A 57,671-nucleotide genomic window follows, 5' to 3' on the forward strand; every position below is an offset into this window, starting at 1 on the left:
GAGCTTTGCCAGCCAGATGACGCTGACCTTTTTCTGGCCGCTGCCGCTGGCGCTGATTGTGATTGGCGCGGTACTGTTGGCGGTGATCTGGTCGCGGCTGGCGGAACTGCGTTGGGCGGTGTCCACTTACATCGGCATGACGCTGCTGATGGTGTGGCTGGCGGGTGAGCAGTATTTCGCGCGCAGCACCGATCTGGCTTTCTCCCTGCTGTGCGGCACCCTGCTGCTGTTACTTGGCAACGTGTTCTGGCTGGTGAGCCGCTATCGCTTCAAGTTTAAAGCGGCAGACGCGCTGGTGGCAGCCTGCTATTTCGGCGGCCACTTCCTGATTGTTCGCTCGCTCTACCTCTAATCTTCTGCGCGGAGCCGCCCGGCTCCGCCATTTCACGTCTCCCATAACGTCCTGTGCTATTTTTCCTTGACCTTGGAGTTGACTCCAAGGATTAGACTGTCGGCAATCCCACTCTGTTTCGACAGGAGGCAGTATGTTACAGCCACAAAAACACGCCACCAGCCGCTGCGGCTGCGCGTCAGACAAATGCGCCAAGCCAACCATGCTGCGCATTAATAAAATCAGTGAGAAGGCCCACAGTGAGCCGCATCCGGCTACCTGTTGCAGTGATAAAGCGCCGCTCGCGACGTCAGCTTGCTGCGCATCCGACACCTGTGCGACACAACCCAGTGAGCACTCACCAACTTCTACAGAAGACGACGGCGGTGGTTCGGCCGACGAAGAGAGCGATCCCAGCGGGCTTGGCCAGCAATTAAGCTGGAAAGTGTCCGGCATGGACTGCCCCGCCTGCGCCCGCGCCATTGAAACCGCGGTGGGTAAAATCACCGGCGTGAATAGCGTTAAGGTGCAGTTCTCCACCGAGAAACTGCTGGTGAACGCCGCCACAGACATCTCCCCGCAGGTCCAACAAGCCGTGACGGGTGCCGGTTTCACCCTGCAATCCCTGAATTCGCAGTCTGCGTCGGCACAGGCCGCGCCAGAGAAAACCCCTTCTTTCCTGCAAGAGTATGCACCGCTGCTGGCGTTAATCGCCCTGATGGCGGTGAGCTGGGTGCTGAGCAAAGTCAGCCCGCGTCTGGGAGAAATTGCCTTTATCGCTACCACGCTGGTCGGCCTGTGGCCGGTGCTGCGTCAGGCGATTCGCTCTACCCGCTCCGGTTCGCCATTTACCATTGAAACCCTGATGAGCGTCGCCGCGCTCGGCGCGTTGTTTATCGGCGCGACGGCGGAAGCCGCGATGGTCCTGCTGCTGTTTATGATTGGCGAGCGGCTGGAAGGGTTCGCCGCAAATCGCGCGCGCAGCGGCGTGAAGTCGCTGATGGCGCTGATCCCCGATAGCGCGGTGAAAATGGTCGCAGGCAAACCTGTCAGCGTGGCGGTGAGCGACCTGCGCCCCGGCGATGTGATTGAAGTCGCCGCGGGCGGGCGTTTGCCAACCGACGCCCTGCTGCTCGACAGCGCGGCCAGCTTTGATGAAAGCGCCCTGACCGGTGAGTCCGTCCCGGTCGAACGCCAGCCCGGCGAGAAGATCCCCGCCGGTAGCCTGTGCGTGGACAGCGTTGCAAGGCTGAGCGTGGCGTCAGCGCCGGGAGCCAGCGCCATTGACCGGATTCTGCAATTGATTGAAGAAGCCGACGAGCGCCGCGCGCCCATCGAACGCTTCCTCGACACCTTCAGCCGTTACTACACGCCAGCCATCATGCTGATGTCGCTGCTGGTGATTTTGATCCCGCCGCTGGCGATGGGTCTACCTTGGGAAACCTGGATTTATCGCGGCCTGACGCTGCTATTGATTGGTTGCCCGTGCGCGCTGGTGATCTCCACTCCGGCGGCCATTACCTCCGGGCTGGCGGCGGCCACCCGACAGGGTGCGCTGATTAAAGGCGGCGCGGCGCTGGAGCAGTTAGCCGTAATTCAAACCGTGGCGCTGGATAAAACCGGCACCCTGACCGAAGGTAAGCCAGAAGTCACCGACGTTCAGACGTTCGATGGCGCGAGCGATAACGAGATGCTGAGCCTGGCGGCGGCGGTGGAAGCGGGTTCGCATCACCCTCTGGCGCTGGCCATCATCAACCGCGCGGCTCGGGAAAACCCTCTGCCACTCAATGCGCAAGATCGCCGCGCCTTGGCGGGTTCTGGCGTCGAAGGGGTGGTGTCCGGCAAGAAGATTCAGGTATTAGCGCCGAAGCATCTGGCGAGTGAAAACGTCACTGAGGAGCGCCTGAGCCAAATCGCCGAATGGGAATCTGCCGGTAAAACCGTGGTTGCCGTGCTGCAAGATGGCAAGGCCATCGGCCTGATCGCCATGCAGGACAAGCTGCGCGACGACGCCGTGAGCGCGCTGGCCGAGCTGAAAGCGCTGGGAGTTTCTGCCGTCATGCTGACCGGCGATAACCCCCGCGCCGCCAAAACCATTGCTGACCGACTGGGCATTGATTACCGCGCCGGGCTGCTGCCGGCGGATAAAGTCGAGGCCGTGACCGCGCTGAACGCTAAACATCCAACGGCGATGGTGGGTGACGGTATCAATGACGCGCCGGCCATGAAGGCGGCGCGGATTGGGATTGCCATGGGCAGTGGGACGGACGTAGCGCTGGAAACGGCAGATGCCGCACTGACCCACAATCGCCTGAACGGTCTGGCGGAGATGATTAAGCTGTCGCGCGCCACCCGCGCCAATATCCGCCAGAACATCACCATTGCTCTGGGCCTGAAGGCGATTTTCCTGGTGACGACGCTGATGGGGCTAACCGGGCTGTGGCTGGCGGTGCTGGCTGACTCAGGGGCAACCGCGCTGGTCACCGCCAACGCGTTGCGCCTGCTGCGCAAGAAGAAACAGTAAGCAGTTACTCCGGCTGGAGAAGCCCTTTCGCCAGCAAATAGCGGTACGGCAGCTGTTCAGTGTCGGCCGCTAGCAACGTATGTTCCATAAAACGGCAGAAACCCGGAATGTCGCGGGTGGTGGCGGGGTCATCCGCGATCACCAGCAGGGTTTCGCCGTCTTTCATGCCACGCACCGTTTTACGCACCATCATCACGGGCTCGGGGCAGCGCAAACCTAAGGCATCTAACTGGTGGTCAGGGTTCAAAAAGGGATCATTCATGGTCTGTCTCACGTCGTGGGCCCGGCTAACATCGCCGCGCTTTGAAGGATGACGAGTATACGCCGCAGATTTTCAGGAGCAACCTGCGCCAACGATTGCGCTAAAATTAACCATTGCATTACCCGTCTAAACAGTTAACATGCGCGCCGCGCGCTTGATTGTTAGTTCATCCTAAGAGTGAATTCACAGAAAGAGTCGCGCACCTAAATCGATAAACATTGGGTTCCCTCACCCCAATCAACCACACTCGACATCATGCGTTGTCGCCCAAAGGCGTCAGCGAGCAGGTGAAGGGTATAAAAAGGCCACAATCTATGTATTCGTTCACTGAGCAACAGCGCTTTAATGCGTTGATATGGCTATCTTTATTCCATATCGCCATCATCACTTCCAGTAACTATCTGGTACAGCTGCCGGTTTCTGCTTTCGGCCTGCACACCACCTGGGGTGCTTTCACTTTTCCGTTCATCTTTCTGGCAACCGACCTGACCGTGCGTATTTTTGGCGCGCCGCTGGCTCGACGCATTATTTTGTCCGTCATGATGCCCGCGCTGGTGATCTCCTATGTGATTTCCGCCCTGTTCTTTGAAGCACAGTGGCAAGGGTTTGAAGCCCTGAGCAGCGTCAATATCATGGTTGCCCGTATCGCCACCGCCAGCTTTATGGCCTACGTGCTGGGGCAGATCCTCGACGTGCACGTCTTCAACCGCCTGCGCCAAATGCGCCGCTGGTGGATTGCGCCCGCCGCCGCCATGTTCTTGGGCAACATCAGCGACACTCTGTCTTTCTTCTTCATCGCCTTCTACAAAAGCAGCAATGCATTTATGGCCGACCACTGGGTGGAGATCGCCATGGTGGATTACGCCTTCAAAGTGCTGATCTGTCTGGTGTTCTTCTTGCCGATGTACGGCGTGCTGCTCAATATGCTGCTCAAACGCCTGTCGCAGAGCGGCCATGACGCGCGATTTCCACTGAGTTCACACTAATCGCAGGCGACTCAAGGTTTTTAGCTAAAGTCATTGACGTTGTAGCAAGGCAGCAAACGAGAGAATTCCGATGAGCTGACTTAAGTCAGTGATTCGGATGAAAGAGTGCAGCTAACGCGGCTACAACTTCAAGGACGAAAGATAAATCTGACTTGCATTTGTTTACTGGATGAGTTGCCATAGATGCAGTTAAATCAAGAATCTATGGCGCGTTAAAATCAAAGGATGCCTTATGCGTAACTTAGTGAAATTTGCAGGAATGGCGGTGCTGATTGCAGGTCTTGCGGCTTGCGATGGAAATACCAGCGATAAAGCCGCTGCCGACAAGGGCGCGCCTGCGGCGGCTGCCAGCACCACGGCGGTGCCGGTAAGCCTGCTCGACGGCAAAGTGACCTTCTCCCTGCCACAGGGAATGAGTGACCAGAGCGGCAAGCTCGGCAGTCAGGCCAACAATATGCACGTTTACGCTGACAAAACTGGCCAGAAAGCGGTGATTGTTATCCTTGGCGACAACACCACTGAGTCGCTGGAAGTGCTGGCAACTCGCCTGCAAGACCAGCAGCGCGCGCGTGATACCAACCTGCAAGTGGTGACCAATAAGTCGATTCAGATCAACGGGCAGACGTTGCAGCAGTACGACAGCATCATCTCTTCAGCAGGTCAGCAAGCCTACTCTTCCATCATTTTGGGCAAAGTAGACGACCATCTGCTGACGATTCAAATCTCACTGCCAGCCGATAATCAGCAGCAGGCGCAAACTGCCGCTGAAGCCATTATCAATACGCTGAAAGTGCAGTAAGTCAGATTGCAAATTGCCAGAGCGGGGGCTTGCCCCGCTTTTTACTTTTCGGCCCCCCGTTCCTGTCACGCCTCTTCACATTAAAACATTACCCTCTTTATGGACTTATTCGCGCAAAAACGAATAAAACCGCGCCACGGTGATTTTCTGCGCAACATAAAAACCAAAAATGTGATCTCTGTCCAGTAAAATGGGCTATTACGTATTTCCAATTGTTAATCAATGCCGCAAAATCCGCCTCCTGTTTCATAAAACTGTAACAATTCTGTCATCTATCACAGTTCGCTTACGCTCATGTCGCTAGCATGGCGTTCGTTATAGAACATGAAAGGTTCAGTTTTATCGCCAGTCGCTCACGAGAGTGGCTCTGATCTATGCCATTGGAGGCGTTTATGCTCAGTATCTTTAAGCCCGCAGCCCATAAGGCTCCCGTGGCAGACGACCATGTTGATCCCCTTTACCGCCGCCTGCGTTGGCAGATCTTCATGGGGATTTTCTTCGGCTACGCCGCCTACTATCTGGTGCGCAAAAACTTTGCGCTGGCGATGCCTTACCTGATTGATCAAGGTTTCAGCCGTGGCGACCTCGGCTTTGCCCTGTCCGGCATCTCCATCGCCTACGGTATTTCGAAATTCCTCATGGGTTCGGTTTCTGACCGTTCCAACCCTCGCGTTTTCCTGCCAGCGGGCCTGATACTGGCGGCGGCGGTGATGCTGTTCATGGGCTTCGTGCCGTGGGCGACCTCCAGCATCGCCATTATGTTTGTCCTGCTGTTCCTTTGCGGATGGTTCCAGGGCATGGGCTGGCCGCCGTGCGGGCGCACCATGGTTCACTGGTGGTCGCAGAAAGAGCGCGGGCAGATTGTGTCGGTGTGGAACTGCGCGCATAACGTCGGTGGCGGTATCCCTCCGCTGCTGTTCCTGCTGGGTATGGCGTGGTTTAACGACTGGAAAGCCGCGCTGTATATGCCAGCTTTCGCGGCTATCGCGCTGGCGGTGTTCGCCTTCATCACCATGCGAGACACCCCGCAATCCTGCGGCCTGCCGCCGATTGAAGAGTACAAAAACGACTACCCGCCGGACTACGACAAAGAGAAGTCCGAGGAGGAGCTGACCACCAAGCAGATCTTCATGCAGTACATTTTGCCGAACAAGCTGCTGTGGTATATCGCCCTCGCCAACGTGTTCGTTTACCTGCTGCGCTACGGCATCCTCGACTGGTCACCAACCTATCTGAAGGAAGTGAAGCACTTCGCGCTGGATAAGTCCTCCTGGGCTTACTTCCTCTACGAATACGCTGGGATTCCGGGCACCCTGCTGTGCGGCTGGATGTCGGACAAAGTGTTTAAAGGTAACCGTGGCGCCACCGGCGTGTTCTTCATGGTGCTGGTGACTATCGCCACCGTGGTGTACTGGCTGAACCCGGTGGGCAATCCGGGCATCGACATGGTCTGTATGATCACCATCGGCTTCCTGATTTACGGCCCGGTAATGCTGATTGGCCTGCACGCGCTGGAACTGGCACCGAAGAAAGCAGCGGGTACCGCGGCGGGCTTCACCGGCCTGTTTGGTTATCTGGGGGGTTCGGTGGCGGCGAGCGCCATCGTTGGCTATACCGTTGACTACTTCGGCTGGGATGGCGGCTTTATCGTGATGATTGGCGGCTGCGTGCTGGCGGTTATCCTATTGATTATGACTATGTTGAGCGAGAACAAACACAAAGCAAATCTAGCAAAAGGAGCATAACGGATGAACCGTTTAAGTAAGATAGTAAAAGGCACCCTGTTGGCGAGTTTGATTGCCACGTCTTGTTACGCCAGCGCAGCAGAGCCGATTGTTATCGCGCACCGCGGCGCCAGCGGCTATCTGCCGGAACATACCCTGCCAGCGAAAGCCATGGCTTACGCGCAGGGCGCTAACTTCCTTGAGCAGGACTTAGTAATGACCAAAGACGACCAGCTGGTCGTCTTACATGACCACTATTTGGATCGCGTCACTGATGTCGCCCAGCGCTTTCCGAACCGGGCGCGCAAAGATGGCCGCTACTACGCCATCGACTTCACGCTGGCGGAAATCAAATCGCTGAAATTCACCGAAGGCTTTGATATTAAAGACGGTAAGCAGGTGCAAACCTATCCGGGCCGTTTCCCGATAGGCAAGTCTGATTTCCGCGTCCACACCTTCCAGGAAGAGATTGAATTCGTTCAGGGTCTGAACCATTCAACCGGCAAAAACGTGGGGATTTACACCGAGATCAAAGCCCCATGGTTCCACCGTCAGGAAGGCAAAGACATCTCTGCCAAGGTGTTGGAAGTGCTCAAGCAGTACGGCTACACCAGTAAAAGCAGCAATGTCTATTTGCAATGCTTCGACCCGAACGAGCTGAAACGCATTAAAAATGAGCTTGAGCCGAAAATGGGTATGGACCTGAAGCTGGTTCAGCTGATCGCCTACACCAAGTGGGATGAGACGCAGGAGCAGAAAGACGGCAAGTGGGTGAACTACAACTACGATTGGATGTTCAAGCCGGGCGCGATGAAGAAGATCGCCGAGTACGCCGATGGCATCGGGCCTGACTACCACATGCTGGTGGCAACCGACTCCACGCCGGACAACGTGAAATTGACGCCAATGACGGCGGAAGCGCATGCCAGCAACATGGTGGTGCATCCGTTTACCGTTCGCGCCGACGATCTGCCGAAGTACGCCAAAAACGTCGACTCGCTGTATAAGATCCTTTATCAGCAAGCCCGCGTTGACGGCCTGTTCACTGACTTCCCGGACAAAGCGGTGAGTTATTTAGAACACCAGCAGACTCAGCCACAGCAGTAAAGCGCCATAAAAAAGCGGGCAAGGTTTTCACCCTGCCCGCTTTTTTTATGCTTTTGCAGAACCGAATTTACACCGATTCGGACAGATACATTTTGCGCAGATAGTGCGGCACGGCGTCATCAGCGTTAGAGCCAATGATTTCAGCATCCGGCATCGCCGCTTTCAGACGCGGCAGCGAACCACTCATCAGGCAACCTTTGCCCGACATGGTTAGCATTTCCAAATCATTTAAGCCATCGCCAAAAGCGATGCAGTCTTTCAGCGAATAACCCATCAGCTTGGACACCTGCTCCAGCGCGTGGCCCTTAGAGACGCCCCCCGCCATCACTTCCAGACAGGTCGGCAGCGAGAAGCTGACGTTAACCCGGTCGCCCCAGCGAGCATTAATCGCCTCTTCCAGCGGCAGCAACTCTTCATGACTGTCGCAGGTGAAATAGACTTTGCAGATGCCGTCAGTTTCCAGCAGGCCCGGATGGTACAGCTTGTATTTGAAAACCGACTCGCGGAAGAACTGGTCCTGATCGTCGCGATCGTGGTTCATAAACCACTCGTCGTTGCGATACACGTTAGTCAGGATATTTGGATTGTCATGAACGATGCCGAACAGATCACCGGCGATATCTTCAGCCAGATTGTGCGAGAAAATCAGCTCGCCCTCGGTATTGTGCACCCGCGCGCCGTTCGAGGTGATCATGTAGGCGCTGATCTCAAGGTTGTCGCGAATTTGCGCCACGTCGATATGGTGACGGCCAGTGGCAAAGACGAAGTGCACGCCGCGCTGGGTCAACATCTTCAGCGTCTCTTTGGCGTACGGGCTTAGTGTGTGGTCGGGTGACAGCAGTGTGCCATCTAAATCGGAAGCAACAACATGATACATAACGGTAAATTCTAACCTCAGATGGAGTTGTGCGCGGCAGTCCGCCGCGAGTTAATGCCGCGCATAAAAGCGCATAATGGCATCGAGCGCCTTTGCCCGCAGGTCGTCCCGTTCAAACAGGATCTCGTGGCGCGCGCCTTCAATGACCAAGGGTCCATCCCCTTCACAGGGGTGCCCCGCCACGGCCATTGCCTGACAAAAAGCAAGATGCGACCGGTTATCCACAACCCGGTCTTCGCTTGCCTGTAATAATAGCAGGGGCGTGGTGATATTTTCGGCTTGTTGCAGAATATGCATCCCCGCCTCGATACCTTCCTTCACCCAGTGATAAGTTGGCCCGCCCACCTGTAGCTCGGGGTAGTCGGCGTAAAAACGCAGATTACGGCGATAGCGTTCGCGGCTGTGAGTTAAGCGATTAACCACAAACGGCAGCGGCCGCCAGTGGCCGGTGCCCATCGCATAGCCGTCACGGCGCAGCGGTCGGCGCTCGGCCCAGTGGAGAATGCGGCGCGATATCCAGCCCGGAATGGGCAGATAAATCCCGGTCATCGGCGCACAGAGCGCGGCGGCGTCAAAGGTTTGCGGATACTTGGCGAGGAACAGCGCGGCAATCGCGCCCCCCATCGAATGGGCCAAAATGTACTTTTTGCTGTAGTGGCGCGGAGCAATTTCACGCTGGTAAAGCTGGTGAAAATCTTCAATATAATCATCGAAATGCTGCACGTGCCCGCGATGCCGGTCATCCAGCATTCGCCCGGAGCGCCCCTGCCCACGGTGATCGACAATAATCACATCGAAGCCGCACTGGAACAGGTCATAGGCCAGCTCGGGGTACTTTACGTAACTTTCAATACGGCCGGGTGACACCAAAATGATGTTGTCATTACCGATGGCGCTAAAGCGAACATAGCGGATAGGCACGTCGTCCACGCCGGCAAATTCACCTTCTTGGCGCTCGCGCCAGAAATCAAGCAACGGACCCGTAGCAAAGGCAGAAAATTCCTTCTCTCGCGTTAACCACTTTGCAAAATTCGATGCCATGAAATGGTTCCAGAACCCCGTTACAGGAAGGTGAATTAAGTTAATTGTCCGTTTTTAGACAATAGCGTATTGTGCCATACAATGGTCTGTTCAGGGAGTCGCTCGATGACGTTGCACTGGTGGTTAACCTATCTTCTTACCACAATCATTCTCAGTCTTTCCCCCGGCGCGGGTGCGATAAACACCATGAGCACCGGTATTAGTCATGGCTATCGCGGGTCGGTGTTCTCGATTGCCGGCCAGCAAATCGGCTTAGCCTGCCATATTGTGGTAGTCGGCGTCGGTTTAGGCACGCTGGTTTCGCAGTCGGTCATGGCATTTGAAGTGCTGAAGTGGTTCGGCGCGGCCTATCTTATCTGGCTGGGTATCGGCCAATGGCGAGCGGCGGGCGCGGTAGACCTCAATGCCATGGCGAAAACGCTGTCGCCGAATCGGCTATTCAAACGGGCTGTATTTGTGAATCTGACCAACCCGAAAAGTATCGTGTTTCTTGCCGCACTCTTCCCGCAGTTCATCCTGCCAGAAGCGCCACAGGCGGGTCAGTACATGGTGCTGGGCGTGACAACCATTGTGGTGGATATCATCGTCATGAGCGGCTACGCCATGCTCGCTACCCATATCTCGGGCTGGATTAAGTCCGCCAAACAGATGAAATTGCTTAACCGTATCTTCGGTTCGCTGTTTATCTTAGTCGCGGTGTTGTTGGCGAGTGCCAGAAAAGCTAGTTAGCAAAATGCGCGCAGTTAGTTGGCTGCGCGCAGGCAAGATGAAATCTTAACGAGAAATAATCAGGTGGATGCCGAAACCGGTGAACAGCACGCCCGCCACGCCATCAATCCACTTCGCTAAACGCTGATAACCACGGCGCATCACAGGCATTGCAAACACCATCGCCACCACGGAGAACCACGCAAAGGTCTCGGCGATGATCAGGATAAACAGCCCCCAGCGCTCGCTACTTCCCACGTCATCACCCACAAACAGCGAGAACACGCTGCCGAAGTAAATCACGGCTTTCGGGTTAGACAGATTGGTCAGGAAACCGCGCATAAAGGTGCGGCCACGCGCGGGAAGCTGCACCGGCTTTTCTGCCTCGGCTTCCACGCCAGCCTGCTTCTTAGCGCGGGCAGATTTCAGCAACTGCCACCCCATCCAGCACAGGTAAATGCCGCCGCCGATGGTGATGACGTCATGCAGCCACGCCATTTTCTGCAAAATCAGATGTAGGCCCATCAAGGCAACACCGGCCCACACCACGATGCCGAGTGAAATCCCCACCACGCCCATCATCGCCTCTTTACGAGAACGGCTGGCGGCAGTTTGGGAAACGAAAAAAAAGTCAGGGCCAGGGCTCATTAACGCAATCAGATGCACCATCGCCACGCTCAAAAACAGAATTAACATAGCTCGTACTCAGTGTGGAAAAATAAAGAAAGAGCCCCGATCACTCGTCGCCATTATCAATGTGATCGCGAATCATCGCCATAAATGGTCGGCCAAACTTCTCGAGCTTGCGCTGGCCGACGCCGGTGATATCCAGCAGGTCGCTTGGGCTGACCGGTAACTGCTCGGCCATCTCCAGCAGGGTGGTGTCATTGAAGACCACGTAAGGCGGCACGTTATTTTCATCGGCCAGGGTTTTACGCAGCTTGCGCAATTTGGCGAAAAGCTTGCGGTCGTAATTTCCGCCATAGGTTTTCTGGCTGTTGCTGCTTTTGATTTTCAGCGTCTGAATTCGCGGCACCGCCAGTTGCAGAGCCACTTCACCACGCAGCACCGGGCGCGCGGCCTCAGTGAGTTGCAAAGCAGAGTGCATGGCGATGTTCTGCATGATCATGCCGAGATGAATCAGTTGGCGCACCACGCTGGTCCAGTGCTCGTTGCTCTGTTCTTTGCCGATGCCGTAAACCGTCAGCTTGTCGTGCCCATACTCGCGAATTCGTTGGTTATTTGCGCCGCGCAGCACTTCAACCACATAGCCTAAGCCAAAGCGTTGGCCGACGCGCGCCACCACTGAGAGCGCCTTTTGCGCGTCCAGCAAGCCGTCATAGCGTTTTGGCGGGTCGAGGCAGACGTCGCAGTTGCCGCAGGCGTTCTGCTTGCCTTCGCCAAAGTAGTTGAGCAGCACCAGGCGCCGACAGGTCTGAGCTTCGGCAAAGGCATTCATCGCATTGAGCTTGTGACGCTCGACGTCCTGCTGCGGCCCGGCTGGCTTTTCATCCAAACAGCGACGCAGCCAGGCCATGTCGGCCGGGTCATACAGTAAAACGGCTTCTGCGGGCAGGCCATCACGCCCAGCGCGACCGGTTTCTTGGTAATAGGATTCGATATTGCGCGGAATGTCGAAATGGACCACGAAACGCACGTTAGGTTTGTTAATCCCCATGCCGAACGCCACGGTCGCCACCACGATTTGCAAGTCATCGCGCTGGAAGGCTTCCTGCACATTGCCACGGGTTTCATTGTCCAAACCGGCGTGATAGGCCCCGACGCTCAAGCCACGGCTTTGCAGACGCGCGGCGGTGTCTTCGACTTTCGCCCGGCTGTTGCAGTAGATAATGCCACTTTTGCCGCGCTGGTCTTGCACGAAGCGCAGCAGCTGGTCCAGCGGCTTGAACTTCTCCACCAAGGTATAGCGAATGTTAGGGCGGTCGAAGCTGCTAACTTGAATCAGCGGATCGTTGAGTTCCAGCAGGCGAGCAATGTCGCTGCGGGTGGCTTCGTCGGCGGTGGCCGTCAGCGCAATCACCGGCAGCTGCGGATAACGCAGCTTAAGCTGGCCCAGCGCGCGGTATTCCGGGCGGAAGTCGTGACCCCATTGGGAGATACAGTGCGCTTCGTCCACGGCGAGCATCGCCGGATTCCACTGCTGGAGCTGCTCCATAAAGTCGCCCATCATCAGGCGCTCAGGGGCGATATAGAGCATTTTGATGCGGCCAGTGCGGCAGCCGGCCATCACGTCCATCTGCTGTTCGCGTGTTTGCGTCGAGTTGAGGCAACCGGCTTCAACCCCGGCGGCCATCAGTTGGTCGACCTGATCCTTCATCAGCGAGATGAGGGGAGAGACCACCAGCGTCAGGCCGTCCATCACCAGCGCGGGAATTTGATAGCACAGTGACTTACCGCCACCCGTGGGCATCACCACCAGACAGTCTCGTCCGGAGATAGCCGCATTGATGATGGTCTGCTGACCCGGTCGGAATTGCTGATAACCGAAGGTATCGCGTAATACCTGCTGTGCCAGCTCTTCTTTGTTTATCACTGCCGCCGTAGACACTCAATTCCCCAACTGTTCAAACCGCCCGGCGCCTAAAGAGACACCGAGAATGTACACTTATCATTACCCTAAATCCTGCGAGTCGCCTTAGGGCAACCTGTAGCTTGAAGTATGACGGGTAAATTACATAATGTCGTTCAGCATAATACCAACACCGACGCGAGTCTGCTTGTAGTTGTAATCAATCAATGACTCGCCGTAGCCGCTGAAGACTTTGGTATAGAAGCGCATGTGCTTGGTGATCGGGTAGCTTACGCCCACGTCAGCGCCGCCGTAGCCGGTGTTCCAGTTGTAACGACTCTCAACGCTAATGACGCTCTCGCCCAGCGCGTAGCCCACTTTCAGACGGTAGTAACCCATGTATTTGGTGATGTCCGGGTTGTCATCGTTTTTGTCGCTTTCGGGAATGCGATACCAAGGCTTGAGATCTAACTGCCAGTTACCATTTTGTGCCATCCAGCGCGCATACACGCGGTTCCAGCTGCGCGAGGTCGGGTCTGAGCGGCCGTTGGAGTCATGGTTTACACCATATTCGGCTTCGCGCAGGGTCCAGCCCATAAACTGATAATCTGTCGCCCAGGCGATAAAAATTTGCGGCTCATAGTTGGTTTCACGGAAAGGGGAAGATTCCGCACGGTTAGAAAGCTGCCAGAACGATTTTTGCGTGTAAGACGCACCGATCAGGGAGTTATCACCGGCAATGCCGCGCCAAATCGGGAAACCGAGGCTAAGTTGGAACTCAACTTCATCATGGCGAGCATTGTCTGCCCAGTCATAAGACTTAATGGCGTCTTTATTGATGCTGCTGGTGTCGGTGTAAACTAAATAGTTGGTGTCGTAAGGATAAAGCGTAAAAGGGTTATCGTGCTCTTGCAGTAAGTTGGCGATGACGCTGCCACGAACGCTAGGTTTATCGTGCACTTCCTGAATTGTCGCTTCTGCCGCATAGCCCAACGCAGGCATAACCATCAAGGTTGCCCCAACAGCCCAATTTTTACGCATTATATCTCCACTCAAAAGTAGGTGCCGGTAAACGGCTTTGATTTTATAGAGTTATCTCTTGCCTGCCCGCTGGCGGGTTCCTATCCTGGCCCCAGAAGGCGAAGCTATTCTACACAAAAACTTACAATGGCTGAGGATTGATTAGATTTAGCACTTACCGTATGGAAATCAATGATACCAAGGCCTAAAATCTACAATCTATTAACATTCAAACCGGTATTCACCGCGACACCCTTCAGGAAATTGTCATGTCCGCATCTCTTAGCCACGAGGCTGCTCGCCAGCTCATTGGCGAAATTTTCGTTTACGATATGCCGTTTAACCGCGAGCTGGGCCTTGAACTCAAACATCTTGACGGGGACAGCGCCGAGCTGACCTTCACCCATCAGACGCGGCTGGTCGGCAACGCCGCGCAGAAGATCCTCCACGGGGGCGTGATTGCCGCCGTGCTGGACGTGGCCGCCGGGCTAGTGTGCGTGACCAGCTCACTCATTCGCCGCGATAAGCCAGACCACCCGCTGTTGGAAGACGAAATGCGCCAGCGCCTGTCCAAGATGGGCACCATTGATCTGCGCGTCGACTACCTGCGTCCGGGGCGTGGCGAGGTGTTTACTGCCAGCGCCAAGCTGATTCGCGCGGGCAATAAAGTCTCGGTCGCACGCGTGGATTTGCACAGCGACGGCGGTGTACACATCGCCACCGCCAACGCCACCTATCTGGTCGGCTAAATCACAGCCTGAACATATCCTAAACCCGCGGCGGCAAGATTCAGTTAGACTTGTCGCCTCACTTTCGTTTCGAGCATGAACATGGACGCACAGCGCACCCGACAGGGCATTATTTTCGCCTTCGTCGCTTATTTCATCTGGGGGATCGCCCCGGTCTACTTCAAGTTAATCCATCAAGTTCCGCCGCCGGAGATCCTGACTCACCGGGTTATCTGGTCGTTCTTCTTTATGCTGGCCCTGCTCTCCCTAAGCCGCAGCTGGGGAGACGTCCGCCGCGTGGCGAAAAAGCCCAAAACCCTTATGCTCCTGCTGGCGACTGCGCTATTAATCGGCAGTAATTGGCTGATTTATATCTGGGCCATCAATAACAATCACCTGCTGGAAGCGAGTCTCGGCTATTTTATCAACCCATTGGTGAATGTGGTGCTCGGCATGCTGTTTTTGCGAGAGCGATTCCGAAGAATGCAGTGGGTGGCGGTGTTGCTGGCCCTGATTGGGGTGCTGATTCAGGTGTGGGTGTTTGGCTCGGTGCCGGTGATTGGTCTGGCGCTGTCGATGACCTTCGCCTTCTACGGCCTGCTGCGTAAGAAGATGGGGGTGGACGCGCAAACCGGCATGTTAATTGAAACGCTTTGGCTGCTGCCGGTGGCGGCTATCTACTTGTTCCTGCTAGCGGACAGCGCCACCAGCCACCTGACGGCCAACCCGTGGTCGCTGAACCTGATGCTTATCTCGGCGGGCATCATTACCACGATCCCGCTGCTGTTCTTCACCGCGGCCACCACGCGCCTGAAGCTCTCCACGCTGGGCTTCTTCCAATACCTTGCCCCAACCTTGATGTTCCTGCTGGCGATTTTCTACGGCGAGCAGGTCACGGCGTCCATGATGATCACCTTCGGCTTTATCTGGGCCGGGCTGGCATGCTTCATCGCCGACGCCCTCTACACCCAGCGTCGGTTAAGGCGCTGAAGAAGTAGGCTTGGCGCTGCGCGAGATAAATCTCGCCATCGCCGGGCCAGTGACAATGATGGTCAGCAGGCGCAAGGTCTGCATGGCCATCACGAAGCCCAAATTAACGTTACTCCCCGCCGCGATAATCGCCACGGTGTCCAGCCCGCCGGGGCTGGTTGCCAGATAGGCCGTCAGCATATCCACGTGCAGCACTTTGGTCAGCAGCCACGCCATCGCGCCGCAGAGCACCATCAAGCCAATAATCGAAGCAATCATCTGCGGCAGCGTGCGTAACGCCAGTTTGAAAATCGGACGGGTGAAGCGCAGGCCGACGCTCCAGCCAATCAGCGTGTAGGCAATCGCCAGCAGCCATTCAGGCACTTGCAGGGTCATGGTGCCAGTTGAGTGCAACACCGCACCGACGAAGGCTGGCAGCAGCAGCGCGCCGGAGGGAATGCGCAAGCGCGGCCCCAGCCAGACGCCCGCCAGCGCCAGCAGCAGCGTCACGCCAAACCGCCAGTCAATCGGCGGGAACCACACCACGGCGGCCGCGGCAGAGGCGCTATCGCCCAAACTCATGCGCGCCACAAAGGCCGCAGCGGTGGCGACAAACAGCACGCGCAGGTATTGCATGAAAGCCACTAAACGCACGTCAGCGCCGAAATCTCCCGCCATGGCAACCATCGCGCTGGCCCCGCCTGGCGATGAGCCCCAGGCACCCGTCGGCCCCGGCAGATTGCTGAATTTCACCAGCAACCAGCCCGACAGCCCGCTCGCCATTAGCGTGGCGATCAGCACCAGCAGCACCATCGGCCAGTCATTAAGTAACGGAGGAAGAATTGAAGGAGAGAGGCTTTGGGCAATCATACAGCCCAGAATACCTTGTGCGATTTTGAAGAAGATCGGCGCAATTCGCACCGTGGCCCCCAGCAAACCCATCAGAACGCCGATAATCATCGGGCCGAGCAGCAAGGCAGCAGGCACGTGGAAAGCCTGAAAAATAAAGCCGAGGATCAGCGAGGAGACCACCAGCAGCGTCCACTGGCCCCAGGGAGCAATCTTTTCCATCAACATGGTTTGAATCTACATCGGCATAAGCGGAGGCATAGTTTTAGCATAAAAACTATTAACAGAATTAGAACATCTGCGGGAAAAAGGGGATTTTCGCGGGAGCAAACCGCCAGCCCCGAGAGGCTGGCGACTAAAAACTTACAGCCAGTTTTTACGTTTGAAGTACAGGTAAGGCGCGAGCCCGGCCAGAATCATCAAGCTGATCGCCCCCGGATAGCCGAAGCTCCACTTCAATTCCGGCATAAACTCGAAGTTCATCCCGTAGCTTGACGCCACCAGCGTTGGCGGCAGGAACACCACCGAGACCACCGAGAAGATTTTGATGATGCGGTTCTGCTCGATGTTGATAAAGCCCATCGCCGCCTGCATCAGGAAGTTGACCTTCTGGAACAGGGATTCGTTATGCGGCAGCAGGGATTCGATATCGCGCAATACTTCGCGCGCCTGCTCCAGCTGGCCTGCTGGCAGACGAGCCTTGCGCACCAGGAAGTTCAGCGCGCGCTGGGTATCCATCAGACAGAGGCGAACTTTCCAGCCCACGTCTTCCAGCTCCGCCAAGGTAGAGAGCGCGGCGTCATATTCGTCGCCCTGATGCCCTTCCATGATGACGCGACTGAGCTTTTCCAGATCGCTGTAGATATTTTCGATCTCATCCGCCAGCTGTTCGATTTTGGTTTCGAACAGGTCCAGCAGCAGCTCATACGCGTTGCCGTCGCCAAGCTTTTGATTTCTGGCGCGCATGCGGTACAGGCGAAACGCGGGCAGTTCACGCTCGCGCAGGGTGTAGAGACGCCCTTCGCGAATAGTAAACGCCACGGTGCTGTTGCCCGCGTGGTCTTCGGCATCTTCGAAATAGAAAAAGGAGTGAATATGCAGACCGTCTTCATCTTCGAAGAAACGGGCCGATGCTTCGATATCGTCCAGCTCTGGACGGGTCGCCAGGCTTTGGCCTAGCTCACATTGAACGCGCTCACGCTCTTGCTCATCGGGTTCAATCAGGTCAACCCATAACGACGTTTTCAGGTCGTCTGGCTCGCCTTCTTCCAGTTCCAAACGGGATAAGCGGCTGTTTTCTAACTTAAAAGCACTCAGCATGTGTCCGTTCTCCCTAAGGTGACAGGTGTGGACAACGCATTGAAGCACAGAAAAATACGGGGGTTGAAAGTCACCAGTACGTTTCAGACCAAATTCAGATCCGACTCACAGCGACAGACGGGGGTCGCCGACAACCACTAAGGCTATCAGCATTGAGGATAGCCTTAGAAGTGGTACCTTAAGAACAGGTTATCGAGCCAGTATCTACTGGGTGTGTCCAAGGCGCAGTTCCTCATTGATATTAGTGCGCGCATGTTACGCCGAGAAGAAAAACAGTGTCAACAAAGAACAAAACGAATTTTGCAACATTTAGGCATAATTTTCTCAGCGCCCTAACGCCCCTCACAGGCTTATGTGATGCCCGCTTTTTGGCTACACTCGGGCAACTCTTTTTCGTGCTTCACCGCCACTCGCGGTACAGGAATTCCGATGATTAAACAGATTAGCCAAGACACCCTGTGTGACTTAATCACCAAGGCGACCAACTCCCCGCGCCTGCGTCAGAACCTTAACATTCATCCTGCACCGGAAGACGAGGTTCAGCGTCTGGCCATCGCCATGGAGCCGGGCACTTACGTGCGCATCCATCGCCACCCGCACACCTGGGAGCTGCTGACCCCGCTGCGTGGCCGTTTCTTGGTGCTGACCTATGACGAATCAGGCAAAGTCGCCGACCGCCTGTGGCTCGGCGGTGAGACTCGCCTGCTGGAGATCCCCGCCAATACGTGGCATAGCGTTCTGTCGCTGGATGAAGGCGGCGTGATTTTTGAAGTGAAGCACGGCGCCTATCAGCCGGTCACCGAAGAAGATTACCTGCCGGGCTCTGCGCCAGAGGGCGACGAGCGCGTCAAAGCGACACTGGAATGGTATGCGAATGCCGAAATTGGGGATGAGTTTGCTGTCTAGTCTGCCACAGAGTAAGCGTTAACGGTGCAGCAAGGTTGAGTTCGGCCAGCGCGTAGACACCGGAATGGACACAGAGTCCATGAGGATGTCGAACACTGCCCGAACTCAAGATTGCCAGTAAGTTAGCTTACTGCCTCTAACCTTGCGTAGGCCGCAACCAGCCACTTGATCCCTTCGCCGGGGAACGCGACCTGCAAGCGGCTGTGCTCGCCGCTGCCTTCCATGTTAACGATAGTGCCTTCGCCGAATTTCGGGTGCATTACGCGCTGGCCGAGTTTAAAGCCGGTATCGCTGGTGCTGACCGGCGTTCCCATGCGTTTATGGCTGACCGGGCGCGACACGCTGGCGCGCAGGCGAACTTCCTCGACGCAGTTTTCTGGCAGTTCGCCCACAAAGCGCGAAGGCCGGTGGAACACCTCTTTGCCGTACAGACGGCGCGTTTCAGCGTAAGTCAGCGTCAGCTTTTGCATGGCGCGGGTTACGCCGACATAGGCCAGACGGCGCTCTTCTTCCAGACGGCCACCCTCGTCGAGCGACATCTGGCTTGGGAACATGCCCTCTTCCATGCCGACGATAAACACCTGCGGGAACTCCAGACCTTTTGCCGAGTGCAGCGTCATCAGCTGCGTGGCGTCCTGATTGGCATCGGCCTGCCCCTCACCGGCTTCCAGCGCGGCGTGGGAGAGGAATGCCTGCAGCGGCATCAGGTCCTGATCTTCATCCTGATAGCTGAACTGGCGCGTCGCCGTCACCAGTTCCTCAAGGTTTTCAATTCGCGCTTGGCCTTTCTCGCCCTTCTCCTGCTCATACATCATGAACAGGCCGGAATCCTTAATCACGCGGTCAGTCTGCACGTGCAGCGGCATATCGGCAGTTTCATGGGCCAGTGCGTCAACCAGTTCGCAGAAACGTTGTAATGACGCCGCGGCGCGGCCCGCCAGCACTTTCTCTTGCAGCAGCACGCGGGTGGATTGCCACATGGTCAGCTGTCGGTCACGGGCAGTCTGGCGCACCACGTCCAGCGTGCGATCGCCAATGCCGCGCGTCGGCGTGTTGACCACGCGCTCAAAGGCGGCGTCGTCATTACGGTTTGCCATCAGGCGCAGATAGGCCAGCGCATCTTTGATTTCCTGACGCTCGAAGAATCGCTGCCCGCCGTAAATGCGGTAAGGCATGGCCATTTGCAGTAAAGCTTCTTCCAGCACGCGCGACTGGGCGTTGCTGCGATAGAGGATGGCGCAGTCTTTCAGCGCGCCGCCGTTGTCCTGCCACGTCTTGATACGGTTGACCACGAAGCGCGCTTCATCCAGCTCGTTAAAGGCGCAATAGAGGGAAATCGGCTCGCCCTCTGGGTCTTCGGTCCACAGATTTTTGCCCATTCGCCCGCTGTTGTTGGCAATCAGGGTGTTGGCCGCGGTCAGAATGTTGCTGGTGGAGCGATAGTTCTGCTCGAGGCGGATGGTGTGAGCATTAGGGAAATCTTTCAGGAAACGCTGAATGTTTTCGACCTGAGCGCCGCGCCAGCCGTAGATTGACTGGTCATCATCGCCAACGATCATCACATTGTTGTTATTGCCCGCCAGCAGGCGGATCCAGGCATATTGAATGCCGTTGGTGTCCTGAAACTCATCCACCATCAGGTTGGTAAAGCGTTCGCGGTAGTGCTGAAGAATGTGCGGCTTGTTGAGCCACAGCTCGTGGGCGCGCAGCAGCAGCTCGGCGAAGTCCACCAGCCCGGCGCGGTCACAGGCCTCTTGATAAGCCTGATAGATGCGCAACCAAGTGGCTTCCACAGGATTGTTGTACGTCTCGACGTGCTGCGGGCGCAAACCTTCGTCTTTTTTGGCGTTGATGTACCACATCGCCTGACGCGGCGGCCACTGTTTGTCATCAATATTTAATGCTTTAACGATGCGTTTCAGCAAACGCAGCTGGTCATCGCTGTCGAGGATTTGGAAGTCCTGCGGCAGATTGGCGTCCAGATGGTGGGCGCGCAGCAGGCGATGCGCCAGACCGTGGAAGGTGCCGATCCACATGCCGCCCTGACTGGTGCCAATCAGCTGATCGATACGATGACGCATTTCCGCCGCGGCTTTGTTGGTAAAAGTCACCGCCATGATGGAGTACGGCGAGCAGTTCTCTACCGACAAAAGCCAGGCAATGCGGTGTACCAGCACGCGGGTCTTGCCGCTGCCCGCTCCCGCCAGCACCAACAGATTGCTGCGCGGCGCGGCCACGGCTTCACGTTGTTTTTCATTTAAGCTGTCGAGCAGGTCAGAAACGTCCATAGGCACCGTAGGTCTGGATGAGAAAAGCATCCACTAAGGACGCTTTTCTACTGTGAATTTATACAGAGAATGACGGGGATTATAGCAATGCTGTCAGCGATGCCAACTGCGAAATCTCAATGTGAGGCAATAGACGGGCATCTTTGACCTGCATCAGATTGCCTTCGCGCAGGTTTATCCAGCAGGCCTGCATGCCGCAGCTTACTGAACCGGCGACATCGGTGGTCAGGTCATCGCCGACGTGCAGGAACTGCTCAAGGGGGATGCCGAGCTTCTCAGACGCCGTTTGGTACATGTCGACGTAAGGCTTGGCACGCCCGTCGGGGCCGCCGCGCAGGGTAAATTGGAAGTACTGCGATAGGCCACAGGCTTCTGGGTCGGCATTACCATTGGTGATCGCCACCAGCGGCCAGCGTTTGGCTAAGGCCGCCAGCGCATCGTGGTTTTCCTGCGGAACGGTGATTTGACTGCGCCAATGGGCGAAGTTTTCCATCGCCGCAAAGGAGCCTTCGCTGGCCTCGTTTTCGTTTAAGCCAGAACGCTTCATGGCGTGAAATACTGCCTGACGCCGCCACTCGGTAACATCGTGATAAATCTCGCCGTCCTGCTCCAGCAGCTCGGCGCGCACTTCGCGGATAAACTCGCTTTGCAGATTCGCCAGCGCGGGGTGATAGCCCTGAATAAATTTCAATGTTTCGACATCGGTGCGACGGATAACCGGATAATTGTCATAAAGCGTATCGTCTAAATCGAAGCTGATCGCCTCAATCCGGTTAAGCGGACGGTAAAACTTCATCAGGTTTTTCCTCGTTTAGCGCGTGGATGTGCGGCATCGTACACCGACGCCAGATGTTGGAAGTCGAGATGGGTATAGATTTGGGTGGTCGATAAATTCGCGTGGCCCAGCAGCTCCTGCACGGCGCGCAGATCCCCACTCGACTCCAGAACGTGCGTCGCAAAGGAGTGGCGCAGCTTGTGCGGATGAATATGGCTATTCACTCCCTGCTTAACGCCCCACTCGGCAAATCGCTTTTGTACATTGCGCGCCGAGATACGCTTGCCCTGGCTCGACAGGAATAAGGCGTCATCTTCCGGCCCAAACAGGTCGCGCAGCTCCAGCCAGTGCTCAATCCACGTCACCGCCGTGCGGCCTATCGGCACTTTGCGCTCTTTGCTGCCTTTCCCCACCACCCACACTTCGCCCGAGGCCAAATCCAGATGGCGCGTATTGACGCCAACCATTTCAGACAGACGCAGCCCCGCGCCGTACATCACTTCCAGCATGGCGCGGTCACGCACCGACAGCGGGTCGTTGAGGTCGATATCCAGCAATTTATTTACTTCATCGACGTCGATATTTTTCGGCAGATGCTTAGGCGCGCGCGGCGTGGCAATGCCTTTCGCCGGGTTGGCAGGCAAAGCGCCTTGAAACACTAACCAATCGAGGAAGCTGCGCAGCGCCGACATGCGTAGAGCCAAACTGGCGGCGCCAAGCCCGGCGCGTTTGCTGCGGGCCAATAACATGCGGACTTTGGGGGCATCCAACTGCTGCCAGTTGGCGATATTAATTTCACTTGCCATAGCCACCAGCGTTTCGAGCTGGCGTCCGTAGCTGGTTGAGGTGAGCGGACTGAGCTGGCGCTCAACCCGCAGATAACGCAAAAAAGCCTCGACTGCGGTATTCAGCGGCGAGTCAGTTTGCTGGCTCATGCCCGTTCTATCCAGCGTTCCAGCAAGCCCGGCAGCATTCGCGCTAACTGGTTGAGCATCACGGTGCCCATCCCCGGCTGATAATGTTGCGGGTCGCGGCTGCTGAAAATCAGCATGCCTAGCTCGCCTTGTTCCCCCATCAGGGAGAGCGCCACGGAGCCGACGGCTTTGGCCTGCGGCAATACCAGCAGCAGCTCGGGGCCATTCAGGCTGCCGAGGAAGTGGTGGGTATCGCCAAGGCGTTGAATACGCAGAGATTCAAAGGCGCTGCGGCTGAGCGCTAAATGGGTGAAGTCCGACGGCGCGCCAATGCGCCAGCTTTCGCTAAACAGACGCACATTGGCACCGGCGAGGCCCAGCCCGCGCGCCCAGCGTTGCAGGCGATTGAGCATATCTTGCAGACTGGTGGCTGCCGCGAGGGTGGCCTGCAGATCGATTAAGCGCCCGAACAGGGCTTCGTTTACCGAAGCCTGCTCCATCAATAAAGTGATCTCTTCTTCCAGTTGGCCGATGTGATGACGCTGACGCCCCAACTGCCATTCCACCAGGGAAACGCTGCCTTTAACCGGGTGCGGCACGTGCATCTGCTCGACGCTGCGCGCGTTACGGATAAAGAAATCGGGGTTTTGTAGCAAATACTGCATCACGCTTTCATCGTCTAGCTCGATGGCGGCGTCTAACTGGTCGTCAAGATTGTTCATAGATGAATAAATCCGTCGTATACGTGGGTGGCTGGCCCGGTCATATAAAGTGGATGACCCGGCCCTTTCCAGCGAATGTCGAGGCTGCCTCCCGGCAGTTCCACCTGAACTTCTTCAGCAAGTATGCCCTGCTGAATGCCGACGGCAACTGCCGCACAGGCGCCACTGCCGCAGGCCTGAGTTTCACCCGCGCCGCGCTCATAGACGCGCAGTTTGACCGAGTTACGGTCAATCACCTGCATAAAGCCGACGTTCACGCGCTCAGGGAAACGCTCGTGGCTTTCCAGCAGCGGTCCCAGCAGCTCAACGCTTGCCGTGGTGACATCTTCGACCTGCAACACGCAGTGCGGGTTGCCCATCGAGACCACGCCGCAGAATACCGTATGTTCTTCAGCGCGAAGAATATAGGTCTTTTCCTGCTTAGGCGCGCGGAACGGCACCTGCTGAGGTTCAAAAATCGGCTCGCCCATATTCACTTGTACCAGTTCGTCCTCGGTGACGGTTAATACCATACGACCGGTTTGCGTACTGACGCGAATATCACGTTTATTGGTTAAGCCTTTGATACGAACAAAGCGGGCAAAGCAGCGCGCGCCGTTACCACACTGGGCAACTTCGCTGCCATCCGCATTGAAAATACGGTAATGGAAATCTAGTTCGGGATCGTAAGGTGGCTCAACCACCAGCAGTTGGTCAAAACCAACGCCGCGAAAACGATCGGACAGACGACGGATCAATTCTGGAGAGAAATAAACGTTTTGAGTGACGGCATCGACGACCATAAAGTCGTTGCCCAGGCCGTGCATTTTGGAGAACTGCATATTTTACTCCGCTTACCGCTGGTCAAATCCAGTCGCAATGATCCCTTAATCTACTGTGTTTTCCGCTAAAAATCTTACCGGAAGCGCAATATGTTCACGCCGTTAGTCGCGCGTTCTTGTGCCGAGCTTTTCTGGTGAAACACCATTTTCTTGTGATGAACCATCGCCCGGCGTGCCTTTGACCTGACCGTTTTTATTGGTCGTCGAGCCATCGGCTGGCGGGAAATAGAGTGGGCCTTTTAGACCACAACCAGAGAGCGAAAAGAGTAATGTCGCGGCCAAAGACCAGCGTAAAGCGTTTTTCATTTTATGAATGCCTGTAATTCATGCGACCAAGCTCTCTATAATCGCAGGTGGATCATGAAAAGCAATAGGAATGACGATTTCGGGCCGCAGGTTTTAGTCGTTTGCTGCGAAGAAAGCCTATCTCCAACGGGAGAGATTAATGCAGCTGGAAGCGTTGGGGCACTTTTGCCGATTCAGGCGCGTTGTCGCCCACGGTGGCGCAAAGATGAGACAGCGGGTTGTTGCGGAATGGGATCACCTGCGTGCGATCATCAAGCGAAACAATCTGATAGAACTGCGGCAAGTTGAAATTGATAAAGCTCGAACCATAGGTAAAGCGGTCGTGGGAGGACGAGTAGAAGCGGCTCACGTCACGCACCAAATCCTCTTTACTGCCTTCACAGTGGTGGTAAACCTCAACGCGGTTGGCTTCATCCAGTATATAGATGTTGAAGCCCACCTCATCATTCCCCTCTTCAAAGAAGAACTGGATGATGCCTTCGCTGGCATAGCCATCAATCACCGCCGGAAGGTGCGCCTGGTCGGTCTGCACTTTGACAGACAGGCCGTGCAGTTTGTTATTGGAAATCGCGCCGTAGAACTCAATGGCGTTTTCCAGCTTCTGCACCGACACGCTCAGGCGTTCGAAGAATAATCCCCAGGTCTGGCCGGAAACGCGCACGGCTTTGAAACGGCCCGGCTCGAGGCGTTTGCTCGACAGGCGCAGCTCGATGCACTCAGACACCAGTTGCTGAATACGGGTGCGAATCAAACCGCGCAGATGCTGGCTGTAGCAGAACACTTCCACCGATTCTGGCGGCGCGGCGTCCTGATGCATTTTGCCCAGAATGGTTTTCAGCGCTTCCAGCACCGCCTGCTCGCCGCTGAAATGCAGAGTACGCACTTCATTCCACGAGTTACGGTAAAGCAGATCAATACTGCCCACCAGACACTGCTGTTGCTGGCCGAAGCTGAAAACGTCCAGCTTGCGGAAATCGAAATGCACCACCTGATTGCGGAAGGCCGCGGTCGGGTCATGCTCAAGATTCACGATAATGGCCAGATGGCGGATTTCACACGGGCTATAGAGCGCTTTTGGCGTCGGAGCAGGCAAACGCAGCGGGAAGTGGTGCGCCACGTCAGCCACCAGTTCACGTAACTTGGCGATATCGCACAAGTTGCCGCTCTTAATGTGCAGGCGCGTGGTCGGCGTCAGCAGGCCGTTGAAGTAGGCCCAGGCCACCAACTTGTTCAGATAACGGTTATATTCCAGCGGCTGATGGCTGACGATAGATTCCATCGACGGCGACTGGTTATACAGATACCAACCCGCGCGGTTCGCACGGCCAATTGGCACGTGGATGAAGGTCAGGTCGCTTTCTGATAAGTCAGGGGAGATCTGCGGGTTAACCAGCGTCACCTTGCCCGGCAGGGCTTCAAACGCGGCGTACAACTTACGGGTCAGCACGCCGATATCCTGCGGGCTGGCGCTGACGCTTAAGTTGTTGCGGCGAGCGAAACGAATCAGGTTACGGTAGCTCTGCATCATGGCGTCGAGCAGCTCGTTATGTGCTTCGCGGACGCGCTCGATTTTCCAATTTGCGCGGTTATCCAGAATCGCCAGACGCTCTTCGCTCCAGCCCCATTCGCTAACCAATTGGGTCAGGATTTCGCGACGCCAGCCCACGGAAGCGCGGGAGCGCGACAGCTTTTCGCACACTTTTAAGTAGAAGCAGCGGCGGACTAAATCGAGGCGAGTAGTGTCTTCAATCTGGGTGAGGTAGCGGGTTACGCGGTCGAGCATCATGCAGTAGGAGTCGAGGCCGAAACAGACGATTTCGCCCTGATGCAGACGCTGTTTGATGTCCATCGCCAACAGCTGGGTATTCGGGTACTCCCACGAATAGGCTTCTAGCAGCAGGGTTTTCAGCACCGCCTTGTACGGCGAATCGATACTTTTATAGAGCTGCCACAGACTGGCACCGAAATACTCTTCGGCAGACAGCGTGCTCAGGCCGCCGAGATCCAGCCATTCGTTTGGCGTCAGCGCGCCCTGCGCGTACAGCGACAGGACGTACTCGTCGTAATGCCCCTCTTCCTCGCCCGGCACCATATTCCACAGAATACGTTTCCCGGCCAGACGCACGGCAGTACGGTAGAATTCATCGAGCAGTAAGATGTGCTGGGTCGAGCCACAGTCTTCGCCGCCAAGGCTGCCACTCTCATTGTGGCGGAAGCGGTTCTCGTCGATCAGGAAGAAGCTCAGTTCCACGCCCAGCGACGCGGCCCATTTTTCCAATAGGCTGCATTTTTCCTGCAGGCGGTTGCGCTCTTCGTTGTCGAGCCAGGATTGGTGACACACCCAGATATCTAAGTCTGAGTTGTGACTTTGACCAATGGAGGAGGTGCTACCCATGGAGTAAACGCCGGTGATCGGCAGTTCGCCCTTGGCCATCTCATCAAGCGGGCTGCCCCATTTCTCTTGAAGATCAGCAAGATAGTCGTTTTGAGTATCATCAGGCGTGAAAATGCAGACGCCGTGAGGAACCTTACCCTCAAGGTATCCCGGCATCAAAGGATGATGGTGATGTAGTAAAACTGGCAGAAGACTGTAGACCTGTTGGAAAGCCGGCCCCATGGCCGCTAAGGCGCGATCTACGCGAAGTTGGTTGATCGCATCCAATCTCTGCTTCAATGTCTCGATATACAAGTACAAGACTTTTTCGCCTGATTTTCCAGTGTCTCGAAATAACCCCGTTCCAAAGCCGTCATTTGTCGAAAAGCAGAATTAGTTGACGGATAAATGCTGGAAACGTGATCAATTTAACACCTTGCCGATTGACCGTAAAGGAAGTAACGCACCACAATTATTCTTCTGCTACTATGCATTTTACTTCTTTAACACCTGCGTAACAATTCCCTTTTGTGCTGCTTTCTTTCCTTTATTACCTTTTAACAAAATCATGCAATTTACTGCCCGTTTGCAAATTATCGTCACAAAGCGATGGATGCTCGCGATGGCTTCTTACGCTGACAGCTTTCCTCTGTCGGTGGTAGGATGGTCAGCGAAATAGTAAAACGGTAACAAGCATGTTAGACAAAATCATTCGAATTGCCACCCGACAGAGCCCGCTGGCTCTGTGGCAGGCACAGTACGTTCAGAAGCAATTAATGGCTTGTCATCCCGGTTTGCAGGTCGAACTGGTTCCGATGGTCACCAAAGGCGACATCATTTTAGACACCCCGCTGGCGAAAGTGGGTGGTAAAGGTCTGTTTGTCAAAGAGCTGGAATTAGCCATGCTCGACGGCCGCGCTGATATCGCGGTTCACTCGATGAAAGACGTTCCGGTGGAATTCCCGGAAGGCTTAGGGCTGGTGACGATTTGCGAGCGCGATGACCCGCGCGACGCCTTCGTGTCCAACCATTATGCCAGCCTCGCCGACCTGCCAGAAGGCAGCGTCGTTGGCACCTCGAGCCTGCGCCGCCAGTGTCAGCTGCGCGAACAGCGCCCCGATTTAGTGATTCGCGATTTGCGCGGCAACGTCGGTACCCGTCTGGCGAAGCTCGATAACGGCGACTATGATGCGATTATTCTCGCCGTCGCTGGCCTGAATCGCCTTAATTTGCAAAACCGCGTGCGCACCGCGCTGACGCCGGAAGAGTGCTTGCCGGCCGTGGGCCAAGGCGCCGTGGGTATCGAATGCCGTCTTGATGACAGCGAAACCCGCGAACTGCTGGCTCCGCTGGCACACCGCGAAACCACGCTTCGCGTGCTGGCCGAACGTGCCATGAACACGCGGCTGGAAGGCGGATGTCAGGTGCCAATTGGCAGCTATGCGGAAATCGACGGCGACCAAATCTGGCTTCGCGCCCTGGTCGGCGCACCCGATGGCAGCCAAATGGTGCGTGGCGAACGGCGTGGCAACACGGCAGACGCCGAGCGCATGGGGGTTGATCTGGCCGAAGAGCTGCTGGCCAAGGGCGCCCGTGAAATTCTGCAGGAAGTCTATCAAGGTAACCCACCGAAATGAGTATATTGGTAACCCGCCCCTCTCCATCGGGAGAACTGTTGGTCAGTAGACTAAGAACGCTTGGTCGGGTTGCCTATCACTCACCTTTGATTGAATTTGCGCCGGGAAGGGAACTCGCGGTTCTGCCGAACCTGCTATCCTCTTTAAACCAGCATGACTTAGTGTTTGTGCTTTCCCAGCATGTTGTTAAGTACGCAGAACGTGCTTTACAGCAGGTAAATCAGCCATGGCCCGAGCACGTCAATTATTACGCGATTGGGCGCACCACCGGCCTGCTTTTCCATCGTGTGAGTAGCCTGCCGGTGATTTATCCACACGACGGCGAAACCAGCGAAGTGCTGCTCAACCTGCCAGATTTACAACATTTGGCGGGCAAAAAAGCGCTGATTTTGCGCGGCAATGGCGGACGTGAACTGCTGGCTGAAACGCTGCGGGAACGCGGCGTAGAAGTGACTTACTGTGAGTGTTATCAGCGCAGCCAGATTTATTACGATGGCAGCGAGCAAAGCTCGAGCTGGCAGCGCGCCGGTATCAATACGCTGGTGGTCACCAGTGGAGAAATGTTAGAACAGCTTTATACGTTAGTTCCTGATTACTATCGCCAATCTTGGCTACTACGCTGTAGCCTGATAGTGGTCAGTGAACGCTTAGCGACCCTCGCCCGCCAGTATGGCTGGCAGGATATTCGGGTCGCCGAAAACGCAGATAATGATGCGCTAATTCGTGCATTAAAATAACCTGACTAAGGGATGTGCCAAGATGACGGAACAAAAAAATCCTTCCGCACAGGATGACATGATCACCCCTGCGGCTGAGAGCCCCCAACAGCCAGATGTTGATCACCGTGAAAAAAAACAAGATATTCAGTTAGATCAGCAAAATGAGCAGCTGAATGCTTTGCGTAAAAAACAGCGCACGGCGCCAGTTTTGGGTGCTATCGCCATCGTCTTGGTGATTGCGCTGGGAGCCGGTCTTTATTATCACGGACACACTCAGGGACTGAAGCAGACGGCGGCAGTTGATGAGCTACAAGACCAACTTATCGCTTTGCAGAAAACCCAGCAGCAGGACAAGCAGCAAATTGCCGACCTGCTCAGCCAACAGGACAAATCGCAGCAGACCAGCGAGCGACAGCAAGCCTCTTTCAGCCGCCAGTTGAACGAGTTGCAGGATAAAGTTGCCAGCATTTCCGGCAGCGATGCCAAAACCTGGCTGCTGGCTCAGGCCGACTTCCTGGTGAAGCTGGCCGGCCGTAAGCTGTGGAGCGACCAAGACGTCACCACCGCCGCCGCGCTGCTAAAAAGCGCCGACGCCAGTCTGGCCGACATGAATGACCCAAGCCTGATTGAGGTGCGTCGCGCGCTGAATGAGGATGTGTCCAGCCTGTCGGCGGTCACTCAGGTCGACTTCGACGGCATCATTCTAAAGACTAATCAGCTGACGAATCAGGTAGATAACCTGCGTCTGGCCGACAACGACAGCGATGAAGCGCCGATGGATGACGACGGCACCAGCCTGTCCAGCTCCCTCAGCGAATGGCGTCAGAACCTCACCAAGAGCTGGCATAACTTTATGTCAGATTTCATCACCATTCGCCGCCGCGATAGCAGCGCAGAGCCTCTGCTGGCGCCGAATCAAGATGTCTATCTGCGCGAGAATATCCGCTCCAAGCTGCTGATTGCCGCCCAGGCCGTGCCGCGCCATCAGGATGAGATCTACAAACAGTCGCTTGAATCCGTTTCCACCTGGGTTCGCGCCTACTTTGATACCAGCGACCCGGCAACCAAAGCTTTCCTTGAAGATGTGGACAACCTGAGCCAGCAGTCTATTTCGATGGACGTCCCGGACCAGCTGAAAAGCCAGCCGATGCTGGAAAAACTGATGCAAACCCGGGTGCGTAATCTGCTTCAGCAGCCCGCAGCCTCTACTCAGGGGGAATAACGCATGCTAAAGGTTTTAGTGTTATTCCTGATTATCATCGCCGGGATTGTGGTCGGCCCGATGCTCGCAGGGCATCAGGGTTATGTGTTGATCCAAACCGACAACTACAACGTTGAAACCAGCGTTACCGGCTTGGTTATCATGTTCGTGGTGCTGATGCTGGTTCTGTTCTTCATTGAATGGATCCTGCGCCGCGTGTTCCGCACCGGCGCACGCACTCGCGGCTGGTTCGCCGGGCGTAAAAGCTCTAAGGCGCGTAAACAGACGCAGGCTGCCATGTTAAAACTGGCGGAAGGCGACCATCGTCAGATGGAAAAATTGTTGGCGCGCAATGCTGACCACGCCGATCAGCCGGTAGTGAACTACCTTCTGGCGGCGGAAGCGGCGCAGCAGCGCGGCGATGATATTCGCACCAATCAGTATCTGGAACGTGCGGCCGAACTCGCCGATATCGACCAGATGCCGGTGGATATCACCCGCGTGCGTATTCAGCTGGCGCAGGGAGAGATCCACGCGGCGCGCCACGGCGTGGATCGCCTGATTGGTCAGTCTCCGCGCCATCCGGAAATCCTGCGTCTGGCCGAGCAGGCCTATTTGCGCACCGGGGCTTATGCCTCATTGCTTGAGATTTTGCCGTCGATGGCAAAAGCGGGCGTGCATGACGATGAAGAGCTGCGCGTGCTGCAAGAACAGGCTTATATCGGCTTGATGAATCAAATCATGGCCGAGGAAGGCAGCGACGGACTGAAACGTTGGTGGAAAGACCAGAGCCGCAAAACTCGCCATGAAGTGGCCTTGCAGGTCGCCATGGCGGCGCATCTGATTGAATGCAACGATCAGGACTTAGCGCAGGAAGTTATTCTGGACGGCATAAAGCGCCAATATGATGAACGTTTGGTCGCCATGATGCCAAAACTGCGTTCAGGTAATCCTGAACAGCTGGAGAAGGCGCTGCGTCAAATCATCAAGCAAAATGGCTCAACCGCGTTGCTGAGCAGCACGCTGGGGCAGCTGTTGATGAAACACGGCGAGTGGGCGCAGGCGGCGGAGTCCTTCCGTGAAGCACTCAAACAGCGCCCGGACGCTTACGACTACGCATGGCTGGCGGATGCTCTGGATAAGCTCCACAAACCGGCAGAGGCCGCAGAAATGCGCCACAAAGGCTTGATGCTGACACTGAACAACTCGCAAGAGCAGTAAGCTTCGAGCGGCTAGAAATACTTATTGCAGAAAGGCTCCTTCGGGGGCCTTTTTTATTGCTATCAATAAGATACGAGTTACCAGTGATTCGGGTAAGGGAGTGCAGCCAACGCCTCTGCGGCTTGAAGGATGACGAGTATTTAGGCAAAAAAAAACACTTGCCGATAGGCAAGTGCATAAAACAATCAGGTCTAAGACAACAGGGGAGTGCCTCACTCAACGTTTTGCCTGCTGGTTGATAAATGCCTGATGAGAGGCGCTTATCGGTCAGATTGACAATAGGCACTATAAAGTGGCTCTGCGTCATTCCCAGTTTTATGAAGCCCTAAGGCAAACATAGGAGGTGGAATGAGCATCTACGAAGATATTATTGCAGATAGCGTGCCACAATTCTAAAAATCATCCTGTATTGAGCCAATAAATATTTATCTTTATGATTTTAAATGAATTTAATAGAAATAAATTTCCTCATTCCCTTGTGCGCTGAACCTGCCCCTAGGCTAATCCCCGACTTAACTGAAATAAGTGTTGCTGGCAAACGACACCCTTCTCAAGTGCTCTATAAGACCATTAATTTCAATGGATTAAGTGTCACCTGATAGCGACAGGCCAAAACAGAGATGTTGCCGAAGGACGACAGGGGCTGAAAAGAGAGCTAAATAAGGATAAAGCGGGAGAGAAAGAACCTTTCATAAACTCCAGACGAAAAAAAACCTGCTTTAAAAAGCAGGTTTCTTAAATTGGTCGGCGAGAGAGGATTCGAACCTCCGACCCACTGGTCCCAAACCAGTTGCGCTACCAAGCTGCGCTACTCGCCGATGTCGTGCATCTTACTACTTTTTAATGCTAACAGCATCATTTAAATGCGTTTTGTGTGTGGTGCGAAGGGAGGGACTCGAACCCTCACATCCTAAGGACACTAACACCTGAAGCTAGCGCGTCTACCAATTCCGCCACCATCGCATGTCACATTCACAAAATCATTTAAAAAATTTGGGGTGGCTAATGGGACTCGAACCCACGACAACTGGAATCACAATCCAGGGCTCTACCAACTGAGCTATAGCCACCATTTCAAACTCTTCCACACGTGAACTGTTCAACATCAAACAGTACCACCGCAACTCTAGCGCAAACTTAATGGTGCGCCCGACAGGATTCGAACCTGAGACCTCTGCCTCCGGAGGGCAGCGCTCTATCCAGCTGAGCTACGGGCGCTTAGCGCCGTTGCGGGTGGGGATACTACGGTTTTAATGCCACCCTGTCTAGTGCTTTTTATTGGAAAAGTTGCGTTTGATTGCTCTTTGTCCAATACGCATTAAAAGTAGGCGTCTTACCTTCCCCACCCATGACTTACGACGTTATTTTACGCTTTCTGCCGGTAGAGATGCTCGCTTGTGCATCCCCAGCCCGAAGTATATCAAGCTGATCGCCGCGATGAAAATACCGCCTACCAGCAAAGATACCCGCGTATCGGGGTTTATCGCCATTCCGACCAGCACGCAGGCCAAAAATGCCAGCGTCAGATAGTTGACGTAAGGGAACAGTATCGATTTAAACGGATGGTCTTTCAGCTTCTCTTTGTGCGCCTCGCGAAAACGCAGCTGGCTGACCAATACCACAAACCACGGCACCATGCCCGGCAGCACGCTGGCGCTGTAGACATACACAAACACTTTCTCTGGGTTGGGAATGACGTAATTCAGGCATGACCCTACCACCAGCACCGCGATAGACACTGTGATGCCATGCACCGGCACGCCGCTTTTCGACACTTTCCCCAGAAACGCCGGAACCTGACGATTCTTCGACAGCGCGTAGAGCATGCGCCCGCAGCTGTACATCCCGCTGTTACACCCCGACAGCGCCGCCGTCAGCACCACAAAGTTAATAATCCCCGCCGCCGCCGTGATACCGATTTTGGCGAAGGTCAGCACAAACGGGCTACCGTGGGTGCCCATCTCATTCCACGGGAAGATAGTGATGATGACGAAGATTGCGCCGACGTAGAAAATCAGGATACGCCACAGGATGTTATTGATGGCGCGCTTTAGCGTCACCTGCGGGTTCTTGGCCTCACCGGCAGTGATACCCACCAGCTCGACACCCTGATAGGACGCCACCACGATACACAGGGCGAACAGGAAGCCTTTCCAGCCGCCGGCAAAGAAACCGCCGTGAGCCGTCAGGTTGCCAAAGCCAATGGGCTGGCCATGGTTGCCGAAGCCAAAGAAAATCACCGCCAGCCCCACCACGATCATCACAATAATGGTGGTGATTTTGATCAGCGCGAACCAGAACTCAAACTCGCCGTAGAGCTTAACCGCCGCCAGATTGGCCGCAGCGACGATAGCCACGGCGGCAATCGCCGGTATCCACTGGGGTAAGTCTGGGAACCAATATTGCGCATAAACGCCAATGGCCGTGATTTCAGAGATGCCCACCGCTATCCACATGAACCAGTAGCTCCACGCGGTCAGATAGCCATAGTAAGGCCCGAGATACTTATGCGCATAAACTGCAAAGGAACCGGCGACCGGCTCGAGATGCAGCATTTCGCCCATCGCGCGCATGATGAAGAAGACGAACACCCCGGCCAGAATATAAGCCAGTAAAACCGAAGGTCCTGCCCATTTCAGCGTACTCGCCGCCCCCATAAACAGACCCACGCCGATTGTCCCGCCCAGGGCAATCAGCTCTATATGACGGGCTTCTAGCCCTCGGTGTAGACCACCTTTTTCCTCGTTACTTGCCATAAATCCTCAATGTTATCGTTATTGTGTTTGCCTTCCGGATTGCCCGGAATGTTATTTTTATAGTCTGCTTTTCCCGCTCGGGAGTTAAAACGGGCAGTATGGTTTCGCATTTTGTGATCAGTTGCAAACCACGAATTGAGAAGCTGCGCCTCGGTTGACAACGGGCGCTGCAATAATCGGCAAATGGCCAGGAAAAACGAGAGGTGGCGCGCCGCGATAGTGAAAAAACCGCGACGCAAAGCGGGAATTAGAGCTGGTTGGTGTAGTGGTAGCGCAGATATTTGAGCAGTTTTAATTGGCGGCCCAGTCGGCTTGGCTGGCGAATCAGGCGATACAGCCACTCAAGGCCGAGCTTTTGCCAGACTTTCGGCGCGCGCTTCACATGGCCGGTGAACACATCGTAAGTGCCGCCAATCCCCATATATAAGGCCTGATGGTGAACAAGCTGGCAGTCGCGCATCAAGATCTCTTGCTTTGGCGACCCCATCGCCACGGTGACAATTGCCGGCTGTAACGCTTTCACCTGTTCCAACAGCGATTCGCGCTGCTGCGGCGTAAAATAGCCATCCTGGCTGCCCACAATGTTGACGTTCCACTGCGCCCGCAGCTTGGCTTTGGTCTGCTCCAGCACCTCGGGCTTGCCGCCAATCAAAAATACCGGCGTTCCCTCCTGCCCGGCGCGCTGCATTAATCCTTCCCACAGGTCGGCTCCTGCGATACGCGAAACCTTGGCTGCAGGGTATTTCCGACGAATAGAACGCACAATGCTGACGCCATCGGCATATTTGTAATCCGCCTGATTAATCAGCTCGGCGATGTCGGGGCGGCTTTCCATGGTCAGCACTTTTTCGGCGTTAATCGCCACCAGAGAGCCAGTTTTCAGCTGCGGACCGTCGAACAGGTAATTGATAAAGTGGTCCATATCGTAAAAGCCGCATAAATTTATGCCGCGAATGGAATACGTTGGGATGTTGTTATTTGAAATCATGAATATTCCTGCGACGACGCGGGCGTCGTTGGGTTCCCTGTAGTTGAAGCATGGTCAAGCACGCGGCGTGGGCGGATAAGTCCGATGGCATCAAACATCCAGTAGAGTAATTTCGCCACCACCAGACAAAGCCCGAAAATCATGCAGAAAAACACCACGCGGGAGAAGAAAGAGTCCACCCCTTCGCGCGCCAGCACGATCATATTGAATACCGCGCCGAAACAAAAGCTTTGCAGAATGGCGGCTTTGTAGGGGTTAGTCTCGGCCTTGCCCAACTCATAGAGCCAGTCGAACCATTTGATGATTAACCCCACCACCACCGCGCCGAGGGGGATAAACCACACACCGCCCATCACCACCAGCGAGCCGATTAGGGTCGGTGAAATCGCCAAACCAGAGTGGTTATTCAGCACGTCCCAGGTGAAGTAGTTGGCCGAGTTCAGCACCACCGCCGGGCGTTCCGGCCACAGCCAGCTTGGGATAAACACGTAAAAGTCGCGCACAATCGGCGCCAGCCCCTGAAAACTGATTTTGTCGTAGTTTTGCAGCAGCAGCCCGAGGTTTTCCCAAGGGGAGAAGGTGTCGCGAGTCAGATAGAGGAAAGTGTAGAACGCCTCGGGGCCATTTACATTCATGCCATAGCGTTTTAGCGCCAGCCAGAACATGCCGACCACCGCCATCACGCCCGCCGTCGCCAGCATCCACAGGGAAATCCAGCCGCGCACAATACCAATAAACAAGAATAAGGCGAAGGCGATGATAATGTTGGCCCGCGTGCCGCCAACAATCACATAGGTGAGCAGCCCAAAGGCCACGGTGCTGACCAAGAAGAACAGCCAGCTGCGGCTGTTTTGGCGCAGAAAATAGACCACCAGCATGGCGGGAATAAAGAAGTAGAAGAAGCGTTTTAACGCCACACCCGACACTTCGCTGGAGAAGATCTGGCTGTAAGACTTAAGCTTAAACAGCAGAAAACCGTTGTGCAGGAAGAAGATAGACACCGTCACGATAGCCACCAGCGCCAGTAGCAGCCACGTCAGGTGGGTTTCCACCCGATTCATGGTGAAAATCGGCACGCGGGGCTTGTCAGACCGCGCCCTGAGACGCGTTTTATAGCAGACGTAGTAAATGCCGTAGAAGCAGGTGGCCGCCAGCATAGCTTGCAGCAGATTCTCGACCGGCACCACTTTGACATCAAAACGAAACACCAACAGGCAGGTCAGCGGGAAGCCGAAATAGAATGTCAGCAGATAGAGCATGGAAAAGAAGACATTGAAGTTAAATCTGACGCGGCGAAACTCTTTGTATGTCAGCGTCAGAATAAAAATCAGAGAGAGCGCGTAAACCAGGCTCAGACCGCCAAACTGGGTCAGCGTCATGATGCCGCTCCGCCCGTTACCAGCTCGATTGCCTGCTGCCAGCCCGCAATGTAGTTCGGGTTGAAGAAGTCGATATTCTGCCGATCGGCGCTGAGTAATTGGCGGCGGGCCTCGGCCACTGTCGCGCTATCCAAGGTATCGCCGTAAAACAGCACCGGCAGGTGTTGCTCCGCCAGATCCTGCCAGAACGGGTTTTTACGGCTGACCACAAAAGGCACGCCGAACTGAATCAGCAGGCAAAGAGTGCCAATCGCCTGTTGGCGGTCGAAAATGAAATAGCCCAGCGAGCAGCGACGCAGCAGGTTGAGATAGGCATCAAAGGGCATGGCGTCGGTCAGTAACTCAACATTCTCTGCCGGGAATAAACCCAGCGCGGCGGCTCTAACCTGTTCAATGTATTGCTGATTATCCGCCGGATAGCCCATGGGGATAATCACCTTAATCTCCGCGCCAAACTGCTGATGCAGCGAATTCAGTGCTTCAATGTGGCGATTACTGCGATCGCCGGAGTTGCCCACCAGCACGGTCATTGGCCCGGACGGTGCAGGCTGTTCGGCTGGCTGGGTCAGCGCCGGGTCCATGCGCGTCGGGAAATAGAGCAGCGATGAGGCCACCCGAGGATGCCGCTGGTGGTAGTGATTCAGGTCGCCGCGAGTGCCAAACACGTGGCCAATCCGCCCCTGAGCCAAACGGCGCAGTAGATAGAACAGGCGGAATTTCAGGCTGCCGGAGGCTTCATAGAGGTCCGCGCCCCAGATATGCCAGCACACCTGACGCGCTTTTATTTTGCCGCCCAGCAGCGCCAGCCACAGCGTCGGGTTGAACTGCCCGTGCAGGAAGAACTTCTGCTGACGGTTAGCCTGCGCTTGGGCAATCACCGCCTGCGCCAGCGCTTTCTTATCCTGATAGACCTCGATATTCAGCCGGGTAAACTCGCCAAAGGCTGATTTATCGGCGGCCACCACCATAAAGCGTCGAACCTGCTCCGGCGGCAATTGCTCCGCCAGCACGTCATTGAAGAAGCGCAAAACGGTAAGATTATGGTGCGGGATATCAGATCCCAAAACGTGAATCAGCGTCGTCATGCTCGTCTACGGTAAATAACAAAAACGATGCTGCACAGGGCGAAATAGACAATGTAAGTCGCCATGTAGGCCTGCGCAGCGCCAAGAGAACCCTTTAATGGGATGAGCCAGTGGGAGAAAGCCGTTAGCAGCGCGAACTGGCTAATCTCGGTCAATATATAAAAGCGCAATGAGGCTTTGGCAATCACCAGATAGCCAAACACATAGGAGCCGACTTTGAGCACATCGCCGACCAACTGCCAGGCGAACAGGTCGCGCATGGCGGTGAACTGGTGAGAGAACAGCAGCCAAATCGCGAAATCACGCAGTAGCCAAACCATAAAGCTGGCACAGGCCACGGCGGGAATAACAAACTTCAGCGATTTAACAATTTCGTGGGAAATCGCCTCTTTATCCGTCAGTCGCGACAGCGTCGGCAACAGATAGACGCTAAAAGAGGCGGTGATGAACTGCAAATAGGCGTCTGAAATGCTGCTCACGCCCTGCCAAATCCCCACCTCATCCCAACTGTAATATTTCGCCAGCAGGTTTCGCATCATCACATAAGCCACCGGCAAGGTCACTGAGGTGATGAGGGCCATCAGGGTAAATTTGCCCAGATGGCTGGCAATAGCGCGATCAAAACCTACACGCAGGAAGTGCAGTGGAAAAGGCTTGCGCCGCCAGAGCATCACTCCGGCAGGCAGCACCACCAGAGCCGGCACCAACGCCAACCCCGCCAACGCGCCTTCATAGCCACCGAGCTTGAAGCAGAGTAAATAGGCCAGCAGGCCAATCAGGCTGCCGCCGATCACCGCCAGCGCATTCCCCCGCGCGTCCCGATAACCTTTCAGAATGGCTTGGAAGTAGTTGGCGTAAGCGATGCCCATCTGGATAAAAGCCACGGCGCGCACTACCGATTGATACCTGTCGTGACCAAAAAGCCCGATGCTTATTGGCGCGGCGGCCAGCAGAAACACCAAGGCCAGCGCGGTAGAGAAAAACAGGATCAGGCTGGAAGCCGTGCCCAGTACCGCCTTTAAGCGCGCAGGGTCATGCTGGTGCTCTGCGACATACTTGGTGACGCCGTTGAAAATCCCAGCCCCGGACAGCACGCCGAGCACCGTTACCATTTGGCGGAAATTCCCCGCCTGCCCCACGCCGCTCGGGCCGTAGGCCACCGCCAGCAGCTTGACCACCAGCAGGCCCGCCGCAATTTTTATCAGCGTCGAGCCAGCCGTCCATACCGATGCTTTTGCCAGTGACATATCAGGCGAAGTATTTCAGCATGGTGGCGATCACGGTCTGCTGCACGTCGTCGGTCATGTTATAGAACAACGGCAGACGCACCAGACGCTCGCTTTCTGGCGTCGTAAAACGGTCTTCGCCACTGAATCGGCCGAAGCTTAGCCCTGCAGGGCTGGTGTGCAGCGGGATATAGTGGAACACCGTCAGAATATCGGCCGCTTTCATATGGGCGATAAAGGCGTCGCGGTCGGTGATATCGTTCAGGCGCAGATAGAACATGTGGGCATTGTGCACACAGCCCTCAGGAATGGCCGGAAGCGTAATGCGCCCGGCCTGTGCCAGCGGCTGTAAAGCGCTGTGGTAGTTATCCCACAGGGCCAGACGGCGCTGGTTAATTGGCTCGGCCGCTTCCAGCTGCGCCCACAGGTAGGCCGCCTGTAGGTCGGACATCAGGTAGCTGGAGCCAATATCGCGCCAGGTATATTTGTCCACTTGCCCACGGAAGAACTGGCTGCGGTTAGTGCCTTTTTCGCGAATGATCTCAGCGCGTTCAATCAGCGCTTTATCATTGATAAGCGTCGCCCCGCCCTCGCCGCCCGCCGTGTAGTTTTTGGTTTCATGGAAGCTAAAACAGCCAATGTGGCCAATCGCCCCCAAAGCCTTACCTTTATAGGTCGACATCACGCCCTGCGCGGCATCTTCCACCACGAACAGGTTATATTTCTCGGCCAGCTGCATGATGGTGTCCATCTCGCAGGCCACGCCCGCATAGTGCACCGGTACAATGACGCGAGTCTTGTCAGTGATCGCGGCCTCAATCAGCGTTTCATCAATGTTCATGGTGTCTGGGCGCACATCAACAAAGACGATTTTCGCTCCGCGCAGCACAAAGGCGTTGGCCGTGGAAACGAAGGTGAAGCTTGGCATGATCACTTCGTCGCCTTCTTTGATATCCAGCAGCAGCGCCGCCATCTCCAGCGACGCAGTGCATGACGGGGTCAGCAGAACTTTCGCGCTGCCAAAACGCTGCTCAAACCACTGTTGGCAACGCAGGCCAAACCCGCCGTCACCACACATTTTCCCGCTGCTCATCGCCGAGCGCATGTAATCAATCTCAGTACCGAAAACCGGAGGGGCGTTAAAAGGGATCATATTTTCACCTGTACAACCAATATGCCGAGCGGGTGATTTTCCCTCCGCTGGCGAGATAAAGATTAAGGGCGGCGACATTGCCGGTTTGCGTCGCGACGTGCAAATACGACAGGCCGTGCGCCACGCACCAGTGCTTAGAGGCGGCCATCAGCTGCTTGCCGATGCCGCAGGATTGCCACGCAGGCAACACCGCTAGCAGGCCAATTCGCGCCTCACCCGGCGCAATTTCGCGCAGTGAGACAAAGCCCTGTAATTCACCCGCCGCGTTTTTGATCAGCAAACACTGGTGATCGAAAGTGCCTCGCACGGCCTTCTCGGCCCACACTGCGTAGAAACGCGCGCTATCTCCGGCTTGATACCAGGGAGCGCGGAAACGGCTGTGGGTGAACGCGGCCGTGGCGGCGGCGGTGACTTGTGGGATATCGGATTCTGAGGCAGGGGTAGCCGCGCTAACGGAGTCGGCGCCACCATTGAGCGCGATGCAAACATCAATCTCGCCCTCGGCGAACTGGAAACCTGCGGCCTGAAGCGCATTCAGCGCCGCCACGTCATTCGCGCCTATCTTGGCCTGCACCAACTCAAAGCCTGAGAGGTGCGCGACGTCCAGAGGAGGCGAGCCAGGGTCAGCGTGAAACTTTGCCGTTCGCAGATGGAAAAAATCGCTTTCCCATTCAAGAAATTCGAGCGTTCCACAAAGACTCATGCTTACCTCCGGCCAAGATGATCAGCGCCAAACCCCTTTGGTATCAACAATCCAGGACTGTTTAACCCGATCGGCGGGGATCGCTTTAAAGATTTTGTGATCGACCAACATGACCAGCAGATCGGCATTCTTCAGCGCGTCGTCCAATGAATGCAGCGTAACTTTGTCGCTCAGCGACGCGGGAAGCTGATGCACGTGAGGCTCGACGGCCCACGTCTCACCAGCGTGCCAGTCAGCAATAAGTTTGCTGACTTCCACCGCCGGACTTTCACGCAGATCATCAATGTTCGGTTTGAAAGCCAAACCGAAACAGGCAATTTTAATCTCTGATGCCCGTTTGCCGGTGGCGGTAAGGCAGTCGGCAAGCTGAGCTTTCACCCGATCCACCACCCAGTGCGGCTTGCTGTCGTTAACTTCGCGCGCTGTGCGGATCAGCTTCGACTGCTCGGGGTTCTGCGCCACGATAAACCAGGGGTCAACCGCGATACAGTGGCCGCCAACGCCGGGACCGGGCTGCAAAATGTTAACGCGCGGATGGCGGTTGGCCAGCGCAATCAGCTCCCAGACATTAATACCCTGCGCATCACAAATCAGCGACAGCTCGTTGGCGAAAGCGATATTGACATCACGGAAGCTGTTTTCAGTCAGCTTGCACATCTCGGCGGTGCGCGAATTGGTCACCACGCACTCACCTTGCAGGAAAATATTATACAAATCGCAGGCGCGCTGAGAGCACACGGCGGTCATTCCGCCAATTACACGGTCATTTTTAATTAATTCAACCATCACCTGGCCGGGCAATACGCGCTCAGGGCAGTAGGCAATATTGATATCAGCGCGGTCGCTCTCTTGCTGCGGGAAGCTCAAATCAGGGCGGCACTCTGCCAGCCATTCGGCCATCTGCTCGGTCGTGCCGACCGGCGAGGTCGATTCGAGAATCACCAGATCGCCCTTTTTCAGCACCGGCGCAATGGAGCGCGCGGCGGCTTCAACATATTTTAAGTCCGGCTGATGCTGGCCTTTAAACGGCGTTGGCACCGCAATCAAAAAAGCATCGGCAGGATAAGGGCGGGTTGATGCTTCAAGGAAACCTTCATCAACGGCCTGCTTAACCAGCGCGTCGAGGTCAGGCTCGACGATATGGATGCCACCACGATTAATGGTATCGACCGCGTGCTGGTTGATATCTACGCCAATGACTTTTTTCTGGCGCGAAGCAAAGGCCGCGGCCGTCGGCAATCCGATGTAGCCCAGCCCAATGACGGAAATCGTATGGAAGCTCATGGTGATACTCGATAATTCTTCAGTGCGTCTAAAATACGACGGCAAGCCTCGCCGTCGCCGTAAGGATTGTGCGCCCGGCTCATGCTTTGGTAGGCATTTTCGTCATTGAGCAAACGGGTCACTTCTTCGATCACTTTTTGCGTTTCTGTTCCGACTAATTTGACCGTGCCCGCGCTGACAGCTTCCGGCCGCTCGGTCGTCTCACGCATGACCAACACCGGTTTGCCGAGCGACGGCGCTTCTTCCTGAATGCCGCCAGAATCGGTCAGGATCAGGTAGGACTTGTCCATCAAATAGACGAAAGGCAGATAATCTTGCGGTTCAATCAGGATGACATTATCAATGCCATGCAAGATGCGGTTAACCGGCTCACTCACATTCGGGTTGAGATGGACCGGATAGACAATTTGCACTTCAGGATGCTTCAACGCGATGTCGGCAAGCGCATTGCAAATCCGCTCAAAACCGCCGCCAAAGCTCTCCCGACGATGGCCGGTGACTAAGATAAGCTTCTTATTTTCATCGATAAACGGATAGCGGGCCGCCAACTTTTCGATCAGCGCCGCATCGCCCTGCACGCGGTCGCGAACCCACAGCAAGGCATCGATCACCGTATTACCGGTGACAAAGATGTCGTCAGCATCAATAGATTCGTGCAGCAGGTTGGCGCGGGAGGTCTCCGTCGGGGCAAAATGCCACTTCGCCAAGTGCGCCGTCAGCCGCCGATTCGCCTCTTCAGGCCACGGCGAAGAGAGGTCGCCGGTGCGCAGACCGGCTTCAACATGCCCGACGGGGATCTGCTGGTAAAACGCGGCCAGGCTGGCGGAAAAAGTGGTGGTGGTATCGCCATGGACCAAAACGATATCTGGCTTAAAGTCCTGTAGTACTGGCTTTAAACCCAGAAGAATGCGGCTGGTGATTTCGGTCAGGTCTTGTCCTGGCTGCATAATATTAAGATCGTAATCAGGTACGATACCGAACAGATGCAAGACTTGATCGAGCATTTCACGGTGCTGCGCCGTGACGCAGACTTTTGACTCAAAGGCATCATCCTGAGCCAACGCGTGCAGTAAAGGGGCCATTTTGATGGCCTCTGGTCGTGTGCCGAATATGGTCAACACTTTCACAATGAGTCTCTCTTTTCGGTTAGGCCGGGTGCGTTCCTACCGGCCAGACGAAATATCGTCTTTATTAAATGAGTTACGCGGCTGTGCGGCTCCGGCGTTTCGCCAATGCAATGCCAGCACCTACCAATGCGCCAACGGCACCCCACATGATCATCAGGAAAGCCCGGCGCGGACTGTCGCGCTTCACCGGCTCTTCCGGAGTTCGCAGGTAGCGGTAGGTCTGGAAATGGGCCGTCAACGTAGGCCCAACATTTAAGGTCGATAACATCGCCCGGTTCTGGTCATAGTCGAGGTCATAACTCGGCCCCGAGGCCTGTAGCAATTCAGCCCGCGCCTTGAGCATTGGCACACCTAACAGGAACATGTCGGAATTGGGCAACTGCTCGGCCGGGGTGTCCGTCCGGCTGCTGCTAATGTTCTGCTGTTGGGCTATCTTCAATGCTTGCTGGGTATTGTTCATTTGACGCTGGAAAATAGACTGCGCGACGGCTTCCTGACGCTTAACCTGCGCTTTCATCGACTGAGTTCTTGCAGCCCATGCGCCTTGCAGTTCGTCAAACAGGTGTTGTGCCGCGCGTTTGCTGGCGAAATTAACATATTCACGCAGCAGTTTATTGGCATCAGCGGAGGTTTCGGCGGTCAGTTTCACGCTGTCGTTCGGCACTTTCAGCGCATCTCTTGCGGTAAACTGAATGTCGCTAATCATGTCATCGAGCAGGGCAGCATCGGCACGCGCGTCGCCCTCTTTACGCTGCTGGTAATAAGGGCTGTGCAGCCAGAAATCGCGACGCGTATCGTACGAAGCCAGCTGCATCACAAACTCGCTGTAGGCGTCGTCAGAAATCGTTGGCTGGACGCCCAGCGGGGCTACCGCATTGCGCGTATCGAGATTGCGTAAGAACTGCGCCTGAGAAAAATAAGAAGCGAGGTTGTTAACCGTTGGCCGATCGGTAATCGCCGTCGAGCTCCACTCCTGCTTCATTAAATAGGAGGAACCCAAGGCGATAACGGCAAACAGCAGTCCAATACCTAAAATCCACAGTTTTCCGCTCCAAAGAGCGCAACATAGGCCACGAATATCCAGCTCATTATCGATGGATTGAGCCTCGGTTACTTTCGTCTCTGACTTCATCAAAGCTTTCAAACCTCTAAATAATGACTGATTGATAACATCACTTTGCGTGGCGAAGACGTCTTTTAATCCGCTTCAACAAGCGAGCTACCCGCCATGCACGTTTAATGCAGTAGCCATAAAATAAAAATGCCAGCAGGAACAGTATCAACATTAACCATTCAGGTACAAACCCGAGATTTTCACCAATTACGCCAATGGCGGCCAACAACGCAGCGGCCAATGTAATTAATACAAACGCCTGCCGAGGACTAAAGCCCGCACGCATTATAAGATGGTGGATATGCTGCCTGTCCGGCGAGAAAGGGCTCATACCTTTGCGGAGACGGCGGTACATAATGGCAATCATATCCATCAGGGGAATAGCAATGAGCCACAGTGCCGTTACCGGGGTCATTGGCGCAGCAACGCCCTGAGTGCTTTGCAGCAAAATCCAAATGGCAGTGAAACCGATTAATGTACTGCCGGCATCCCCCATAAAGACTTTATACCTTGGGCCGAAAACGCCGAGATTGAGCAATATATAGGGTAATGTTGCAGCAATCATGGAGAAGCACCACAGAGCCAGCTCCATGTGCCCACTCCTATACATGACAATGCCCATTGCGCCGAAGGTTACGCTCGATAACCCGCCGAGCAGCCCATCAATACCATCGACCATGTTGAATGCGTTAATGGCCGCCCATACGGCAAATAGCGTAATAGGATAGCCAAACGGCCCCAATACCATGGCCCAAGGCCCGATAATATGGCCCAAATCCTTCAAAATCAGTCCGGCGAAGTACATCATCACTATCGCGACCAATGCCTGCACTAATGCGCGAATTTTAATACTGATATCAAAGCGATCGTCCATTGCACCGACAAATACCAGCAATCCCGCACATCCGAGATAGAGCGAGCTATGGGCAATAGGGTAATCAGTGATCAGGAAAGTAAAACAGATCCCGGCAAATACAGAGATGCCACCCACCAGAGGGATCAAACCTTGGTGCTGCTTACGGTAATTAGGTTTATCAACTAAGCCGACTTTCTTGGCAACTTTTCGAGCCACAAATAAAAAGGCTAGAGAAAATAAGAAGATAATGAAGAGTTCAGTACTCATATTGAGTATGTTCACAGTAAACAGATCTCTGCAAATAGATAAGGCTGCTGATGGCCAACGTCATAAAATCTCATAGCCTTAGTGTCATATCCTTTGGTGACAATTAGGGTCTTTAACCGATAAATATGTCTTTTCCTAATCGCCAGGCAGGGTAGAGAAAGAGTCGCTGAAAGACTATCGGCGCTTATCCTAAATGTATCTCTTTTCAGAAGTTGCCATATCGTAGCCGCCATAAACAAAAAACGCCACGGATTAGCGTGGCGTTAGCTGACTTTTACAACAAATTGACGTCAAATTATGAACGTTTCATCATGTCGAAGAAATCATCATTGGTTTTGGTCATCGCGAGCTTATTAATGAGGAATTCCATCGCGTCAATTTCACCCATTGGATGGATGATTTTGCGCAGGATCCACATTTTCTGCAACTCTTCAGAAGTAGTGAGTAATTCTTCTTTACGGGTACCAGAACGGTTGTAATCGATAGCCGGGAAGACGCGTTTCTCAGCGATTTTACGCGCGAGATGCAGTTCCATGTTGCCGGTACCTTTAAATTCTTCGTAGATAACTTCATCCATTTTAGAACCGGTATCCACCAGCGCCGTAGCGATGATAGTCAGGCTGCCGCCCTCTTCCACGTTACGTGCCGCACCGAAGAAGCGTTTTGGACGGTGCAAGGCGTTAGCATCCACACCACCCGTCAACACTTTACCGGACGCAGGCACCACGGTGTTGTAAGCACGAGCCAGACGCGTGATGGAGTCCAGTAAGATGATGACATCTTTCTTGTGCTCAACCAGGCGCTTCGCCTTCTCAATAACCATTTCTGCAACTTGCACGTGGCGAGAGGCTGGCTCATCGAAGGTAGAGGCGATCACTTCGCCTTTAACCAGACGCTGCATCTCTGTCACTTCTTCCGGACGCTCGTCAATCAGCAGCACCATCAGTACGCAATCAGGATGGTTGTAAGCAATGCTGGTGGCGATATTTTGCAGCAGCATCGTTTTACCGGCTTTCGGCGGTGCCACGATCAGGCCACGCTGGCCACGGCCAATTGGAGAAGCTAAGTCGAGTACGCGAGCGGTTAAATCTTCGGTGGAGCCGTTGCCGCGTTCCATACGCAAACGGGAGTTTGCATGTAACGGGGTTAAGTTTTCGAAAAGAATTTTACTGCGGGCATTTTCTGGTTTGTCGTAGTTAACTTCGTTAACTTTCAACAGGGCAAAATAACGTTCGCCTTCTTTAGGGGGACGAATTTTACCGGAAATGGTGTCTCCAGTACGGAGGTTGAAGCGGCGAATTTGGCTTGGAGAAACGTAGATGTCGTCGGGACCGGCGAGGTAGGAACTGTCTCCAGAGCGGAGGAAACCAAATCCATCCTGCAATATCTCCAGTACGCCATCACCGAAGATGTCTTCTCCGCTTTTCGCATGTTGCTTCAGAATTGAAAATATAATGTCTTGCTTGCGCATACGGGCTTGGTTTTCCAGCCCCATATTTTCGCCGAGTGCAATCAGGTCAGAGACCGGCGTGTTCTTTAATTCGGTAAGATTCATAATGGTGGGTTCTTAAACTCGGGGTATGTCTCGAACATCTGTCGTGAATGGGTATGGCAGGGTCATCCATGCCTGTTTGTGTAGGACACTCAATTAGCAGTTTCTGAATATAGGCCACAGGCAGTCGCACGCGGGCTATTCAAGATGGGAAGACTGATATTTGAAGGTGTCTTAAAGCCGATTTTGTCAAAACCGTTAGATTGTCAAAGCACAGTGCCGATTAAAGTTATTGTTATAAAAGCGACTTTATAGGTCTAGGCAGATGTTTTTGACACAGAGTAAAACGTTAGAATCAAACTACAGGTAAGCTCTATTTGCAGTGAGAGTAAACTTAACACGCTTATTGACAGGCGTCTAGCGGACAATATGAAAAACACGTCAGCCCGCTAAACACCTGGAGTGGGTCATCCCGACCGATTACAGATTTGCAGTCAGGAATTCTTTCAACTGACTTTTAGACAGTGCGCCAACCTTAGTTGCAGCAACTTCACCATCTTTAAATAACAGCAGCGTAGGAATACCACGGATGCCGTATTTAGGTGCTGTACCTGGGTTTTCATCGATATTCAGCTTCGCGATGGTCAGCTTGCCTTCGAACTCAGTGGCAATCTCATCCAGAATCGGAGCGATCATTTTACAAGGACCACACCATTCAGCCCAGAAATCGACCAGAACCGGCGCTGTGGCCTTCAATACATCATTGCCGAAACTGTCATCGGTTAGGTGAATAATTTTATCGCTCATGTTCTACTCCAAAGGATTATCTTTACCTTGTTGATGTAGCATTAACCAACATTAGGTTGACTTTATTTCACCGGATACGCTTTCGTAAAGCAATAGTTAGCTGATATTCTACCACACTATGAGCAAAACACACTTGACCGAACAGAAGTTTTCCGACTTCGCCCTGCACCCGCTTGCAGTTGAAGCCCTTGAAAAGAAAGGCTTTCATTACTGTACTCCTATTCAGGCATTGGCATTGCCAATCACGCTCGCTGGGCGTGATGTTGCAGGTCAGGCGCAAACCGGTACCGGCAAGACGCTGGCTTTTCTAGCGTCTACTTTCCATTATCTGCTTTCTAACCCGGCTGCTGAAGGTCGCCAGACCAATCAGCCACGTGCCTTAATCATGGCACCGACCCGCGAATTAGCCGTGCAAATTCACTCGGATGCAGAAGCACTTTCCGAGTCCACCGGTTTGAAACTGGGGCTAGCCTATGGCGGCGACGGTTATGACAAACAATTAAAAGTCCTGGAAAGTGGCGTTGATATTCTCATCGGCACTACCGGCCGCTTGATTGATTACGCCAAGCAAAACTACATCGATTTAGGCGCCATTCAGGTTGTGGTTCTCGATGAAGCTGACCGTATGTTCGATCTCGGCTTTATCAAAGATATCCGCTGGTTGTTCCGCCGCATGCCGCCGGCTAACCAACGCCTTAACATGCTGTTCTCAGCAACCCTTTCCTACCGTGTGAAAGAGCTGGCGTTCGAAAATATGAATAACGCCGAGTCGATTGAAATCGAACCGGAACAGAAAACGGGTCACCGAATTCAAGAAGAGCTGTTCTACCCTTCAAATGAAGAAAAAATGCGCCTGCTGCAGACGCTGATTGAAGAAGAATGGCCAGATCGCTGCATCATCTTCGCCAACACCAAACATCGCTGTGAAGACGTCTGGGGCCATCTGGCTGCCGATGGTCATCGCGTAGGTTTGTTAACGGGTGATGTGCCGCAGAAGAAACGCCTGCGCGTGCTGGAAGATTTCACAGCCGGTACGCTGGATATTCTGGTCGCCACCGACGTTGCTGCCCGTGGTTTACATATCCCAGCCGTTACGCACGTATTCAACTACGACTTGCCTGACGACTGTGAAGACTACGTTCACCGTATTGGCCGTACCGGCCGTGCTGGCTTAAGTGGTCACTCTATCAGTCTGGCTTGCGAAGAATATGCGCTAAACCTGACGGCGATTGAAACTTACACCGGCCACAGTATTCCGGTTAGCAAATACAATAGCGATGCCCTGTTGACTGACTTGCCTGCACCAAAACGTTTGGCCCGTTCCCGTACTGGAAACAACGGTCAGCGTCGCAACAGCAATTCTTCATCACGCCGCAGCAGCGCGCCTCGCAATAATAACCGTAAACGCACGGGCTGATTTACTATGCTGAGCTCCACCTCATTATATGCCGCAATCGATTTAGGCTCGAACAGCTTTCACATGCTGGTTGTCCGTGAGGTGGCAGGCAGCATTCAGACGCTGGCGAAGATAAAACGCAAAGTCCGTCTGGCCGCCGGCCTTGATAAAGACAACCTGCTTTCTCAGGAAGCCATGCAGCGCGGCTGGCAATGTCTGAAGCTGTTTTCAGAGCGCCTGCAGGATATCCCTCGAGATCAAATTCGCGTGGTCGCCACGGCAACCTTGCGTTTAGCCAGTAACGCCGATGAATTCTTGCAAAAAGCGCAGGAAATCCTCGGTTGTCCGGTTCAGGTTATTGCTGGCGAAGAAGAAGCTCGCCTGATTTATCACGGCGTGGCACACACCACCGGCGGCCCCGATCAGCGTTTGGTGGTTGATATCGGCGGCGGCAGCACGGAATTAGTCACCGGAACTGGCGCACAGGCCACGGCGCTCATCAGCTTGTCGATGGGCTGCGTCACTTGGCTTGAACGCTACTTTGGCGATCGTAATCTGGGTAAAGAGAATTTCGACAAAGCGGAACAAGCCGCGCTCGATATGATCACCCCGGTTGCGCCTCGGCTATTGGCCAATGGCTGGCAGATTTGTGTTGGCGCGTCAGGCACCGTTCAGGCGCTGCAGGAAATCATGGTGGCTCAGGGCATGGATGAACGCATCACCCTCGCCAAGCTGCAACAGCTGAAACAGCGCGCTATCCTCTGCGGCAAGCTTGAAGAGCTAGAGATTGAAGGCTTAACGCTGGAACGTGCTCTGGTTTTCCCAAGCGGCCTGTCGATTCTTATCGCCATCTTCAAAGCCCTCAATATCGAAACCATGACCCTTGCTGGCGGCGCGCTTCGCGAAGGTTTGGTGTATGGCATGCTGCACTTGCCTATCGAGCAAGATATTCGCCAGCGCACCTTACGCAACCTCCAGCGTCGCTATCTGCTAGACAGTGAACAGGCTAACCGCGTCGCGCAACTGGCGGAGAACTTCTCGCTGCAAGTCGCCAGTGGCTGGCAGTTGGATGCCCGTGCTCGGGAGCTGTTGAACAGCGCCTGCCTGATCCATGAAATTGGCCTCAGCGTCGACTTCAGGCAAGCTCCGCATCATGCCGCGTATTTAATTCGCCATTTGGATTTACCGGGCTTTACTCCCGCCCAGAAAAAGCTGCTGGCAACGCTGTTGCAGAACCAGAGTCAGGCATTAGATTTGCCTCTGCTCAGTCAGCAAAACGCCGTACCGCCGCGCCAGGCCCAGCGTTTATGTCGCATCTTGCGACTGGCGATTATCTTTGCCAGCCGTCGTCGCGATGACACGCTTCCGGCCGTGCGTCTGCGCGCCAACGAGGACGATTTGAACGTGATTGTCCCTCATGGTTGGCTGGAGCAGCATCCACTGCGCGCAGAAGAGTTAGAGCAGGAGAGCCATTGGCAGAGTTACGCTCACTGGCCGTTGTTCATCGAAGAGAGTGGTAAGCCAGCTGTCTGATTGGCTCTGCAGTGACGTAAAATAGTAAAGGCGACCCAGGTCGCCTTTTTTGTTGCTGTTTTGCGAGCTGCTATTTTTTGGCGTTTGCCAGCTGAGCGCGGATCTTCTCCAGGTGGCTCTGCCCTTTGACCATACGCTCCTGCGCACTCACCACTTTACGCTCGGTTTCCCACTCAAGGTCATCCTGCGGAAGCTCCAGCAGGAAACGACTCGGCTCGGGGCGGATCAGCTCGCCGTACTGACGGCGTTCGCGGCACAAAGTGAAGATCAGCTCTTTCTGCGCGCGGGTGATCCCCACATAGGCAAGGCGGCGCTCTTCATCAACATTGTCTTCATCGATGCTGCTCTGGTGAGGCAGCAGCCCCTCCTCCATCCCGACCAAAAAGACGTAGGGGAATTCCAGACCTTTCGAGGCATGGAGGGTCATCAGTTGAACCTGATCCAGTTCTTCATCACTTTCGCCGCGCTCCATCATGTCTCGCAGGGTAAAGCGCGTCACCACCTGAGTTAGCGTCATCGGCTCGTCGAGATCGGTGCCTTCGAGCATTTCCGTCATCCAGCTAAAGAGCTGGTTAACGTTTTTCATGCGCATTTCTGCGGCTTTCGGGCTTGGCGAGGTTTCAAACAGCCAGCTTTCATAATCCACGCCGTGGATTAAGTCGCGCACGGCGGCCACCGGCTCTCTCTCAACACGGTCAGCGATGGTTCCCATCCAATGGGTGAAACGCTGCAATGACTCCAGCCCGCGGCCGGTGAGATATTGGCTTAATCCCATGTCGAAGCTGGCTTTGAATAAGCCTTTATTGCGCTGATTCGCCCACTCCCCCAGCTTTTGCAGTGTTGCCGCACCAATCTCACGGCGCGGCGTGTTCACAATGCGCAAGAACGCGCTGTCATCGTCAGGGTTGGTCAGCACCCGTAAATAAGCCAGCAGGTCTTTAATTTCAGGACGCGAGAAGAATGACGTGCCGCCGGAGATGCGATAAGGAATGCGGTTTTGCATCAGCATCTTTTCAAACAGCCGCGACTGGTGGTTGCCACGGTACAGAATGGCGTAGTCACCATAGTCAGTCTTATTCATGAAGTGATGGGCAATTAGCTCGCCCGCCACCCTTTCCGCCTCGTGATCTTCGTTATTGGCAGTGATGACTTTGAGTGCTTCGCCATAGCCCAGCTCGGAGAACAGACGCTTCTCGAACACGTGTGGGTTATTGGCAATCAGGATGTTGGCGGCTTTGAGAATGCGTTGCGACGAGCGGTAGTTCTGTTCCAGCTTGATCACTTGCAGCGCAGGGAAGTCCTCTTTGAGCAGCACCAGATTCTGTGGACGGGCGCCGCGCCAGGAGTAAATCGACTGGTCATCATCCCCCACCACGGTGAAGCGCGCGCGAGTGCCCACCAGCAATTTCACCATCATGTACTGGCTGGTGTTGGTGTCCTGGTATTCATCCACCAGCAGGTAGCGCAGCTTGTTCTGCCAGCGTTCCCGCACCTCTTCATTGCGTTGCAGCAGTAAGGTCGGCAGCAGAATCAAATCATCAAAATCGAGAATATTACAGGCGCGCATGTGGTCGTGATAAAGGCTGTAGCAGAGTGCGAAGATCTTGTCGCGCTCCGATCGCGCCAGATCGGCGGCGCGTGCTGGATCAACCAGATCGTTCTTCCAGTTGGAGATCGTCGAGATCAGCTGTTGCAGCAGCGTTTTATCTTGCTCCAGCCACTTCTCGCTCAGCTCCTTGAGCAGCGCTAACTGGTCTTGGTCATCAAACAGGGAGAAATTAGATTTCATGCCGAGCGCGGCATATTCCTTTTTGATGATCTCCAGACCCAAGGTGTGGAAGGTTGAAATCATCAACCCGCGCGCTTCTTTACGACCCAGCGTTTGCGCTACGCGCTCTTTCATCTCACGCGCGGCTTTATTGGTAAAGGTTACGGCGGCAATATGACGTGCCTGATACCCACATTGACGGATCAAGTGTGCGATTTTATTGGTGATCACCCTGGTTTTACCGGAACCAGCGCCGGCCAGAACCAAGCAAGGTCCGGTTACGAATTCGACGGCGTGTTGTTGACTAGGGTTTAATCGCATGACCTGTTTTTTGCTCACTTGATGGACAAGGAGGGCGATTGTAGCAGAAAGAGAAGCTGAGATTGACTGGCTTTAGCGCCCAATTTGCATCTATGGAACACAGGCTGGATTCCACTTGGCCGCTTGCAGGTGTTACATTACGCCTCTGGAAACTCTCTCGTAAAAAGGTCTTATCATGGCGAAAACTGCCGCAGCAATGCACATCCTTGTGAAGGAAGAAGCTCAAGCACAAGAAATTCTGGCCCAGTTGAAAAACGGTGGCGATTTCGAGAAGCTGGCTAAGAAACACTCTACTTGCCCGTCAGGCAAAAAAGGCGGCCACTTAGGCGAATTCAAACAGGGCGCAATGGTCCCGGCTTTCGATAAAGTGGTATTTTCCGCTCCACTGATCGAGCCACAAGGCCCGCTGCACACCCAGTTCGGCTACCACATCATTAAGATCCTGTACCGCAACTGAGTTCCCGTTCCGGCGCAGTAAAAAGAAAGGGCACCGCATTTTCATGCAGTGCCCTTTTTTCATTCTGGGATATCCAAAATCATTCGAGTTGCGGGTAGGCGGCAACCGAAGTAAACCGATGAGCTTACTCAAGTAAGTGATTCGGGTTACTAAGGGCAGCCAACACCCCCGCAGCTTGAAGGATGAAGGATATTAGCTTGCGACGGCGATACGCTTCATATCCGTCATATACCCACGCAGCTTGTGACCCACAGCTTCGATTGGGTGATTGCGAATGGCTTCGTTAACATCACGCAGCTGCGCGTTATCAACGTTGGTGCCTGCAACAGATTTACCCAAATCGCCAGCTTGCAGCGTCGTCATGAACTCTTTCAGCAATGGCACCGCGGCGTTAGCGAACAGGTAGTTGCCGTACTCAGCGGTGTCAGAGATAACCACGTTCATTTCATACAGGCGTTTACGCGCGATGGTGTTAGCAATCAGCGGCAGCTCGTGCAGAGATTCGTAGTAAGCAGACTCTTCGATGATGCCAGCAGCAACCATGGTTTCGAATGCCAGCTCAACGCCTGCTTTAACCATCGCGATCATCAGAACACCGTTGTCGAAGTACTCTTGCTCAGCGATTTTGCCTTCGAACTGTGGTGCGTTTTCGAATGCAGTCGCGCCAGTCTCTTCGCGCCAGGTCAGCAATTTCTTATCGTCGTTAGCCCAGTCAGCCATCATGCCGCTAGAGAATTCGCCGGAGATGATGTCATCCATGTGTTTCTGGAACAGTGGAGCCATGATGCCTTTCAGCTGCTCAGACAGCGCGTAAGCGCGCAGTTTAGCCGGGTTGGACAGACGGTCCATCATCAGCGTAATACCGCCTTGCTTCAGGGCTTCGGTCACAGTTTCCCAGCCGAATTGCAGCAGTTTTTCTGCGTAAGCTTCATCAACGCCGTCAGCGACTAATTTGTCGAAGCACAGCAGAGAACCGGCCTGCAACATGCCGCACAGAATGGTTTGCTCGCCCATCAGGTCAGATTTAACTTCCGCAACGAAAGAAGATTGCAGAACGCCCGCACGGTGACCGCCAGTTGCCGCAGCCCATGCTTTCGCAATAGCCATACCCTCGCCTTTCGGGTCGTTTTCTGGGTGAACGGCAATCAGAGTTGGAACGCCGAAACCGCGTTTGTACTCTTCACGCACTTCGGTACCCGGGCATTTTGGAGCAACCATCACGACGGTGATGTCTTTACGAATTTGCTCGCCAACTTCAACGATGTTGAAGCCGTGGGAGTAACCCAGAGTTGCGCCATCTTTCATCAGAGGCTGAACGGCTTTAACAACGGCGCTGTGCTGTTTGTCTGGCGTCAGGTTAATAACCAGGTCAGCCTGTGGGATCAGCTCTTCGTAAGTCCCTACTTTGAAGCCGTTTTCTGTCGCTTTACGCCATGATGCGCGTTTTTCTGCGATAGCTTCAGCACGTAAGGTGTAAGAAACATCCAGACCGGAGTCACGCATGTTCAAACCTTGGTTAAGGCCCTGCGCGCCACAACCCACAATCACGACTTTTTTACCCTTCAGGTAGCTCGCTTCATCAGCGAATTCGTCGCGACCCATAAAGCGGCATTTGCCCAATTGTTCTAACTGCTGGCGCAGGTTCAAGGTGTTGAAATAGTTAGCCATCGTAATACTCCGTTCTTTCTCTGAGGATGTTGTTATGTGTGGTTCACCGGTTTTGGGTGAACGCGATGAAATTACTATATGTTATGTACTGTGTTGCTTAAATTGATATATTGAGAAGATGACGTTGCAGAATATGCAACATGCTGTTCCGACTCACATTGGGGAAACCGCGCATGGATCTTCGCGATCTCAAACTCTTTTTACATCTGGCCGAAAGCCGCCATTTTGGGCGTTCGTCCAAGGCAATGCATGTCAGCCCCTCGACCCTTTCTCGCCAGATTCAGCGCCTGGAGGAAGAGCTGGGCCAGCCGCTGTTTCAGCGTGATAACCGCACTGTGCAATTGACCAGTGCGGGGGAGCAGCTTCGAAACTTTGCTCAACAGACTTTGTTGCAGTACCAGCAGCTGCGTCACTCGCTCGACCAGCACGGGCCATCGTTGAGTGGCGAGTTGCGACTCTTTTGTTCCGTGACGGCGGCATATAGCCATCTGCCGCCTATCCTTGATCGATTCCGCGCCCAGCATCCGTTGGTAGAAATCAAACTCACCACCGGCGACGCCGCAGACGCGGTCGAGAAAGTACAGTCTGCCGAAGCAGACTTGGGTATCGCCGGGCATCCAGAAAACCTGCCATCCAGCGTCGATTTCATCCAAATTGGCGAAATCCCGATGATCCTCATCGCCCCGTCATTACCCTGCGCGGTGCGAAATCAAACCAGCGAGCCTCATCCGGATTGGTCACAAATCCCGTTTATCCTGCCGGAGCACGGACCGGCGCGTAAGCGAATCGACATTTGGTTTAAACGTAATCGCCTGATAAACCCACTCATTTACGCCACCGTGTCCGGCCACGAAGCCATCGTATCAATGGTTGCCCTCGGCTGCGGCATTGCCCTGCTGCCTGACGTAGTGCTAGAGAATAGCCCCGAACCGGTGAGAAACCGCATTACCGTGCTGGAAAATGTGACGCTTGGCTCACCCTTAGAGCTAGGCGTGTGCGTACAGAAGAAACGTCTTAAGGAGCCGCTCATCGACGCCTTCTGGCAACTGTTATAAACCTGTTTTGCGACAGAAAAAGGACAAATAAAAAGGGCCAAAAGGCCCTTTGATTTTCTAGCCCGCCAAGAAGAAACGGAAGGCCGGGTTTTCACTTTCGTTATGGCAGTCATAGCCCAGCGCGGAAAGATTTTTTTCAAACTCCGGCTCTTGCTCGGTCAGTTCAAAAGCGGCCAAAACGCGACCAAAATCCGTGCCGTGGCTGCGATAGTGGAACAGCGAAATATTCCAGTGCGTGCCTAAGGTTTGCAGGAATTTCAGCAACGCACCCGGCGATTCCGGGAACTCAAAGCTGTAAAGCCTTTCGCGCAGAGGCTTGCTCGGGCGGCCGCCAACCATATAGCGGACGTGCAGTTTCGCCATTTCATCGTCGGAGAGATCAACGACCTGATACCCGCCGTGGTGCAGCTCGTCGATGATCTCTTTGCGTTCGACATTGCCACGCGTTAGGCGCACACCCACAAAGATGCAGGCATCCTTGTCGTCGGCGTAGCGATAGTTGAACTCGGTGACCGAGCGCCCGCCGAGCAGCTGGCAGAACTTCAAGAAGCTGCCTTTTTGCTCAGGGATGGTCACGGCCAGCAAGGCTTCGCGCTGCTCGCCAAGCTCACAACGCTCTGAAACATAACGCAAACCGTGGAAGTTCACGTTGGCGCCAGAAAGGACATGCGCCAGCCGCTCCCCCTGAATATTATGTTGTTGGACGTATTTCTTCAGCCCGGCCAAGGCCAGTGCGCCTGAAGGCTCGGCGATGGCGCGGACGTCTTCGAACAAATCTTTGACCGCGGCGCAAATCGCGTCGCTGTCGACGGTGATCACGTCGTCTAAATACTCGCGACACAGACGGAAGGTTTCGTTGCCGATGCGCTTAACTGCCACGCCTTCAGCAAACAGCCCGACGCGCGCCAAGTCCACCGGCTCGCCAGCATCCAGCGCGGCGCGCAGGCAGGCGGAATCTTCAGCTTCGACACCAATCACCTGAATTTGCGGCATCAGCTGTTTAATCAGCACCGCCACGCCCGCCGCCAGACCGCCGCCGCCAACAGGGACAAATACCCGGTCCAGATGAGCATCTTGCTGGAGCAGCTCCATTGCCAAGGTGCCCTGCCCGGCGATAACCGCCGGATGGTCGAATGGCGGGACGAAGGTCATACCCTGCTGCTGAGAAAGCTCAACAGCTTTGGCCTTCGCTTCGTCAAAATTAGCGCCGTGCAGCAGCACTTCGCCGCCAAAATTGCGCACGGCATCCACTTTGATGTCGGCGGTCGCCACTGGCATGACGATAAGGGATTTAATGCCTTTTTTGCTGGCTGAAAGCGCAACGCCCTGCGCGTGGTTGCCGGCCGAGGCCGTGATCACGCCGCGAGCAGCCTGCTCTTCAGTCAAGCTCGCTATCATCGAATAGGCGCCGCGCAGCTTGAAACTGTGCACAGCCTGACGATCTTCGCGTTTAACCAGAATGGTGTTGTTCAGGCGGGAGGAGATTTTCTCCATCACCTGCAGTGGCGTGACCTGCGCCACTTCGTAAACCGGCGCGCGCAGTACGGCGCGGAGATACTCCGCGCCTCCCGGCTGGT

49 protein-coding genes and 4 tRNA genes (2 of these 53 cut by a window edge) are annotated in these 57,671 nt (G+C 54.7%); 18 read left to right on the forward strand and 35 right to left on the reverse strand.

Annotated elements, in window-relative coordinates; translation table 11 throughout:
- Both SBO83_RS19580 and SBO83_RS19585 read left to right on the forward strand, forming a co-directional pair.
- Window positions 1–352: the 3' portion of a lysoplasmalogenase gene (locus SBO83_RS19580; RefSeq protein ID WP_396132658.1), read on the forward strand. 275 nt of this gene lie to the left of the window's left edge; the window shows 352 of its 627 coding nt (coding positions 276–627); its start codon lies off the left edge, out of view; it ends in the stop codon at window positions 350–352.
- Between the two features lie 133 nt (window positions 353–485).
- Window positions 486–2,855: a zinc/cadmium/mercury/lead-transporting ATPase gene (locus tag SBO83_RS19585; RefSeq protein ID WP_396132659.1), complete on the forward strand. Its 2,370-nt coding sequence runs from the start codon at window positions 486–488 to the stop codon at window positions 2,853–2,855.
- 4 nt (window positions 2,856–2,859) lie between these two features.
- Here the strand turns inward: SBO83_RS19585 and tusA are convergent, their stop codons facing one another.
- Window positions 2,860–3,117, reverse strand: a complete 258-nt coding sequence (tusA, locus tag SBO83_RS19590; protein ID WP_100935231.1) for a sulfurtransferase TusA — start codon at window positions 3,115–3,117, stop codon at window positions 2,860–2,862.
- Between the two features lie 314 nt (window positions 3,118–3,431).
- Between tusA and SBO83_RS19595 the strand changes: the two genes are divergently transcribed.
- From SBO83_RS19595 to glpQ, 4 genes are all read left to right on the forward strand, one after another.
- Entirely contained in the window at window positions 3,432–4,103 is a 672-nt protein-coding gene (locus SBO83_RS19595; protein WP_034794831.1) for a 7-cyano-7-deazaguanine/7-aminomethyl-7-deazaguanine transporter, read from the forward strand.
- A 232-nt stretch (window positions 4,104–4,335) separates the two neighbouring features.
- On the forward strand, window positions 4,336–4,902 hold the full coding sequence (locus SBO83_RS19600; RefSeq protein ID WP_396132660.1) for a DcrB family lipoprotein: 567 nt from the start codon (window positions 4,336–4,338) through the stop codon (window positions 4,900–4,902).
- 392 nt (window positions 4,903–5,294) lie between these two features.
- Window positions 5,295–6,647 (forward strand): glycerol-3-phosphate transporter, encoded by a 1,353-nt coding sequence (glpT, locus tag SBO83_RS19605; RefSeq protein WP_353504389.1) that lies wholly within the window; start codon window positions 5,295–5,297, stop codon window positions 6,645–6,647.
- A 3-nt stretch (window positions 6,648–6,650) separates the two neighbouring features.
- Window positions 6,651–7,733, forward strand: coding sequence for a glycerophosphodiester phosphodiesterase (gene glpQ / locus SBO83_RS19610; protein ID WP_396132661.1), 1,083 nt, complete (start codon window positions 6,651–6,653; stop codon window positions 7,731–7,733).
- 67 nt (window positions 7,734–7,800) lie between these two features.
- Here glpQ and yigL read toward each other — a convergent pair whose 3' ends face one another.
- Both yigL and pldB read right to left on the reverse strand, forming a co-directional pair.
- Window positions 7,801–8,610 (reverse strand): sugar/pyridoxal phosphate phosphatase YigL, encoded by an 810-nt coding sequence (gene yigL / locus SBO83_RS19615; RefSeq protein ID WP_396132662.1) that lies wholly within the window; start codon window positions 8,608–8,610, stop codon window positions 7,801–7,803.
- A 51-nt stretch (window positions 8,611–8,661) separates the two neighbouring features.
- Window positions 8,662–9,651, reverse strand: a complete 990-nt coding sequence (pldB, locus tag SBO83_RS19620) for a lysophospholipase L2 (RefSeq protein WP_353504388.1) — start codon at window positions 9,649–9,651, stop codon at window positions 8,662–8,664.
- A 105-nt stretch (window positions 9,652–9,756) separates the two neighbouring features.
- Here pldB and rhtB point away from each other — a divergent pair, with 105 nt between their 5' ends.
- The gene (gene rhtB, locus SBO83_RS19625; RefSeq protein WP_396132663.1) at window positions 9,757–10,380 is read left to right on the forward strand and encodes a homoserine/homoserine lactone efflux protein; all 624 of its coding nucleotides are present in this window, start codon (window positions 9,757–9,759) and stop codon (window positions 10,378–10,380) included.
- 45 nt (window positions 10,381–10,425) lie between these two features.
- Here rhtB and rhtC read toward each other — a convergent pair whose 3' ends face one another.
- The 3 genes from rhtC to pldA all read right to left on the reverse strand — a co-directional run bounded on the left by rhtC (window position 10,426) and on the right by pldA (window position 13,930).
- Entirely contained in the window at window positions 10,426–11,055 is a 630-nt protein-coding gene (rhtC, locus tag SBO83_RS19630; RefSeq protein WP_396132664.1) for a threonine export protein RhtC, read from the reverse strand.
- Window positions 11,056–11,095: 40 nt separating this feature from the next.
- The gene (gene recQ / locus SBO83_RS19635; protein WP_353504387.1) at window positions 11,096–12,928 is read right to left on the reverse strand and encodes an ATP-dependent DNA helicase RecQ; all 1,833 of its coding nucleotides are present in this window, start codon (window positions 12,926–12,928) and stop codon (window positions 11,096–11,098) included.
- A 123-nt stretch (window positions 12,929–13,051) separates the two neighbouring features.
- On the reverse strand, window positions 13,052–13,930 hold the full coding sequence (gene pldA / locus SBO83_RS19640) for a phospholipase A (protein ID WP_396132665.1): 879 nt from the start codon (window positions 13,928–13,930) through the stop codon (window positions 13,052–13,054).
- A 248-nt stretch (window positions 13,931–14,178) separates the two neighbouring features.
- Here pldA and SBO83_RS19645 point away from each other — a divergent pair, with 248 nt between their 5' ends.
- Together SBO83_RS19645 and rarD are read left to right on the forward strand one after the other, a co-directional pair.
- Window positions 14,179–14,658 carry a thioesterase family protein gene (locus tag SBO83_RS19645; protein WP_396132666.1) on the forward strand — a complete coding sequence of 160 codons (480 nt, stop codon included), beginning with the start codon at window positions 14,179–14,181 and terminating at the stop codon, window positions 14,656–14,658.
- An 81-nt stretch (window positions 14,659–14,739) separates the two neighbouring features.
- Window positions 14,740–15,627, forward strand: coding sequence for an EamA family transporter RarD (gene rarD, locus SBO83_RS19650; protein ID WP_396132667.1), 888 nt, complete (start codon window positions 14,740–14,742; stop codon window positions 15,625–15,627).
- Here rarD and SBO83_RS19655 read toward each other — a convergent pair.
- Together SBO83_RS19655 and corA are read right to left on the reverse strand one after the other, a co-directional pair.
- Window positions 15,616–16,677 carry an AbrB family transcriptional regulator gene (locus tag SBO83_RS19655; protein WP_396132690.1) on the reverse strand — a complete coding sequence of 354 codons (1,062 nt, stop codon included), beginning with the start codon at window positions 16,675–16,677 and terminating at the stop codon, window positions 15,616–15,618. The two genes, rarD and SBO83_RS19655, sit on opposite strands and share 12 nt — an antisense overlap.
- A gap of 141 nt (window positions 16,678–16,818) precedes the next feature.
- On the reverse strand, window positions 16,819–17,775 hold the full coding sequence (gene corA, locus SBO83_RS19660) for a magnesium/cobalt transporter CorA (protein ID WP_034794805.1): 957 nt from the start codon (window positions 17,773–17,775) through the stop codon (window positions 16,819–16,821).
- 429 nt (window positions 17,776–18,204) lie between these two features.
- Here corA and SBO83_RS19665 point away from each other — a divergent pair, with 429 nt between their 5' ends.
- On the forward strand, window positions 18,205–18,681 hold the full coding sequence (locus SBO83_RS19665) for a WbuC family cupin fold metalloprotein (protein WP_396132668.1): 477 nt from the start codon (window positions 18,205–18,207) through the stop codon (window positions 18,679–18,681).
- Window positions 18,682–18,803: 122 nt separating this feature from the next.
- Here SBO83_RS19665 and uvrD read toward each other — a convergent pair whose 3' ends face one another.
- The 7 genes from uvrD to SBO83_RS19700 form a co-directional block, all read right to left on the reverse strand.
- The gene (gene uvrD / locus SBO83_RS19670) at window positions 18,804–20,969 is read right to left on the reverse strand and encodes a DNA helicase II (protein ID WP_353504384.1); all 2,166 of its coding nucleotides are present in this window, start codon (window positions 20,967–20,969) and stop codon (window positions 18,804–18,806) included.
- A 79-nt stretch (window positions 20,970–21,048) separates the two neighbouring features.
- Window positions 21,049–21,765 carry a 5-amino-6-(5-phospho-D-ribitylamino)uracil phosphatase YigB gene (yigB, locus tag SBO83_RS19675; protein WP_396132669.1) on the reverse strand — a complete coding sequence of 239 codons (717 nt, stop codon included), beginning with the start codon at window positions 21,763–21,765 and terminating at the stop codon, window positions 21,049–21,051.
- The gene (gene xerC / locus SBO83_RS19680; protein ID WP_396132670.1) at window positions 21,765–22,679 is read right to left on the reverse strand and encodes a tyrosine recombinase XerC; all 915 of its coding nucleotides are present in this window, start codon (window positions 22,677–22,679) and stop codon (window positions 21,765–21,767) included. The genes yigB and xerC overlap by 1 nt, the downstream gene beginning before the upstream one ends.
- Entirely contained in the window at window positions 22,676–23,380 is a 705-nt protein-coding gene (locus tag SBO83_RS19685; RefSeq protein WP_353504381.1) for a DUF484 domain-containing protein, read from the reverse strand. The genes xerC and SBO83_RS19685 overlap by 4 nt, the downstream gene beginning before the upstream one ends.
- Complete coding sequence (gene dapF / locus SBO83_RS19690) at window positions 23,377–24,201, reverse strand: diaminopimelate epimerase (RefSeq protein WP_396132671.1); 825 nt, start codon at window positions 24,199–24,201, stop codon at window positions 23,377–23,379. The genes SBO83_RS19685 and dapF overlap by 4 nt, the downstream gene beginning before the upstream one ends.
- Window positions 24,202–24,303: 102 nt before the next feature.
- Window positions 24,304–24,507 carry an LPS translocon maturation chaperone LptM gene (gene lptM, locus SBO83_RS19695; protein WP_353504380.1) on the reverse strand — a complete coding sequence of 68 codons (204 nt, stop codon included), beginning with the start codon at window positions 24,505–24,507 and terminating at the stop codon, window positions 24,304–24,306.
- Between the two features lie 136 nt (window positions 24,508–24,643).
- On the reverse strand, window positions 24,644–27,202 hold the full coding sequence (locus tag SBO83_RS19700) for a class I adenylate cyclase (protein ID WP_353504379.1): 2,559 nt from the start codon (window positions 27,200–27,202) through the stop codon (window positions 24,644–24,646).
- 374 nt (window positions 27,203–27,576) lie between these two features.
- Between SBO83_RS19700 and hemC the strand changes: the two genes are divergently transcribed.
- Genes hemC through hemY form a run of 4 tightly spaced genes read left to right on the forward strand, consistent with a single transcriptional unit; the run spans window position 27,577 to window position 31,659 of the window.
- Window positions 27,577–28,518 carry a hydroxymethylbilane synthase gene (hemC, locus tag SBO83_RS19705; protein WP_396132672.1) on the forward strand — a complete coding sequence of 314 codons (942 nt, stop codon included), beginning with the start codon at window positions 27,577–27,579 and terminating at the stop codon, window positions 28,516–28,518.
- Window positions 28,515–29,255, forward strand: coding sequence for a uroporphyrinogen-III synthase (gene hemD / locus SBO83_RS19710; protein ID WP_353504377.1), 741 nt, complete (start codon window positions 28,515–28,517; stop codon window positions 29,253–29,255). Before hemC ends, hemD begins: the two co-directional genes overlap by 4 nt.
- 22 nt (window positions 29,256–29,277) lie before the next feature.
- The gene (gene hemX / locus SBO83_RS19715) at window positions 29,278–30,459 is read left to right on the forward strand and encodes a uroporphyrinogen-III C-methyltransferase (protein WP_396132673.1); all 1,182 of its coding nucleotides are present in this window, start codon (window positions 29,278–29,280) and stop codon (window positions 30,457–30,459) included.
- Window positions 30,460–30,462: 3 nt separating this feature from the next.
- On the forward strand, window positions 30,463–31,659 hold the full coding sequence (hemY, locus tag SBO83_RS19720) for a protoheme IX biogenesis protein HemY (protein WP_396132674.1): 1,197 nt from the start codon (window positions 30,463–30,465) through the stop codon (window positions 31,657–31,659).
- A gap of 741 nt (window positions 31,660–32,400) precedes the next feature.
- Here the strand turns inward: hemY and SBO83_RS19725 are convergent.
- From SBO83_RS19725 to trxA, 17 genes are all read right to left on the reverse strand, one after another.
- Window positions 32,401–32,477, reverse strand: a tRNA-Pro gene (locus SBO83_RS19725).
- A 59-nt stretch (window positions 32,478–32,536) separates the two neighbouring features.
- A tRNA-Leu gene (locus SBO83_RS19730) sits at window positions 32,537–32,622 on the reverse strand.
- Between the two features lie 31 nt (window positions 32,623–32,653).
- Window positions 32,654–32,729: transfer RNA gene (locus SBO83_RS19735), tRNA-His, on the reverse strand.
- 71 nt (window positions 32,730–32,800) lie between these two features.
- A tRNA-Arg gene (locus tag SBO83_RS19740) sits at window positions 32,801–32,877 on the reverse strand.
- Between the two features lie 143 nt (window positions 32,878–33,020).
- Complete coding sequence (gene thrP, locus SBO83_RS19745) at window positions 33,021–34,415, reverse strand: bifunctional threonine/serine APC transporter ThrP (protein WP_396132675.1); 1,395 nt, start codon at window positions 34,413–34,415, stop codon at window positions 33,021–33,023.
- Between the two features lie 247 nt (window positions 34,416–34,662).
- The gene (gene wecG / locus SBO83_RS19750; protein WP_396132676.1) at window positions 34,663–35,403 is read right to left on the reverse strand and encodes a lipopolysaccharide N-acetylmannosaminouronosyltransferase; all 741 of its coding nucleotides are present in this window, start codon (window positions 35,401–35,403) and stop codon (window positions 34,663–34,665) included.
- Entirely contained in the window at window positions 35,400–36,782 is a 1,383-nt protein-coding gene (wzyE, locus tag SBO83_RS19755) for an ECA oligosaccharide polymerase (protein ID WP_396132677.1), read from the reverse strand. The genes wecG and wzyE overlap by 4 nt, the downstream gene beginning before the upstream one ends.
- A complete protein-coding gene (locus tag SBO83_RS19760) occupies window positions 36,779–37,867 on the reverse strand; it encodes a TDP-N-acetylfucosamine:lipid II N-acetylfucosaminyltransferase (protein WP_396132678.1) in 1,089 nt (362 codons plus the stop codon). Before SBO83_RS19760 ends, wzyE begins: the two co-directional genes overlap by 4 nt.
- Window positions 37,864–39,114 (reverse strand): lipid III flippase WzxE, encoded by a 1,251-nt coding sequence (wzxE, locus tag SBO83_RS19765; RefSeq protein ID WP_396132679.1) that lies wholly within the window; start codon window positions 39,112–39,114, stop codon window positions 37,864–37,866. The genes SBO83_RS19760 and wzxE overlap by 4 nt, the downstream gene beginning before the upstream one ends.
- 1 nt (window position 39,115) lies before the next feature.
- Window positions 39,116–40,246, reverse strand: a complete 1,131-nt coding sequence (gene rffA, locus SBO83_RS19770; RefSeq protein WP_353504370.1) for a dTDP-4-amino-4,6-dideoxygalactose transaminase — start codon at window positions 40,244–40,246, stop codon at window positions 39,116–39,118.
- A gap of 4 nt (window positions 40,247–40,250) precedes the next feature.
- Window positions 40,251–40,949: a dTDP-4-amino-4,6-dideoxy-D-galactose acyltransferase gene (gene rffC, locus SBO83_RS19775; protein ID WP_396132680.1), complete on the reverse strand. Its 699-nt coding sequence runs from the start codon at window positions 40,947–40,949 to the stop codon at window positions 40,251–40,253.
- Between the two features lie 21 nt (window positions 40,950–40,970).
- Window positions 40,971–42,233: a UDP-N-acetyl-D-mannosamine dehydrogenase gene (gene wecC / locus SBO83_RS19780; RefSeq protein WP_396132681.1), complete on the reverse strand. Its 1,263-nt coding sequence runs from the start codon at window positions 42,231–42,233 to the stop codon at window positions 40,971–40,973.
- Window positions 42,230–43,360, reverse strand: a complete 1,131-nt coding sequence (gene wecB, locus SBO83_RS19785) for a non-hydrolyzing UDP-N-acetylglucosamine 2-epimerase (protein WP_353504367.1) — start codon at window positions 43,358–43,360, stop codon at window positions 42,230–42,232. The genes wecC and wecB overlap by 4 nt, the downstream gene beginning before the upstream one ends.
- A 73-nt stretch (window positions 43,361–43,433) precedes the next feature.
- Complete coding sequence (gene wzzE, locus SBO83_RS19790) at window positions 43,434–44,492, reverse strand: ECA polysaccharide chain length modulation protein (RefSeq protein ID WP_396132682.1); 1,059 nt, start codon at window positions 44,490–44,492, stop codon at window positions 43,434–43,436.
- A gap of 40 nt (window positions 44,493–44,532) precedes the next feature.
- The gene (gene wecA / locus SBO83_RS19795; protein ID WP_353504365.1) at window positions 44,533–45,612 is read right to left on the reverse strand and encodes a UDP-N-acetylglucosamine--undecaprenyl-phosphate N-acetylglucosaminephosphotransferase; all 1,080 of its coding nucleotides are present in this window, start codon (window positions 45,610–45,612) and stop codon (window positions 44,533–44,535) included.
- A 280-nt stretch (window positions 45,613–45,892) separates the two neighbouring features.
- A complete protein-coding gene (rho, locus tag SBO83_RS19800) occupies window positions 45,893–47,152 on the reverse strand; it encodes a transcription termination factor Rho (RefSeq protein WP_013577536.1) in 1,260 nt (419 codons plus the stop codon).
- A gap of 417 nt (window positions 47,153–47,569) precedes the next feature.
- The gene (gene trxA, locus SBO83_RS19805; protein ID WP_353504364.1) at window positions 47,570–47,896 is read right to left on the reverse strand and encodes a thioredoxin TrxA; all 327 of its coding nucleotides are present in this window, start codon (window positions 47,894–47,896) and stop codon (window positions 47,570–47,572) included.
- Between the two features lie 118 nt (window positions 47,897–48,014).
- Here trxA and rhlB point away from each other — a divergent pair, with 118 nt between their 5' ends.
- On the forward strand, window positions 48,015–49,313 hold the full coding sequence (rhlB, locus tag SBO83_RS19810) for an ATP-dependent RNA helicase RhlB (protein ID WP_353504363.1): 1,299 nt from the start codon (window positions 48,015–48,017) through the stop codon (window positions 49,311–49,313).
- A 6-nt stretch (window positions 49,314–49,319) separates the two neighbouring features.
- On the forward strand, window positions 49,320–50,825 hold the full coding sequence (gene gppA / locus SBO83_RS19815) for a guanosine-5'-triphosphate,3'-diphosphate diphosphatase (RefSeq protein WP_353504362.1): 1,506 nt from the start codon (window positions 49,320–49,322) through the stop codon (window positions 50,823–50,825).
- A gap of 70 nt (window positions 50,826–50,895) precedes the next feature.
- Here gppA and rep read toward each other — a convergent pair whose 3' ends face one another.
- Window positions 50,896–52,914: a DNA helicase Rep gene (gene rep / locus SBO83_RS19820; RefSeq protein WP_396132683.1), complete on the reverse strand. Its 2,019-nt coding sequence runs from the start codon at window positions 52,912–52,914 to the stop codon at window positions 50,896–50,898.
- Window positions 52,915–53,089: 175 nt separating this feature from the next.
- Here rep and ppiC point away from each other — a divergent pair, with 175 nt between their 5' ends.
- Complete coding sequence (gene ppiC / locus SBO83_RS19825; RefSeq protein ID WP_154148082.1) at window positions 53,090–53,371, forward strand: peptidylprolyl isomerase PpiC; 282 nt, start codon at window positions 53,090–53,092, stop codon at window positions 53,369–53,371.
- 192 nt (window positions 53,372–53,563) lie between these two features.
- On the opposite strand, the gene ilvC is transcribed toward ppiC, so the two are convergent.
- Window positions 53,564–55,039, reverse strand: a complete 1,476-nt coding sequence (gene ilvC, locus SBO83_RS19830; protein ID WP_396132684.1) for a ketol-acid reductoisomerase — start codon at window positions 55,037–55,039, stop codon at window positions 53,564–53,566.
- A 173-nt stretch (window positions 55,040–55,212) separates the two neighbouring features.
- Between ilvC and ilvY the strand changes: the two genes are divergently transcribed.
- Entirely contained in the window at window positions 55,213–56,094 is an 882-nt protein-coding gene (gene ilvY / locus SBO83_RS19835) for an HTH-type transcriptional activator IlvY (protein ID WP_353504359.1), read from the forward strand.
- Window positions 56,095–56,151: 57 nt separating this feature from the next.
- Here the strand turns inward: ilvY and ilvA are convergent, their stop codons facing one another.
- Window positions 56,152–57,671, reverse strand: partial view of a threonine ammonia-lyase, biosynthetic gene (ilvA, locus tag SBO83_RS19840; RefSeq protein WP_353504358.1) — the 3' portion only. The gene runs 25 nt beyond the window's last position; the window shows 1,520 of its 1,545 coding nt (coding positions 26–1,545); the start codon falls outside the window, past its right edge; it ends in the stop codon at window positions 56,152–56,154.

This window comes from Ewingella allii (assembly GCF_044430645.1).
GTDB classification, from domain to species: domain Bacteria; phylum Pseudomonadota; class Gammaproteobacteria; order Enterobacterales; family Enterobacteriaceae; genus Ewingella; species Ewingella allii.

Bases quoted from the DNA above. Each gene is read 5' to 3' on its own strand.
- SBO83_RS19595 (WP_034794831.1), top strand. From the start codon at position 3,432: ATGTATTCGTTCACTGAGCAACAGCGCTTTAATGCGTTGATATGGCTA.
- hemC (WP_396132672.1), top strand. From the start codon at position 27,577: ATGTTAGACAAAATCATTCGAATTGCCACCCGACAGAGCCCGCTGGCT.
- trxA (WP_353504364.1), bottom strand. From the start codon at position 47,896: ATGAGCGATAAAATTATTCACCTAACCGATGACAGTTTCGGCAATGAT.
- wzzE (WP_396132682.1), bottom strand. From the start codon at position 44,492: ATGAAGTCAGAGACGAAAGTAACCGAGGCTCAATCCATCGATAATGAG.
- ppiC (WP_154148082.1), top strand. From the start codon at position 53,090: ATGGCGAAAACTGCCGCAGCAATGCACATCCTTGTGAAGGAAGAAGCT.
- glpT (WP_353504389.1), top strand. From the start codon at position 5,295: ATGCTCAGTATCTTTAAGCCCGCAGCCCATAAGGCTCCCGTGGCAGAC.
- hemX (WP_396132673.1), top strand. From the start codon at position 29,278: ATGACGGAACAAAAAAATCCTTCCGCACAGGATGACATGATCACCCCT.
- SBO83_RS19600 (WP_396132660.1), top strand. From the start codon at position 4,336: ATGCGTAACTTAGTGAAATTTGCAGGAATGGCGGTGCTGATTGCAGGT.
- tusA (WP_100935231.1), bottom strand. From the start codon at position 3,117: ATGAATGATCCCTTTTTGAACCCTGACCACCAGTTAGATGCCTTAGGT.
- uvrD (WP_353504384.1), bottom strand. From the start codon at position 20,969: ATGGACGTTTCTGACCTGCTCGACAGCTTAAATGAAAAACAACGTGAA.
- yigL (WP_396132662.1), bottom strand. From the start codon at position 8,610: ATGTATCATGTTGTTGCTTCCGATTTAGATGGCACACTGCTGTCACCC.
- wzyE (WP_396132677.1), bottom strand. From the start codon at position 36,782: ATGACGCTGACCCAGTTTGGCGGTCTGAGCCTGGTTTACGCGCTCTCT.
- ilvC (WP_396132684.1), bottom strand. From the start codon at position 55,039: ATGGCTAACTATTTCAACACCTTGAACCTGCGCCAGCAGTTAGAACAA.
- ilvY (WP_353504359.1), top strand. From the start codon at position 55,213: ATGGATCTTCGCGATCTCAAACTCTTTTTACATCTGGCCGAAAGCCGC.
- wecC (WP_396132681.1), bottom strand. From the start codon at position 42,233: ATGAGCTTCCATACGATTTCCGTCATTGGGCTGGGCTACATCGGATTG.
- SBO83_RS19585 (WP_396132659.1), top strand. From the start codon at position 486: ATGTTACAGCCACAAAAACACGCCACCAGCCGCTGCGGCTGCGCGTCA.
- dapF (WP_396132671.1), bottom strand. From the start codon at position 24,201: ATGCAGTTCTCCAAAATGCACGGCCTGGGCAACGACTTTATGGTCGTC.
- SBO83_RS19655 (WP_396132690.1), bottom strand. From the start codon at position 16,677: ATGGAAAAGATTGCTCCCTGGGGCCAGTGGACGCTGCTGGTGGTCTCC.
- rffC (WP_396132680.1), bottom strand. From the start codon at position 40,949: ATGAGTCTTTGTGGAACGCTCGAATTTCTTGAATGGGAAAGCGATTTT.
- wzxE (WP_396132679.1), bottom strand. From the start codon at position 39,114: ATGTCACTGGCAAAAGCATCGGTATGGACGGCTGGCTCGACGCTGATA.
- rhtB (WP_396132663.1), top strand. From the start codon at position 9,757: ATGACGTTGCACTGGTGGTTAACCTATCTTCTTACCACAATCATTCTC.
- SBO83_RS19645 (WP_396132666.1), top strand. From the start codon at position 14,179: ATGTCCGCATCTCTTAGCCACGAGGCTGCTCGCCAGCTCATTGGCGAA.
- SBO83_RS19685 (WP_353504381.1), bottom strand. From the start codon at position 23,380: ATGAACAATCTTGACGACCAGTTAGACGCCGCCATCGAGCTAGACGAT.
- wecG (WP_396132676.1), bottom strand. From the start codon at position 35,403: ATGATTTCAAATAACAACATCCCAACGTATTCCATTCGCGGCATAAAT.
- SBO83_RS19760 (WP_396132678.1), bottom strand. From the start codon at position 37,867: ATGACGACGCTGATTCACGTTTTGGGATCTGATATCCCGCACCATAAT.
- xerC (WP_396132670.1), bottom strand. From the start codon at position 22,679: ATGAGCCAGCAAACTGACTCGCCGCTGAATACCGCAGTCGAGGCTTTT.
- rffA (WP_353504370.1), bottom strand. From the start codon at position 40,246: ATGATCCCTTTTAACGCCCCTCCGGTTTTCGGTACTGAGATTGATTAC.
- rhlB (WP_353504363.1), top strand. From the start codon at position 48,015: ATGAGCAAAACACACTTGACCGAACAGAAGTTTTCCGACTTCGCCCTG.
- lptM (WP_353504380.1), bottom strand. From the start codon at position 24,507: ATGAAAAACGCTTTACGCTGGTCTTTGGCCGCGACATTACTCTTTTCG.
- pldA (WP_396132665.1), bottom strand. From the start codon at position 13,930: ATGCGTAAAAATTGGGCTGTTGGGGCAACCTTGATGGTTATGCCTGCG.
- pldB (WP_353504388.1), bottom strand. From the start codon at position 9,651: ATGGCATCGAATTTTGCAAAGTGGTTAACGCGAGAGAAGGAATTTTCT.
- rhtC (WP_396132664.1), bottom strand. From the start codon at position 11,055: ATGTTAATTCTGTTTTTGAGCGTGGCGATGGTGCATCTGATTGCGTTA.
- corA (WP_034794805.1), bottom strand. From the start codon at position 17,775: ATGCTGAGTGCTTTTAAGTTAGAAAACAGCCGCTTATCCCGTTTGGAA.
- rarD (WP_396132667.1), top strand. From the start codon at position 14,740: ATGGACGCACAGCGCACCCGACAGGGCATTATTTTCGCCTTCGTCGCT.
- rho (WP_013577536.1), bottom strand. From the start codon at position 47,152: ATGAATCTTACCGAATTAAAGAACACGCCGGTCTCTGACCTGATTGCA.
- hemY (WP_396132674.1), top strand. From the start codon at position 30,463: ATGCTAAAGGTTTTAGTGTTATTCCTGATTATCATCGCCGGGATTGTG.
- yigB (WP_396132669.1), bottom strand. From the start codon at position 21,765: ATGAAGTTTTACCGTCCGCTTAACCGGATTGAGGCGATCAGCTTCGAT.
- gppA (WP_353504362.1), top strand. From the start codon at position 49,320: ATGCTGAGCTCCACCTCATTATATGCCGCAATCGATTTAGGCTCGAAC.
- SBO83_RS19665 (WP_396132668.1), top strand. From the start codon at position 18,205: ATGATTAAACAGATTAGCCAAGACACCCTGTGTGACTTAATCACCAAG.
- thrP (WP_396132675.1), bottom strand. From the start codon at position 34,415: ATGGCAAGTAACGAGGAAAAAGGTGGTCTACACCGAGGGCTAGAAGCC.
- glpQ (WP_396132661.1), top strand. From the start codon at position 6,651: ATGAACCGTTTAAGTAAGATAGTAAAAGGCACCCTGTTGGCGAGTTTG.
- hemD (WP_353504377.1), top strand. From the start codon at position 28,515: ATGAGTATATTGGTAACCCGCCCCTCTCCATCGGGAGAACTGTTGGTC.
- rep (WP_396132683.1), bottom strand. From the start codon at position 52,914: ATGCGATTAAACCCTAGTCAACAACACGCCGTCGAATTCGTAACCGGA.